At 39.7% G+C, this 57671-nt stretch carries 42 protein-coding genes (2 of these 42 running past the window's edge); 18 read left to right on the top strand and 24 right to left on the bottom strand.

Annotated features, from left to right (window positions below; all coding sequences use genetic code 11):
• Positions 1–1348: the 3' portion of a vWA domain-containing protein gene (locus M23134_RS08410; protein WP_002695430.1), read on the top strand. Its footprint begins 767 nt before the window's first position; 1348 of the gene's 2115 nt are visible here — the last part of the coding sequence; the start codon falls outside the window, past its left edge; its stop codon occupies positions 1346–1348.
• A 91-nt stretch (positions 1349–1439) separates the two neighbouring features.
• Here M23134_RS08410 and M23134_RS37730 read toward each other — a convergent pair whose 3' ends face one another.
• On the bottom strand, positions 1440–3122 hold the full coding sequence (locus M23134_RS37730; RefSeq protein ID WP_053337268.1) for a serine hydrolase domain-containing protein: 1683 nt from the start codon (positions 3120–3122) through the stop codon (positions 1440–1442).
• A 211-nt stretch (positions 3123–3333) separates the two neighbouring features.
• Positions 3334–5457 carry a methionine--tRNA ligase gene (gene metG / locus M23134_RS08400; protein WP_002695426.1) on the bottom strand — a complete coding sequence of 708 codons (2124 nt, stop codon included), beginning with the start codon at positions 5455–5457 and terminating at the stop codon, positions 3334–3336.
• A 787-nt stretch (positions 5458–6244) separates the two neighbouring features.
• On the opposite strand from metG, the gene M23134_RS08390 reads away from it, so the two are divergent.
• The 3 genes from M23134_RS08390 to M23134_RS08380 all read left to right on the top strand — a co-directional run bounded on the left by M23134_RS08390 (position 6245) and on the right by M23134_RS08380 (position 10922).
• Positions 6245–7414 (top strand): OmpA family protein, encoded by a 1170-nt coding sequence (locus M23134_RS08390; protein ID WP_002695424.1) that lies wholly within the window; start codon positions 6245–6247, stop codon positions 7412–7414.
• Positions 7415–7628: 214 nt separating this feature from the next.
• Positions 7629–8747, top strand: coding sequence for an alanine racemase (locus M23134_RS08385; RefSeq protein WP_002695422.1), 1119 nt, complete (start codon positions 7629–7631; stop codon positions 8745–8747).
• A gap of 465 nt (positions 8748–9212) precedes the next feature.
• Positions 9213–10922 (top strand): dipeptidyl-peptidase 3 family protein, encoded by a 1710-nt coding sequence (locus tag M23134_RS08380; RefSeq protein WP_002695416.1) that lies wholly within the window; start codon positions 9213–9215, stop codon positions 10920–10922.
• Between the two features lie 230 nt (positions 10923–11152).
• On the opposite strand, the gene M23134_RS08375 is transcribed toward M23134_RS08380, so the two are convergent.
• From M23134_RS08375 to M23134_RS08360, 4 genes are all read right to left on the bottom strand, one after another.
• Positions 11153–13711 (bottom strand): CHAT domain-containing tetratricopeptide repeat protein, encoded by a 2559-nt coding sequence (locus tag M23134_RS08375; protein ID WP_045113221.1) that lies wholly within the window; start codon positions 13709–13711, stop codon positions 11153–11155.
• The gene (locus tag M23134_RS08370) at positions 13684–14622 is read right to left on the bottom strand and encodes a tetratricopeptide repeat protein (protein ID WP_262492894.1); all 939 of its coding nucleotides are present in this window, start codon (positions 14620–14622) and stop codon (positions 13684–13686) included. The genes M23134_RS08375 and M23134_RS08370 overlap by 28 nt, the downstream gene beginning before the upstream one ends.
• Before the next feature lie 12 nt (positions 14623–14634).
• Positions 14635–15060, bottom strand: coding sequence for a toxin-antitoxin system YwqK family antitoxin (locus M23134_RS08365; protein WP_002695410.1), 426 nt, complete (start codon positions 15058–15060; stop codon positions 14635–14637).
• 177 nt (positions 15061–15237) lie between these two features.
• Entirely contained in the window at positions 15238–15903 is a 666-nt protein-coding gene (locus M23134_RS08360; RefSeq protein WP_002695408.1) for a hypothetical protein, read from the bottom strand.
• A 727-nt stretch (positions 15904–16630) separates the two neighbouring features.
• Between M23134_RS08360 and M23134_RS08355 the strand changes: the two genes are divergently transcribed.
• From M23134_RS08355 to nhaB, 3 genes are all read left to right on the top strand, one after another.
• Positions 16631–17995: a dihydrolipoamide acetyltransferase family protein gene (locus M23134_RS08355; protein WP_002695406.1), complete on the top strand. Its 1365-nt coding sequence runs from the start codon at positions 16631–16633 to the stop codon at positions 17993–17995.
• Between the two features lie 104 nt (positions 17996–18099).
• The gene (locus M23134_RS08350; protein WP_002695404.1) at positions 18100–18402 is read left to right on the top strand and encodes a hypothetical protein; all 303 of its coding nucleotides are present in this window, start codon (positions 18100–18102) and stop codon (positions 18400–18402) included.
• A 503-nt stretch (positions 18403–18905) separates the two neighbouring features.
• The gene (gene nhaB / locus M23134_RS08345) at positions 18906–20498 is read left to right on the top strand and encodes a sodium/proton antiporter NhaB (RefSeq protein ID WP_002695400.1); all 1593 of its coding nucleotides are present in this window, start codon (positions 18906–18908) and stop codon (positions 20496–20498) included.
• 88 nt (positions 20499–20586) lie between these two features.
• On the opposite strand, the gene surE is transcribed toward nhaB, so the two are convergent.
• From surE to M23134_RS08300, 9 genes are all read right to left on the bottom strand, one after another.
• Positions 20587–21378 (bottom strand): 5'/3'-nucleotidase SurE, encoded by a 792-nt coding sequence (surE, locus tag M23134_RS08340; protein WP_002695398.1) that lies wholly within the window; start codon positions 21376–21378, stop codon positions 20587–20589.
• The gene (locus tag M23134_RS37725; RefSeq protein ID WP_002695396.1) at positions 21368–21997 is read right to left on the bottom strand and encodes a hypothetical protein; all 630 of its coding nucleotides are present in this window, start codon (positions 21995–21997) and stop codon (positions 21368–21370) included. The genes surE and M23134_RS37725 overlap by 11 nt, the downstream gene beginning before the upstream one ends.
• A gap of 177 nt (positions 21998–22174) precedes the next feature.
• Complete coding sequence (locus M23134_RS08330) at positions 22175–23407, bottom strand: bifunctional 3,4-dihydroxy-2-butanone-4-phosphate synthase/GTP cyclohydrolase II (RefSeq protein ID WP_045113219.1); 1233 nt, start codon at positions 23405–23407, stop codon at positions 22175–22177.
• Positions 23408–24582: 1175 nt separating this feature from the next.
• Positions 24583–24942, bottom strand: a complete 360-nt coding sequence (locus tag M23134_RS08325; RefSeq protein WP_002695392.1) for a hypothetical protein — start codon at positions 24940–24942, stop codon at positions 24583–24585.
• A 290-nt stretch (positions 24943–25232) separates the two neighbouring features.
• Positions 25233–25538 (bottom strand): 30S ribosomal protein S10, encoded by a 306-nt coding sequence (gene rpsJ, locus M23134_RS08320; protein WP_002695390.1) that lies wholly within the window; start codon positions 25536–25538, stop codon positions 25233–25235.
• 230 nt (positions 25539–25768) lie between these two features.
• Positions 25769–27886, bottom strand: coding sequence for an elongation factor G (fusA, locus tag M23134_RS08315; RefSeq protein WP_002695386.1), 2118 nt, complete (start codon positions 27884–27886; stop codon positions 25769–25771).
• 105 nt (positions 27887–27991) lie between these two features.
• Entirely contained in the window at positions 27992–28459 is a 468-nt protein-coding gene (gene rpsG / locus M23134_RS08310) for a 30S ribosomal protein S7 (RefSeq protein WP_002695384.1), read from the bottom strand.
• 33 nt (positions 28460–28492) lie between these two features.
• Positions 28493–28873: a 30S ribosomal protein S12 gene (gene rpsL, locus M23134_RS08305; RefSeq protein WP_002695382.1), complete on the bottom strand. Its 381-nt coding sequence runs from the start codon at positions 28871–28873 to the stop codon at positions 28493–28495.
• Positions 28874–29107: 234 nt separating this feature from the next.
• A complete protein-coding gene (locus tag M23134_RS08300; protein ID WP_002695380.1) occupies positions 29108–30226 on the bottom strand; it encodes a helix-turn-helix domain-containing protein in 1119 nt (372 codons plus the stop codon).
• A gap of 408 nt (positions 30227–30634) precedes the next feature.
• On the opposite strand from M23134_RS08300, the gene M23134_RS08295 reads away from it, so the two are divergent.
• The 5 genes from M23134_RS08295 (at position 30635) to M23134_RS08275 (ending at position 38860) form a co-directional block, all read left to right on the top strand.
• Positions 30635–31618 (top strand): potassium channel family protein, encoded by a 984-nt coding sequence (locus tag M23134_RS08295; protein WP_002695378.1) that lies wholly within the window; start codon positions 30635–30637, stop codon positions 31616–31618.
• Between the two features lie 382 nt (positions 31619–32000).
• Entirely contained in the window at positions 32001–35444 is a 3444-nt protein-coding gene (locus M23134_RS08290) for a GEVED domain-containing protein (RefSeq protein ID WP_002695377.1), read from the top strand.
• A gap of 193 nt (positions 35445–35637) precedes the next feature.
• Positions 35638–36642 (top strand): hypothetical protein, encoded by a 1005-nt coding sequence (locus M23134_RS08285; protein ID WP_045113217.1) that lies wholly within the window; start codon positions 35638–35640, stop codon positions 36640–36642.
• Positions 36643–37277: 635 nt separating this feature from the next.
• Positions 37278–38063 (top strand): lipocalin family protein, encoded by a 786-nt coding sequence (locus M23134_RS08280; RefSeq protein WP_045113216.1) that lies wholly within the window; start codon positions 37278–37280, stop codon positions 38061–38063.
• Between the two features lie 176 nt (positions 38064–38239).
• Complete coding sequence (locus tag M23134_RS08275; protein WP_002695361.1) at positions 38240–38860, top strand: hypothetical protein; 621 nt, start codon at positions 38240–38242, stop codon at positions 38858–38860.
• Positions 38861–38935: 75 nt separating this feature from the next.
• Here M23134_RS08275 and M23134_RS08270 read toward each other — a convergent pair whose 3' ends face one another.
• The 3 genes from M23134_RS08270 to M23134_RS08260 form a co-directional block, all read right to left on the bottom strand.
• Positions 38936–39469, bottom strand: a complete 534-nt coding sequence (locus M23134_RS08270; RefSeq protein ID WP_045113215.1) for a dihydrofolate reductase family protein — start codon at positions 39467–39469, stop codon at positions 38936–38938.
• 84 nt (positions 39470–39553) lie between these two features.
• Positions 39554–40360, bottom strand: coding sequence for an AraC family transcriptional regulator (locus M23134_RS08265; protein WP_002695357.1), 807 nt, complete (start codon positions 40358–40360; stop codon positions 39554–39556).
• Between the two features lie 51 nt (positions 40361–40411).
• Positions 40412–40762, bottom strand: a complete 351-nt coding sequence (locus M23134_RS08260) for a cupin domain-containing protein (RefSeq protein WP_002695354.1) — start codon at positions 40760–40762, stop codon at positions 40412–40414.
• A 154-nt stretch (positions 40763–40916) separates the two neighbouring features.
• On the opposite strand from M23134_RS08260, the gene M23134_RS08255 reads away from it, so the two are divergent.
• Together M23134_RS08255 and M23134_RS08250 are read left to right on the top strand one after the other, a co-directional pair.
• Positions 40917–41846: a hypothetical protein gene (locus M23134_RS08255; protein ID WP_002695350.1), complete on the top strand. Its 930-nt coding sequence runs from the start codon at positions 40917–40919 to the stop codon at positions 41844–41846.
• Positions 41847–42045: 199 nt separating this feature from the next.
• A complete protein-coding gene (locus tag M23134_RS08250; RefSeq protein WP_045113214.1) occupies positions 42046–42864 on the top strand; it encodes a leucine-rich repeat domain-containing protein in 819 nt (272 codons plus the stop codon).
• Between the two features lie 65 nt (positions 42865–42929).
• On the opposite strand, the gene M23134_RS08245 is transcribed toward M23134_RS08250, so the two are convergent.
• Positions 42930–43148: a hypothetical protein gene (locus tag M23134_RS08245; RefSeq protein ID WP_232296789.1), complete on the bottom strand. Its 219-nt coding sequence runs from the start codon at positions 43146–43148 to the stop codon at positions 42930–42932.
• Positions 43149–43211: 63 nt separating this feature from the next.
• On the opposite strand from M23134_RS08245, the gene M23134_RS08240 reads away from it, so the two are divergent.
• The gene (locus tag M23134_RS08240) at positions 43212–44021 is read left to right on the top strand and encodes a leucine-rich repeat domain-containing protein (protein WP_002695346.1); all 810 of its coding nucleotides are present in this window, start codon (positions 43212–43214) and stop codon (positions 44019–44021) included.
• 130 nt (positions 44022–44151) lie between these two features.
• Here the strand turns inward: M23134_RS08240 and M23134_RS08235 are convergent, their stop codons facing one another.
• The gene (locus tag M23134_RS08235; RefSeq protein ID WP_232296788.1) at positions 44152–44376 is read right to left on the bottom strand and encodes a hypothetical protein; all 225 of its coding nucleotides are present in this window, start codon (positions 44374–44376) and stop codon (positions 44152–44154) included.
• 62 nt (positions 44377–44438) lie between these two features.
• On the opposite strand from M23134_RS08235, the gene M23134_RS37720 reads away from it, so the two are divergent.
• Positions 44439–45257 carry a leucine-rich repeat domain-containing protein gene (locus M23134_RS37720; protein ID WP_002695344.1) on the top strand — a complete coding sequence of 273 codons (819 nt, stop codon included), beginning with the start codon at positions 44439–44441 and terminating at the stop codon, positions 45255–45257.
• A 213-nt stretch (positions 45258–45470) separates the two neighbouring features.
• On the opposite strand, the gene M23134_RS08225 is transcribed toward M23134_RS37720, so the two are convergent.
• On the bottom strand, positions 45471–45689 hold the full coding sequence (locus M23134_RS08225) for a hypothetical protein (RefSeq protein WP_232296787.1): 219 nt from the start codon (positions 45687–45689) through the stop codon (positions 45471–45473).
• 64 nt (positions 45690–45753) lie between these two features.
• Here M23134_RS08225 and M23134_RS08220 point away from each other — a divergent pair, with 64 nt between their 5' ends.
• Positions 45754–46563, top strand: coding sequence for a leucine-rich repeat domain-containing protein (locus tag M23134_RS08220; protein ID WP_002695343.1), 810 nt, complete (start codon positions 45754–45756; stop codon positions 46561–46563).
• A gap of 306 nt (positions 46564–46869) precedes the next feature.
• On the opposite strand, the gene M23134_RS08215 is transcribed toward M23134_RS08220, so the two are convergent.
• Positions 46870–47088, bottom strand: coding sequence for a hypothetical protein (locus M23134_RS08215; protein WP_232296786.1), 219 nt, complete (start codon positions 47086–47088; stop codon positions 46870–46872).
• Positions 47089–47152: 64 nt separating this feature from the next.
• Here M23134_RS08215 and M23134_RS37715 point away from each other — a divergent pair, with 64 nt between their 5' ends.
• Positions 47153–47965 carry a leucine-rich repeat domain-containing protein gene (locus tag M23134_RS37715; protein WP_002695338.1) on the top strand — a complete coding sequence of 271 codons (813 nt, stop codon included), beginning with the start codon at positions 47153–47155 and terminating at the stop codon, positions 47963–47965.
• 167 nt (positions 47966–48132) lie between these two features.
• On the opposite strand, the gene M23134_RS40460 is transcribed toward M23134_RS37715, so the two are convergent.
• The gene (locus M23134_RS40460) at positions 48133–56715 is read right to left on the bottom strand and encodes a hint domain-containing protein (protein WP_002695337.1); all 8583 of its coding nucleotides are present in this window, start codon (positions 56713–56715) and stop codon (positions 48133–48135) included.
• 12 nt (positions 56716–56727) lie between these two features.
• Positions 56728–57671, bottom strand: partial view of a fibronectin type III domain-containing protein gene (locus M23134_RS08200; protein WP_002695335.1) — the final stretch only. The gene runs 1414 nt beyond the window's last position; 944 of the gene's 2358 nt are visible here — the last part of the coding sequence; its start codon lies beyond the right edge, outside the window — the gene reads right to left on this strand; it ends in the stop codon at positions 56728–56730.

Raw genomic sequence — 57671 nt, 5'->3', positions numbered from 1 at the left:
TGCGTCTTACAGTAATGTACGCCGTTTTGTGAATGATGGACAACCGCTCCCAAAAAATGCAGTAAGAGTAGAAGAAATGATCAATTATTTTGAGTATGACTACCCCCAACCTACGCCTACCAAAGACAAAGAGGGCAAACTACAGACGCATCCTTTTTCGGTAAACACTGAGTATGGCACTTGTCCGTGGAACCCCCATCACAAACTATTACAAATTGGCTTACAGGGCGAAAATTTACAAACTAAAAATGCCTCTCCTGCCAACCTGGTATTTTTGGTAGATGCCTCAGGGTCTATGGATAGTGAAGATAAACTGCCTTTGCTAAAACGCTCGTTCAAAGTGTTGCTTAAGCAATTGACCGACAGTCGTACTAAAATAGCTATAGTGGCGTATGCAGGAGCTTCGGGCTTGGTGTTACCTGCTACTTCGGTATCACACAGAGAGAAGATTCTGACAGCATTAGAAAACATAGAAAGTGGAGGGTCTACTGCGGGAGGCGAAGGTATAGAACTTGCCTACAAAATCGCCCAACAAGCTTTTATAGCTGGAGGCAACAATCGGGTAATATTAGCCACCGATGGAGATTTTAATGTGGGGCTAAGCAGCGATGAGGAATTGATGCAGCTCATTAGCAACAAACGTAAATCGGGTGTTTATCTTACTTGTTTGGGCTTTGGTACAGGCAACCTCAACGATTCGATGATGGAAAAGCTGACCAATGCAGGTAATGGCAATTATTATTATATAGACGGTATAAATGAGGCTAAAAAAGTACTTGCCAAAAACCTTACCGGCACTTTGTATGCCATTGCTAAAGATGTAAAGATTCAGTTAGAGTTTAATCCTGCCCGCGTCAAGTCTTACCGCTTAGTGGGCTACGAAAACCGGGTACTTAAGCACAGAGATTTTAAAAACGATCAAGTAGATGCAGGCGAGCTGGGCGTAGGACATACCGTAACGGCTTTGTATGAAATAGTGCCAGTCAATCGTACCCAACCTATGCTCGCTGACGAGATTCCTCTCAAATACCAAACTACCCAAATTGATAGTGCTGCTTTAGCAAACAATGAACTGGTAACCATTAAGTTGCGCTACAAACGCCCCAAAGAAAACAAGAGTCGATTGATAGAAAAAGTGGTGAAAAATAAGTTGGTGACTCAAACCAGCAACAACTTTAAGTTTGCCACCACTGTAGCCGCTTTTGGTATGCGCTTGCGTAACTCGCCTTATGTGGGTAACACTAGCTATCAGCAAATTTATAGTTGGGGGCAATATGCAAAAAGTGTTGACTCAAATGGTTATCGAAGGGAGTTTTTGGAATTAGTGAAAAAAATGATCGCGAATTAGGTAATCAAACAACCTCGCCCTACAATTGTTAAAGACTTTTGGCATATTGTAGGGCAGGGTTTGCTACAATTTTCGTCGTTGTCTGTAGAGACTATTTCTGGGGTTTTACACGCTCAAAAAACAAATCTTTTACTCTATTGGTACTTATCTGAAAACCCATTACCTGATGGTGCTTATCTCTGACAAATCTCATTTTTTTGTATGTGTAATTTTTAGAGGTAAACCAGTCATTGGTAATAGGAACTAAAGGAATGATGCCTAGTCTAAAATGCTTGAGTACTGGCTGGTTGTTTTCAATCACAAAGGTATAATTGGTGCTTAGTTCTGGGCTATGGTATTTGCCCAAGTATGCCTTTAAATCAATTGAAGTATATTTCAAAAACTCAATGGGTTTTCGGTCGTTTATCTTCACGAGCATACGCGCATTGCCTTGCTTGTTTTTATCAAAAATAACACTTACGTTTTCGGTATCACCTATCATTTTAAATTCGTTGGGACTGATGGGTAATAGCTTGGTTTCACTTTTTTTGTTGCGGTAATACATCAAGGCGCCTTTTTTTATATAAATCTTGCGGTTGTACCACTCTGCGGTTTCCCAATATTTTCCGACAAACGTTTCTAACTGAGTTGTGCTAAGTTTGATAAACTTAGAGGGTTTATGGGCAAACACCTTTTTCTTTGTACGCTTTTTTTCTTTTTCATAATGCTGTTTTAGGTAAATATCAGCAATTCTAAATACAAGTGTTCGCTGAAATGAGGCAACATTGGACAATACCAAGGCAGCAAAGTTGTGTGCAGGAAAACGAACCAAATACAAGCGATAACCTGCGTCAGACCCCGAATGATAGACCACCTTGACGCCTTTGTAATGCCCCACAAATTGCCCTAATCCTACTCCAGTTTTTCTGCCATTGGGTAACTTCATGGTCGTTTGCATTTGCTCAAAAATAGCCTTGCTGCCAATTTTTAACTGTTCAAAATTCATTGCCCACAGGCTTAAGTCGTTTGCAGTGGTAAAAAGACTGGTAGCACCTACGGTGGCAAAGTTCAGCACACTTTTTTTAAACCCTTTGTGATGCCTGTGGTAAGAATATGCTCGATTTTTCACTATTTTTTCATGGTCGTCATAAAACAAAGAGTTTTTCATTCCTAAAGGCTTAAAAATATTTGCTTGGGTAAAATCAGCAAATGATTGCCCTGATACCCTTGCTACTATTTCTGCCAGCAAAGTATACCCAGTATTGCAGTACGAAAACTGGCTGCCTGGCTCAAAATTTAGTTTTTTTTGGTGCTTTAGCAGCGTCATAATATGTGCTTTGGTAACCACATCGCCCGAACGCCAGCCCGCCAAACGCAATAGGTTCCATTGATCTCGCAAACCACTGCTATGGGTGGCTAAATGTCTTAAAGTGATTTTTTTGCCAAAATCAGGCATGGCTGGAATGTATTTTTTCACCTCATCATCTAATGATAGCTTGCCTTGTTTTGCCAATAATAAGATAGAAAATGCGGTAAACTGTTTAGACAAAGAAGCCGAATGAAACACGGTATTGGGGGTAATAGGAATCCCATACTCTAAATTGGCTTGCCCATAACCTTTGGTGTAGGCAATTCGATTATTTTGGATAATGGCAATGGCTACTCCGGGCTTGTGAGGTTTGTTCCAAGTAGAAAAAAGCTGGTCTACCTGTTGCTCTTTGCTAAGGGCAACTTGGTCTTGAGCCTGCAAAATCAATATTTGAAAAGTGAAAAGTAACGCGAATAGGTATCTCATTGGGGTATAGTTTTTAAGTAAAAAAAATACACTAAAGAGAAAGACGACCTAAGTGGCAAAACATTACTCTACCTTAAAAAAAACACCTTTTTTGGGTCACAACCAATGATTATTAATAGCGATCTTGTTTAACTTTACACAAGTTTATTATAAAAAAATCCCCTTGAACAACTAGCTCAAGGGGATTTCTTATTAAGTTTTCAAACCATAGTTACCTCACAGTAGAACCGTTGTTTACGGCATCGGTAGGCGATACAAACTTAAGATTGCCTTCGCTGTCTTCTGCCATCAACACCATTCCTTGCGACTCGATGCCCTTCATTTTGCGAGGGGCAAGGTTGGCAAGCAAACACACTTGTTTGCCTACTATATCTTCGGGCTTAAAGTGTTGGGCAATGCCGCTCAATACAGTACGGGTGTCTACTCCAGTATCTAAAGTAAGCTCTAGCAAACGGTCGGCTTTCTTCACTTTTTTGGCTTCTACTATGGTAGCTACACGAATGTCTAACTTGGTAAAGTCATCAAAAACAATTTCGTCTTTGATGGGCTCTAAAGTTGCCTCGGTAGTTGCTGCCTCTTTTTGATCAGCTGCGTTGGCTTGCTTTGTTGCCGCTAATTTGTCTAATTGCTCCTTCACGGTTTTATCTTCTATTTTTTCAAACAATACAATGGCTTTTTCTATAGTTTGCCCAGCGTTTATGATGTCAATGCCCCCCATTGCTTGCCAAGTCATACAGTTGGGGTTCCAGGCAGGGCGATTTAGCATATTGCGCAGCTTTTCGGCTGTAAAAGGCAAGAAAGGCTCACACAGCAAGGCAAGGTTTGCCGCCACTTGCAAGCTGAGGTGCAAAATGGTTTCTATGCGTTGGGCGTGTTTTTCTTTGTCTTCTTTGTACAACAACCAAGGCGAAGTTTTTTGCAAATATTGATTGCCCATGCGCGATAAGTCCATCACCTGTGCCAAAGCCTCACGGAACTTATACTCTTCTATAGCTTTGCCTATTTTTTTGGGGTAAGCTGCCAAAGCATCAATCAATGCCTGATCGTCTTCGGTCAGGTTGTCGTTGAGTGGGGGCACTACACCTCCATAATATTTATGTGTCAACGCCACCGGACGACGCACAAAGTTGCCCAGGTTATCGGCAAGTTCGTTGTTGTTACGTTTCTGAAAACCCTCCCAGGTAAAGTTACTGTCACTGGTTTCGGGTGCATCGGCAGTCAAGGCATAACGCAATACATCTTGTTTGCCTTCAAACTCACGCAAATATTCGTGCAACCACACTGCCCAGTTGCGCGAAGTAGATATTTTTTCGTCCTCTAGGTTCATAAACTCATTGGCGGGCACGTTTTCGGGCAATACATACTCACCGTGGGCTTTGAGCATTGACGGGAACATAATGCAATGAAATACAATGTTGTCTTTGCCTATAAAATGTACCAGCTTGCTGTCTTCGCTTTGCCAATACTTTTTCCATTCTTCGTCGAGCGAACCATCGGGAGCTTTTTCTTTGAAATACTCTTTGGTAGCTGATATATACCCAATGGGTGCATCAAACCATACATACATTACTTTGCCTTCTGAGTTGGGCAAAGGCACTTGAATACCCCAGTCCAAATCGCGGGTAACTGCACGTGGGTGTAGCCCAGAATCTAACCAAGACTTACACTGCCCATAAACGTTGGTTTTCCAATCGTCTTTGTGGCTGTCCAAAATCCAGTCTTTTAACCAATCTTCGTATTGGTCGAGCGGAATGTACCAGTGTTCGGTCTCTTTTTTCTCTAATGCTGCATTGCTCAAGGTAGAGCGTGGGTCAATCAACTCGTCGGGGCTAAGCGTGCTCCCACAGTTTTCGCACTGATCGCCATAGGCATTGTCGTTGCCACACTTGGGGCAAGTGCCTATAATGAGCCTATCGGCAAGAAAACGCTGGGCGGTAGGGTCAAAAAACTGTTGACTTACCTTTTTTTGTAGTTTGCCTTCGGCGTGTAACTTCAGGAAAAACTCTTGCGAGGTTTCGTGGTGTATTTGGCGCGAAGTACGCGAATATACATCAAAGGTGAACCCAAACTCTTTGAACGAATCGCGGATAACTTGATCGTACTTGTCCACTACTTGTTGTACAGTTACGCCTTCTTTTTCGGCTCTGATGGTTACGGGCACACCGTGTTCGTCGGAGCCACTCACAAACATGACATCTTCGCCCTTAAGTCGGAGGTAACGTGCATAAATGTCGGCAGGGATGTATACCCCAGCCAGGTGCCCTATGTGGGCTGCTCCGTTGGCATACGGCAACGCCGCTGTAATTATGTGGCGTTTGTGTTTCTTCTGCGTCATGTTGTTTGCTAAATTTTGATTTTTAAAATCTGTGAACTTTGCTAAAAGTTTGGTTAAAAATGAGCTGCAAAGGTAATGATTTTTTGGTATTTAGCTAAGTGGGTTTTGTGGTTTGATAGTTTTATGGTTCGAAAAACAGTTATTTAATTAAGAATTTTCACTTAAGAATTAGCGCAAAGCGAGGCTGAAAACTATCCAAGGCAATTCAAGCTAAAAAACAACCTCCCGTATTGGTCTTAAGGCTTTATGCTTGCCCACCCTAAAGCTGATTGTGAGGATTTTCAAAAATAAGTTGTTTACAAGCATTTGGGTTAGCACTGCTCAGGTCACCCTGCGGTAAGACCTTCGCGGGAGGTGGTGGTTTGAATGAATTTGCTTTGTTAAAAAAACGATCGCATCTCCCCTTGCTGGTGCACGTCGTCCTCGCGTGTGCCATCGTAGACAATTCAAGCCCAAAAAACAACCTCCCCGTGTTGATCTTAAGGCTTTAGCCTGACCAAACACTTACCTACCCTAAAGCTGAGGATTTTCAAAAATAAGTCGTTTACAAACATTTGAGTTAGCACTGCTCAGGTCACCCTGTGGTAAGACAGTTTAATCACGAATTTTTCAATTACGAACCGACCGCAGGGAGCTCTGCCTTGGCTAATTACGAGTATACAGCTAGCGGTTTTATCACAAGGTTTGAATTGAATTTGCTTTGTTAAAAACCAGCTCCCAACCCACCAAGGTTTTTTAGCCTGGCTTTTCGAACTCCACATTACCACCAATTTTTGTATATTAGGTAATGCATCGACTCATTACGCTACTTCTTTTTTATTTTGTGGTGTCCCTTTTCCCCATAAGGGCACAAAAAACAGGTTCTACTCAAAACCTGGTACCTAATCCTGGTTTTGAGAGTTACCATGAATGCCCCGACCATCTCGAGGCCATTCGCTTTAGGCGGATTCCGGCTTGGGTGGCAAACCCACCCAATTGCACACCTGATTATTTTAATAAATGTGGGGCACGGGGCTATAGAGTGCCCAAAAACCGTTGCGGGGTATTGGCAGCCAACAACGGGCAAGCTTATATAGGCATGATCTTACGGGTAGGCTCGCCTGAGGGTGACCCACAGGGTTGGTATTACCGCGAGCACGTAACTGCTAAGCTCAAACGCCCACTCAAAAAAGACTATAGGTATGTAATAAAAATGCACCTTGCCTTGTCTACTTACGCCAATTATGCCATTGCCAATATTGGGGTACTGTTTACCAAACATCCCAAGCGTATCCGTTGGAACAAGGTCTATGTGCCTCAGGTAATGACTCCTCGGAATCAATTTTTTGACCAGCCCAATCAGTGGGTATTGGTACAAGACACCATGGTGGCAAAAGGTGGAGAGGCTTTTATTACTATTGGGGAGTTTAATAACTTTGGCGACCATCAAATCAAGAAAATCACCAATAGTCGCAAGTATCGCCGTAAGTTCAATTTTAACCGGGCTTATTATTTTATAGATGATGTGTCAGTAGTAGAACTCGACAAGGTAATGATAGATACAATGCCTAAGATTACGGGCAAACCATTGACCAACCTCGAGATAGGTTTTGATACCGATTTGGGCAACATAAAAAGAGGAGAGCCAGTGATTCTAAAAAATATTTTCTTTGAATTTGCCAAAGCCCGGCTATTACCAGCATCGTTTCCTGAACTGGATAAGTTGGTAAATTTACTCACAACACACCCTCAAATAAAGGTGCGTATTATGGGGCACACCGACAATGTAGGCACCGATACCCGCAACTTGCAACTGTCGAACAGGAGAGCAAAAAGTGTAGTCACCTACTTGAAAAAGCAGGGCATTAGGGCAAACCGACTGACTTTTAAAGGCTTTGGCGAAAGCCGCCCTATAGACAGCAATGTAACTAAAGAAGGTAGACAAAAAAACAGAAGGGTGGAGTTTGTGGTGCTCTAGAGTCTCAAGTCCTTAGATGCCAATGCATATCGGTGCTTTTAGCGACAAGCAACAAGTTTATAAGTCGTTTTTATTTGAAATAAAACTTTTATATTGCCCTATATTTTATGATGCTGCTCTACATAAGAAGTGCATAATCAATACCCTATAAGTTCACTTGTGGCTTGAAGCTAATTGCTTGTAGTTAACTATCCACTTTAAATTACTAATACCCATGCAACCCATTACCCAACCTACTTTATTGATTGATGAAGCCAAGTGCCGCCGTAATATTGACATGATGGTAAACAAGGCAAAAAAACACGGGATTCGTTTACGTCCTCATTTCAAAACCCACCAATCGGTAGCGGTGGGTAAATGGTGCCAGGAAGCAGGCATTGAAGCCATTACGGTGTCGTCGCTCAAAATGGCGACTTACTTTGCCAAAAACGGTTGGCAAGACATCACCATTGCTTTTCCTTTTTATGCCCAGGAAATGGCAGGCGTAAACAAACTTGCCGAAGAAATTGACCTCAACCTGACTATAGTAAGTCCTGAGAGCATCAAGGTGTTGAAAGAGCAACTTGACTATGCGGTGGGGGCTTACATTAAAATAGATGTAGGAACACACCGCACGGGCATTCGTCCTGAAGATGGTGAACAAATAGAGGCAATGATTGGTGAGATATTGCGTAACCCTATGGTTATTTTTAAAGGTTTTATGGCACACGCCGGACACACTTATGGCGCACGGGACGAAGCCGAAATTCAACAGATTCATCAAGATACTTTAAAGATCATGTGTAAGGTGAGGGATACTTATCAAGAAAAGTTTGACTTGCATGATGACCCACTAGAGGTATCTATAGGGGATACTCCAGGCTTTAGTGTAGCCAATGATTTTGAAGGAGCTCAAGAGTTGCGTCCTGGCAATTGTGTGTTTTATGATGTCATGCAAACCCAGATTGGTTCTTGCGATGCCGACCAAATAGCGGTAGCAATGGCTTGCCCAGTGGTAGCAAAACACGCTGATCGATACGAAGTAGTGATTCATGGAGGAGCCGTACATTTTTCTAAAGATTTTATCACAGACGGTCACGGTCATAAAGTGTTTGGGCAAATAGTACGGCTTACGCCTGATGGTTGGGGGGAGCCTATTCCAGAAATGCACCTGGCGCGTTTGTCACAAGAGCACGGCGTCATCAGTACCAGCCCTGAGGCCTTCGATACGCTCCAAACGGGCGATGTTATAGGGGTGTTACCGATCCACTCGTGCCTTACCGCAAACCTTATGCGTGGTTATCGTACTTTTGATGACCAAAGTCTTGATCACTTGGAAGGACAGATTTTATGAACTTAAACAAAAAGGTAGTTGACTGTAGAAAGTATTTTTTGATAAATTTTGAGTCTAAAAAGAACAAGAAACTATCAAAAGTACATGAATATTTAAGGCAAAATATGCACACACAACCATATAAGACTGATAAAGCATAGAAAAAGTTACAAAAAACATCTATATTTTTTATAGAATAATTTGCATTTTACCTGCAAAACCTCTAAAATTGAACATCATAGCTGGTTGAAGGTAAAAAGGCTCGTTACACAAAGGTGGCGGGCTTTTTTCATTTCTGCCTATTTTGCCCACTTCACTTCCCTTTTTATTACTCAGGTTATTTAATCAGTACTTCTTATAAAACGCGGGTTTATTTTGAAGTTTTTTAATGTATCTTTGCAAGATTTTGACACAGAAATTATCACTATCCTCTGGCATTTGATCAAATAGATGTTTGAGGGAAATTCATTTTAATTACTACAAGATATGAATAAACGCATCACGAATGCTTGCCTGGCATTATTAATTTCGGGTGGTTTATGGAGCTGTGGAGGCTCTTCCACTACAGCTACCGAAGGAGACACCACTGCCACTACCGACAGCAGTGCTAACAAAGCAACCACTGATACTAAAGAAGTAAGTGGGGTGGCCTCTAAACTAAAAGATTACCAAACAGTAAAGCTTACTACTGACTTATCGCAACTGACTGACAAAGAGAAACAGATGATTCCTTTGTTGATCGAGGCTGCTCAATTGATGGATGATCTTTTTTGGGAGCAAGCGTATGGCGATAAGAGCAAGGCTTTGGCAAAGGCAAAAAATGAAGATGAGAAAAAATACATTGCCATTAATTATGGCCCTTGGGACAGGCTGGACAACAACAAGCCTTTTATAGAAGGGGTAGGCAACAAGCCTGAAGGGGCTAATTTTTACCCCCAGGACATGACCAAAGAGGAATACGATCAACTGGACAATAAAGACAAGGGAAGCCTTTATACCATTATTCGTCGCAAAGAAGACAAGTCGCTGGAGGTGATTCCTTATAGTGTAGCTTATAAAGAAAAGTTAACCAAGGCTGCCGAATTGTTGAAAAAAGCTGCTGAACTTGCCGAAAACCCTAGCCTAAAAAAGTACTTGAACCTAAGGGCTGAAGCGTTTTTGACCGATCAATACAAGGCAAGTGATATGGCCTGGATGGATTTGAAGGACAATGGCTTGGATGTAATCATTGGGCCTATTGAAAACTACGAAGACAAAATAAATGGAGCCAAGGCTGCGTTTGAGGCTTATATATTAGTAAAAGACAAAGAATGGAGTCAAAAACTGGCGCGTTACGCTACTTTGTTGCCCCAACTACAAAAAGGCATTCCGGTAGAGGACAAGTATAAAAAAGAAACGCCTGGGTCTAACTCTCAGTTGGCGGCGTTTGACGTAGTATATTATGCAGGTGACTGCAACGCGGGTAGCAAAACAATTGCCGTAAACTTGCCTAACGATGAAGGTATTCAACTGGAAAAAGGAACACGTCGTTCTCAGTTGAAAAATACCATGAAAGCTAAGTTTGACAACATTGTGGTACCTATCAGCAATGTATTGATTGCGGAAGACCAACGCTCAAACATTGCATTTGATGCTTTTTTCCAAAATGTAATGTTCCACGAAGTGGCTCACGGTTTGGGGATCAAAAACACCATTGATGGCAAAGGCACCGTAAGGAAAGCATTGGGCAACACTGCCTCGGCTATAGAAGAAGGCAAAGCCGATATTTTGGGTTTGTATATGGTAACTGAGTTGCGTAAAATGAAAGAATTGACCGAAGGTACTTTACAGAATAATTATGTCACCTTTTTGGCAAGCATTTTCCGCTCGATTCGCTTTGGGGCAGCTTCTAGCCACGGCAAGGCCAATATGGTTTGTTTTAACTTCTTCCAGAAAATGGGCGCATTTACCCGTGGCGAAGATGGTACTTATAAGGTAGACTTTGAGAAATTTCCGGAGGCTGTCAAAGGTTTGACCAACAAATTGCTTACCCTACAGGGCAACGGCGACTATGAGGCTACCAAGAAGTTTTTAGAAGAAATGTCGGTACAGTCTGACGTGCTTACAAAAGATTTGGCGCGTTTGAAAACCGCTGGAATTCCTAAAGACATCGTTTTTGAGCAAGGTGTAGATGCTTTGGGTTTGACGGCTCAGTAGTTTGCCTAGCAACAAGCTTTTAGCGATAAGCTACAAGTGTAAAGTTAACAAACTCCGTTGGGTGATGATTGCCCAACGGAGTTTGTTTTTTTAGATAAATAAAAGTACTGATTATCAACACTTTGACTACTTATCAAGGTCAACCTATTTCAGGCATGGACAACTTGAAGCACCGATATACATCGGTATCTAAGGACTTGTGACTTGTACCTTGCCTCTTGAATGATAATTCACTCTCCCCCCACCATCACAAAAGCCCCCCAATAATAAGGCGCGGCATAGATTTTCTTGCCGTTTTTCTCATAATTGCGTAGGTAGGCTTGGGCTGCCCTAAAAGCAGCTCGTTTGCTTTTTTTGTCGCCTATCCAGGCTTTGTAAAAATGGTTCATCAATAGTTTTGTCGCGTTGTCGTCTACCTTCCAAAGGCTCAAAATCACACTTTGGGCACCCGCCACTATAAACGCCCGCTGTAGGCCTTGCACCCCTTCACCATTTTCAACCTCGCCCAGCCCCGTTTCGCACGCCGAAAGTACTACCAACTCGGTGCCCTGCAAATCCATTTGCGACGCCTCATAAGCAGTCAGAATGCCATCTTCGATGTCGGGTTTTGACTTGGCTTTTTCGTAGGTGCTTGCCCCTGCCAACACAATGCCCGAACGCAACATAGGTTCTTCACGGGCAATTTTAGCCACTTGGGCAGCCGAGGGGGCTTTGCCTCCACGCGAAAAATTATCAAATACTACATCTTCTTTTTGTACTTTGGTGGGCGCCTTAAAGTTTTCGATGAAAAAACCGTGGGTGGCAATGTGCAAAATTTTGGGGTGGGCTACTTGCTTCACCGCCAACTCCAGGGCTTCATTGCCTAAGTGGGTGCTTACCTTAAGCTGGCGTTGGCTGCCCAACACCGCCGCAATTGCTTTGATCTCTGCCTCGGTGCCCGGCAAATCTGCCCAACCACTGCGCAAGCCCTTTTTTCCTTGCTTCAGGAGTTTGTCAGACGTAGGCGGAAAATGGAAGTCTGAAGGGTTGCCTCCTTGTGGTTGGGCGGCTTTCAATATTTTTTCTTCTTTTTGCAAATTTGCCAGTGGCAGTTCATAGCTTGGTCTGCCAAACAAAGTAGCTAAATTGCTGGTCGTATTCCGTTGCTTTTGTTTTTGGGCATCTATCACTTCGCGCAAGGTGGTCAGCATCTGAATGTCTACTTCCTCCTCTACATACTTGCCTGTGACAGGGTTGAACAAAGTATTGAGGTTGAGCTGGTTGTAGACCCCATCGGGCGATATATACACTTTTTGAATGCCTTGCTTTTGCAAATACTTGCCTATCTCTTCCCAAAATTTACCGTAGCTTGTTTTATCTTCAGCTTTGCTCAAAATAGCGCGTTGGTAGGTTTTTATTTGAGCTTCTAGGGTTTTGGCATCTAGCAAAATCGCCTGGGGATAGGCTTGGCGAGCGGTGGTAATCAATGCCAGGTATTTTGTGCCTTGCTTCATAATTTCTATGGCGGCTTCCTTGTCGTGGAGTGCCTGCCTGAGCGATGGAAAGTCATACTTTATCTGACTGTTCAACTCCACGCCTATTTTTTTGTAAAGCTGTTTTTCTAAAGCTTCAATTTGCTCAATATTTCGCTCAATATCGATTTTTCTCTTTTCTTTCTCCTCAAGCGATAAATTAATGCTTTTGGCGGTTTGGGCTTTCAGGCTCAAGTATTGATCATAAGTACGGGCAAGTGTCGTATCAGTCGCTGCTTTTTGGGCAATCAATTGCAATAGCCACTGTTTGCCATTGAGCAACCAACCCTTGAGGACAAGCTCCAAATCCAGTAATTTACTGGCAAGTTTGCCTTTTTCTGAGAGGGAGGTTTTTTCTTGGGTAACTATATAAATAAAAAAACCTTTGAAGTGATTGAAGTAAAACTGGTTTACCTTCAAATAGTTCTTTTGTCCCTTTTCACTCAAGATGATTTGATTGTTTTTGAGTTCTTTGAGCTTCGCATCAATTGACTCAAGATACAAGGGAACTGCTTTTTTATAAGCCCTTTGGTACTGATAAAGATTTGCCAGATTGTTCAAAGCAAAAGCATACTCTGGATGGTGCTTGCCTAAAGTTTTTTCTACAACACTTTTGCTTTCCAAATACAAAGCCTCAGCTTTTTGATAAGCTTTGGCTTTAAAGTATACACTCGCCAGGTTGCCCAAAGAAACGGCGTATTCTGGATGGTGCTTGCCTAAAGTTTTTTCTATCACATTTTTGCTTTCCAAATACAAGGCTTTTGCTTTTGGGTAAGCCTCCATATATTGATATACTCCAGCCAGGTTATTTAAAGCAATTGCATACTCTGGATGATTTTTGCCCAAGGTTTTTTCCATAATATTCTTGCTTTCCAAATACAAAGGGGCGGCTTTTTGGTAGGCGCCCTGGTTGATGTATAAGTGAGCAAGACTGTTTAAAGAAGTGGCATACTCTGGATGGCTTTTGCCCAAGGTTTTCTCCCTGATTTTTTTGCTTTCTAAGTACAAATATTTTACTTTTGGGTAAGCACCCATTTTAGCATACAAAGCGGCTAAGTTGTTCAAAACAAGGGCATACTTTGGGTGGTTTTTACCCAAAGTTTTTTCTACAACACTTTTATTCTCCAAATACAAAGCTTCAGCCTTTGAGTAAAGCCCCATTTCCCAATACAAGACTGCCAAGCTGAACAAGGAATTGGCATACTTTGGATGCTGGTTGTTCAGTTTTTTTTCTACTATACTTTTACTTTCTAAAACAAAGGGGCGGCTTTTTGGCAAGCCCCTGCTTTTGTATACAAACTTGCCAAATTGTTCAACGAACGGGCATAAGCCAGGTGATGCTTGCCTAGTTTTTTTTCTACAATGTTTTTACTTTCCAAAAACAAAGCCGCAGCTTTTTGATACCCTTTGGTTTTTGCGTATAAACTTGCCAAATTGTTCAATGAACGGGCATAAGCCAGGTGGTTTTTACCTAATTTCTTTTCTACGATGTTTTTACTTTCCAGGTACAGGGCTTCCATCTTTTGGTAAGCGTACATTTTATCATACAATAGCGCCAGGTTATCTAAGGCAGACGCATACACCAAGTCGTTATTGCCCACTGCTTTTGCTAACGTGATCATTTCCTCGCTATAAGGCACTGCTTTTTTGTATTGCCCCAGAAGAAAGTATAGGTTCGCCAGCTTTTGAGCACTCTCAAAAGATTCTTTATTGGTAGTGCCTGGTATTTTTTTTCTTAAAGTATATAGTTCCAGAAAAGCTTTTTCTGCCTGTGCGTATTTTTTTGCCCGCTTTAGGTTGTAGGCAAGGGCCGTAAATGAAAGAAGGTAAGCTTTGTGACCTTTGCCCAGCTTTTTCTCCATTATTTGTAGTGTTTTCTCAAGCAAAGGCTGCGCTTTCTCGTACTGTTTTTGGTCATAATAATTATTTGCCAAGCTTCTGAGTGCTTTAGCATACGCCAAATGTTCTTTTCCAATCAGTTTTTCTTGTATGGCAAGCGTTTGCTTATAAAGACTTTCCGCTTTTTTACACAACCTTTGCTTTTCGTAAGCATGTGCCAGATAAGAAAGCGCCGTTGCATAATACTGGTGTTCTTTTGGGTATTGTTTTCGTACCTGAACCACCCCTTTTTCATAAAAAGCTTGAGCTTCTTTATATTTTTTTTGTTTGAAAAGGCGAGTGCCTGAAATAGCTAACTGAGCTCAAGATGGAGATGCCTGAGTACCATCCAAATTGTAGTAAACCGTCGTAATTAATTGCCCCATTTTATACTCGTGTACTCTCTCTTTTTTACCATCAGGGTGATAAAACATTATTTTACCATGAAACTTTTGTTGCCCCCAATCAATGATTGAATCAATCACCATTTTTGCTTGACCTGACTTATAAAAATCAACCATTTTACCCACAGGCTTACTATCCAAAAAAGTCATCAAACGATAATATGTTGCGTGAGCTTTGTTTTGCTTCTGCTGCTCATATTTATCATTCGGCACTAGCCACCTCCCTTGCCGCAAACCATTGGCGTCGATTTTGTTGGGGGCTTTGACAGATTGAAGCGTGTTTTGGCTAATTGCTGCCAGCGTATATAGGCACAAAAAAAGTGTAGTGTATAAGAATTTTTGCATTTGTTGTCTAGTATCGTAAACCATTGAATTTAATTGAATATACCCTTTTTTGGTGGAGATATGGAAGAAAAGCTCTGCTAAAAATGAGGCATCATTTGTTCGAAAATAAAAACGCACTGACTCGATTCGAACCAGTGCGTTTTGTGTATAATTTATAAGCAATAACTACTTGTGGGGCTAGTACCTCCTACCATCGCCAAAGGTGTACATAAACCTTAGCCCATAGGTTTTCTGGTTCTCTATTTTGGTATTCACCATAAACGCGTGAATGTTGCCAGTACCTGAGCCCACCGCAAACCTAAACCCTGCGTTGAGGTAAAAACCTTCCATAGGTGACACTACATCAGCCAAATCGTTGAGGTTGGCATTTGGGTTAGTCAACAATTGACCAAACCCTTCGGGGTTAAGCAAGTATAAGTTAGAAAACTGATAACCTAGTCCCAAAAAACCTCCAAGAGACGAACGGGCACTGTGGGTGGCTCCTGCCCCAAAGTTAAAATTAATTACAAAAGGAATTTCATAAGAAAGGTCTTTTGTCTCTCCTTTTTTGTTCAAATACTCGCCATAAAGCAAGCTCATATACAAAGCCAATGACACGCTCTGATCATTGCCCATAATCAGGTTGAGTCGCGGGGAAAAGGTAAGTCCAAAATACTCCTCAGCAGAGTCTTTCAAAAACCCTTCGGTATAGCGTGGCATCACTGCAGTGGCTCCTAGGCTATACATTAACTCAGAACTATTATAATAAGCCCCTCGCCTTCTGCGACGCTGAGCTTCGGCATCATTGTTAAAAAAAGAAATAAATAATAAGCAAATAATTGCAATGCTGTAAAAACGTTTCATTTTGATTAATAAATGTTTTAGAAATAATTTGACAAAATACCCTGCATATTTCCTAACAGGTGTATCTTGATGTGGCAAAATCAGGTAAACCCTTACCCCACCACTTGTACATTTTGTAAGTAAAAACAGGCAGTATAGTTTTTTGGATGATCACTCTACATTATCAACCCTTTCAACCTTCTGTTATGCCTACCTTCATATACCCAACCCTCTACCCAAAACGGAGGTTTTTCTGTAAAAAATATAAAGCTTCGCCGTATTCAGCTCATTCCATACAAAACCACCACGCAAAATATTCCATATAGCTTAGCTTAACAAAACATTCAAAAACCAAATTTAATTGGGACTTTTATTTTATTACAAATATTTTTTCTGAATTTCAAATCATAAAAAGTCTCCAAAGACATATAAGTATTTAATGGTTTTCGCCAATGATTATTTTGAAACTAAAATCTGTTACATTGTGAACTCAATTTATTCAATACAAATCACCGTAGATTCTACGCCAACACTTGTACTTAACAGCGAAGTTATTGTACTCATCGTGTGTATATTGGTGCCTTAACTTTCTATTTTTTTGTTTAACTTTGTGCAGTTGTTCTCTTTTTCGGAGAAAAACCAACAGTGCTTGATTTTTCTATCACTCACTATAATATATTCAATGTTGATCGAGCCACGTGGGTTCGTTAACTTCAAACCAAGTTCTCAAACAAAACAAGCAATTCTAATGGCATTAGTAGAAATGGTTATGCCCAAAATGGGCGAAAGTGTAATGGAAGGTACCATTTTGCAATGGCTCAAGGCTGTGGGCGACGAAATAGAGGAAGATGAGCCTGTACTTGAGGTAGCTACCGATAAAGTAGACACTGAAGTGCCTGCCACCCATGCAGGTGTTTTAAAAGAGGTTTTAGCACAAGAAGGAGATGTTGTACAAGTAGGACAAACTATTGCTATCATCAGCACCGATGGCGACGCTCCGGCAGATGCTCCCGCAAGCCAGCCCGAAGCTGCTCCTGCCACTGTAGCTGCTGTGGAGCAAACCATTGCCCAGGCGCAAGTTGCTACTGCCAATAACAACGGTACCGAACGCCTGAATGCCCCAGCTACTGGTCGGTTTTACTCTCCTTTGGTACTTAATATTGCCAAAACTGAAGGGATTCCTATGACTGAACTGGAATATGTACCTGGCACAGGTTCAGACAATAGGGTCACTAAAAAAGATATTTTAGCCTATGTAGCCAATCGTCAAACCAATGGTGGTGGTGTAGCTGTTCAAGCTACTCAACCAACACAAGTAGCTACTAAACCTACCCCAGTTGCTACTTCTGGCAAACCTGCTGCCAGTAGCAAACCTAGTGCTCCTGCCACGGTGTCTTACAGTGGAGCCCATGACGTAATAGAAATGGACCGTATGCGTAAAATGATTGCGCAACGTATGGTAGACTCTAAGCGAATCTCTCCCCATGTCACTACTTTTGTAGAAGCCGATGTTACCAACATTGTGATGTGGAGAAATAAGGTCAAAAAGGAGTTTCAGCAAAAGCATGGAGAAAAAATCACTTTCACGCCTATTTTTATCGAGGCCATTGCCAAAACCTTGGGCGATTTCCCTTTGGTAAACTCTTCTATAGAAGGTGAAAATATCATTGTAAAGAAAGATATTAACATAGGAATGGCTACCGCTCTACCAAGTGGTAACCTTATAGTACCTGTGATTAAAAATGCTGATCAGATGAACTTATTGGGCTTGGCAAAACGAGTAAATGACCTTGCCAATCGAGCCCGTAATAATAAGCTCAACCCTGATGAACTTTCTGGTGGAACTTATACCATGTCTAATATTGGAGGTTTTGGCAATGAAATGGGTACACCTATTTTAGTGCAGCCACAGGTGGGTATACTAGCCATTGGTGCTATTAAAAAGAAACCTGTAGTGATAGAAACACCTACCGGAGATGTGATAGGCATTCGCCATATGATGTTTATGTCTCACGCCTATGATCACCGAATTGTTGATGGTGCATTAGGTGGTGGATTTGTTCGTCGTGTAGCCGATTATCTTGAGGCTTTTGATGTAGATACGGTCATCTAAAATATACGCAACTATTTGCAAACAAAATAAGTATAAGGTTTAAGTTACTGGTTTTATTTGCTAGTACTTAAACCTTTTTTAGTATATCAATAGATCAAACTTTCATGGAAAAAATAGAATGTCAAACCATCCAGTACTTACTGGATGACAAAAGTACTGAAGCCATTTCAGTAGCTTTTGAATATTTGGGAGCAATGAGTGAAGCCAAAGCACTGGTGACCCAAATAACCAACCAACTCGCCTCATGTTGGGACAATATTCCTCTACTAAAACAAGTATTACAAGACCTACAAACATTGGGCAAAGGCGAGGCAATTATTCATGCACGTGCCCATTACTTTGAAAACCTTGGTGTTGCAAAGAAATATGTAGAAGAGGTGGCTGAATACTTTCAACCACACCCTTAAAAGTAGTGAGTAATTGTATTGATGATGACTATTTGAGTACAACAGGGAATAACTTGTCGCTTAAAGCTTGCCCCTATTGAGGCTTCTAACTACTTCTTATCTCACTCAAAACCAAGAACTTGTAACAGAGATAAAGGAATTGTTACACAAAAAGCAAAAAATAGCCGCAGTCAAACTAGTCAAAACCAATACGGGTTTATCACTCCATGACGCCCTAAATTTTGTAGATCAGGTAAAAATATCTGTATAAAACGTTCAAACTTCTACTTTGCTCACTTCATAAGTTTTTCGAGCAGTGGTATCATTGTTTATCCGAATATTGTTTGGCAAGCATTGCTAAAACAAAATCACCCATACACAAACCAAATATTCACTTGAATAATATGATTAGATGTCTTTATTTGACGAAGATATTTTTCTACCTTTACCACTGTTTTTTTAAGATCAAGCAATTCGCTTCAGTGATTTTTTGTTACTTTGCATAAAAAAATAAGAACATTACTATGTCCAACCCCTCGCTTAAAAGTGTAGCTTTTAAAAGCTTTATGGGCAATAGCCCGGTGTGGTATAAACAGGCTGTTATCATTGCACTAGTACTCAACCCCATAGTATTAGTTGCCACAGGAAGCCATCAAATAACTGGATGGCTCATACTCATAGAATTTATCGCAACTTTGGCTCTGGCACTTAAGTGTTATCCTTTGATTCCGGGAGGTTTAATTGCTCTGGAGGCTGCCTTTATGAAAATGGTCACCCCTCATAGCATTTTCCATGAAGTAGAAGGAAACCTTTCGGTAATTTTGCTGCTACTGTTTATGGTAGCTGGTATTCACTTTATGAAAGACTTGCTTTCATGGGTTTTTACCAAAATTATTGTTGGTATACGTTCCAAGTATACCTTATCCCTCACATTTGCGTTTGTAGGCGCTTTTTTGTCTGCCTGGTTAGATGCATTGACAGTAACGGCAGTAATGATTGCTGTAGCCATTGCCTTTTATAATATCTATACCAGTGCTTCGCTCGACGAGAGGGTTCCTGGTGATTTAGACAAAGACAAGAAAAAGTTTGTTGCCCGTCAGGATTTAGATAATTTCGGAGGTTTTTTGCGTAATCTATTAATGCACGGTGTAGTAGGTACTGCTTTGGGGGGAGTGTCTACTCAGGTAGGCGAACCTCAAAACCTAATTATTGCTAAAAAAATGGGGTGGGACTTTATAGAGTTTTACCTTAAAATGGCCCATGTTTCTCTTCCTCTGTTGGCAGCCGGTTTGGTAGTCACAGTGTTGGTAGAAAGATTTAAAATAGTAGGCTATGGTTACAATATACCTGATAACGTAAGGGCAATTTTGAAGCAAAACGCGGATAAAATGCGTGATGAAATGGATACTCGCAAACGTTGGAATTTGGTTGTTCAGGGTATAGGGGGTATTTGGTTGGTAGTGGCCTTGGCCATGCACCTCGCCGAAGTAGGGCTCATTGGCTTATCAGTAGTTATATTTTTAACTGCGGCCACTGGAAAAACTGATGAAAATACCATTGGACACGCCTTTGAAGAAGCTACTCCTTTTACAGCTTTATTAGTAGTATTTTTTGTAATTGTGGGGATGATTGAGGAAACTCACTTGTTTAAACCTATCATCAATCTTGCTTTAGAAGCCAAAGGCTCTCAGCAAACCTATATTTTCTTCTTTGCTTCGGGTATTTTATCTGCCATTAGTGATAATGTATTTGTGGGAACGATTTATATTAAAGAAGCTACCAATGCTTTTTTTACCCCAGAACTACTCGGAATGAGCAAAGTAGCCATTGAAGATGCGATCAAAAATAAAGAAATGCAAAAACTCTTAACTGCACTGGCCACCAAGTCACCAGAACAGTTTCAACAGTTAGAAAATGTAGCAGTAGCCATTAACGTAGGAACCAATATACCGTCTATAGCCACCCCCAATGGTCAAGCAGCGTTCTTATTCTTACTAACCAATGCCATTGCTGCCAGAATTAACCTGTCTTACTTGAGAATGGTCAAGATGGCATTCCCGTATTTCCTTGTCATTACTACAGTAGCTGCTATATTCTTAATGCTGGAATGGCTATAACTAGTTGATATTGAGTCAAACAAAACACTTAAAAAACAAAAAAGCCCTGGAAACAGGGCTTTTTTATGCTTCAATTCATTCAGAGCTTTTAATCTAAATTCCAATTATTGAGTTTACTCAACACATGATGCGCAGTCAGGTCAAACTCACAAGGTACAATAGAAGCATAATTTTGACTCAATGCCCACTCATCAGTATCCTCTCCTTTATCTTTGTTTACAAAATCACCCACCAACCAAAAATATTTCCTGCCATGTGGGTCCATTCTTTGGTCGAAGTTTTCTTGCCAATGCGCATTTGCCTGTCGACAAACTTTTACCCCCTTGATGGGTGTATTTGAGTTTATCGGAAAGTTCACATTAAGCGCTACCCCTTGTGGCACTCCTGAATTAAGCGCTTCTTCTGCAATTTTTTTGACATAAGGCAATACATGAGAAAAGTCAGCATCTTGCCTATAGTCACACAATGAAAAGCCTATAGCTGGCAAGCCTTCTATAGCGGCTTCTATAGCTGCCGACATAGTACCCGAATACAGCACACTTACCGAAGTATTGGCGCCGTGATTGATGCCACTTACTACCAAGTCTGGTGTTAATTCTTTTAACACGTAGTGCTTGGCAAGTTTTATACAATCGGCTGGCGTACCTGAACACTCGTAGGCTTCTACTCCTTCAAAAATATTTACTTTGTCTAACCTAAGCGAATTGCCTACTGTAATGGCATGCCCCATACCTGACTGTGGGCTGTCGGGAGCCACTACTATTACATCACCAATTTCCTTCATTACCTGCACCAAAAACCCTATGCCTGGTGCTGTAATTCCATCATCATTAGATACTAAAATCAGTGGTCTTTTGGAGGTGTTGTTGTTATCTGTCATTACGTTTACTTAAAGAATTATAATAATCTACAATCTTTATCAAGTCAATTCTGCTTGAATGCTGCAGTTGGTTTGTTTTTATATAATTTTTGATGGCTTTTTCATAGTTGCTAAAAGCCTTATAAACACCTCTACGAGAAGCTTTTATGCGTGTAATTCTGCCTTTGTTATCCAACAAATAAAAAACATCCTGTTCAACCCTTCTATAAGCACCTCCCAATTGCCCCATCCGCTGCATGAATGTGGTTTGCCTAGACAAAAGTGTCAATGGAGAACCTTTACGAATTAATTCGAAAAAGGATGGTACTTTGTAGTTGCTAGATGGGCGTACAGCATACGGAATACTATAAAACTGTCGATTGTAACGGTAATAAGTATCAAAAAAGACAAAAAAGATCACTTTCTTAGGGGAATAGGTTTGTACAGTATTGGAAGTTTTTAGTCTAAGTGCGGCGTCTTTGATGCTATATTTTAACGCCCCCCTCAGCGTATCACCATTTGTAAGCACAGCCGCCCCTTTATGCCACCTTTCTTCTGCAAAGCCTTGGCCTTTTAATATCAAAGCATTGAAAACAAAGAAAACCGTCAATAAAGGATATGTAATTGAACCTGCCTTCATAAATGATACATTTTTAAGAGATTATTTAATTTTTGGCTCCACTATCACAAGCATACACAGTTATCTGGAGGTCATCACACACATTATCATCTATATTCACTTGTGATTGGCTCGTATGATAAGCTGAATAATTAATATACACAGCTTATCATAAAAGATCAAAATAATAATACGTTCTTATTTTTCTGGTTCTTGCAAAATCTGATGTCCCATCTTATCTCTTTTGGTTTTGAGGTACTTCTCGTTATGTTTGTTAGGAGTAATCTCTATGGGAACATTTTCTACTACCTCGAGGCCGTAGCCAATCAACCCAGTGCGTTTGCGCGGATTATTAGAGATCAATCGCATTTTGGTAACCCCCAGATCTCTGAGTATTTGAGCCCCTACTCCATAATCGCGAGAGTCCATCTTGAAACCTAACTTTACGTTTGCCTCTACCGTATCTAACCCTTGTTCTTGTAGTTTGTAGGCTTTTAGCTTGTTCAAAAGTCCAATCCCGCGGCCTTCCTGATTCATGTACAACACCACTCCTTTGCCTTCTTCTTCTACCATTTTCATTGCTTGGTACAATTGTGGTCCACAATCGCAACGGCATGACCCAAAAATATCTCCTGTTACACAAGAAGAATGCACCCTTACCAATACTGGCTCATCTTTTTCCCACTGCCCTTTTACCAAACCCAAATGCAGCTCTCCCGTATTGGTTTGCCTAAAAGCAATCAAGTCAAAATTCCCCCACTCGGTGGGCATTTCTATACCAATCTCACGCTTGATCAAAGAATCATGCTTCATGCGATAAGAGATAAGATCTTCAATAGAGACAAGCTTAAGCCCATGCTTATCTGCTACTTTTCTTAACTCTGGCAACCTGGCCATAGAACCATCTTCATTCAATATTTCAATCAAAGCACCCGCAGGCTGAAAACCAGCCAAACGAGCAAAGTCTACTGTAGCCTCTGTATGTCCAGCCCGACGCAACACCCCTCCTGATTTGGCTTTCAAAGGGTTGATATGGCCGGGTCTGCCTAACTCGTTGGGTTTAGTGGCCGGGTCTGCCAAAGCATTGATAGTTTTTGCCCGATCATGTGCCGATATACCTGTAGTACAGCCATTCCCCAACAAATCAACTGTTACTGTAAAGGCTGTTTTATGTGGGTCAGTATTTTTACCCACCATCAAGTCAAGCTCAAGTTCCTCGCAACGTTCTTCGGTAAGTGCTGCACACAAATACCCTCCCCCTTCTTGTCGCATAAAGTTTACTATTTCAGGGGTAATAGTTTCTGCTGCACAAATAAAATCGCCCTCATTCTCTCGATCTTCGTCGTCTACCACAATGATTACTTCTCCACGTTTGATTGCCTCAATCGCTTCTTCAATAGTATCTAATTTAATATTATGATCTTTGCTCATGTTATGTGTCCAATTAATGACTCGCTCTATTACAATATGCATAGAAAACGGTACAATATTACAACCCGTCAAACAGGGTAAAAGGTTTCGTCAAATTTAATTAAGAAGTAGAAGAGGTGAAAGGCTGTAGCAAAATGATTTTGGTAACAATTCAATGTAACAGTATAAAACTGTTTATAGGAGTGGGTGATGAGTGATGTATCATTGTTAAAAAACAAAAAGTTATCTTTAAGAAAACAATACACTTAAAAAGTACAGCATATCAATGTAACCTCATCATTTTTGAACAAACCTGGCAGGCTATGCCTATTATTCTTTTTGAAAAAGTTTGGTATGGAAAGGCAACGATGTTTTGTTAAAGTAGGCAATTATTTTTTTGGCACTTTTTCGAGAGTACCCTCTTTTCAAGTAAGGAGTGTCCTCTCCCTGTACTTGTATAGCTAATGCATACCCATCTTTTTTCAGGCGTATAGTGATACTTTCAATACACTCATATTTTTTATTTCGATACCAAAAATAGTTTTTACTTCCACTGTACTGTATGGGTATTCACCACTTGAATGGTCGTCCAAAATAGGGAGAACTTATACATCACAAGAAGTAATAGTGGTATAGAAATACATATAAAATATACCTGCACTGGTTTCTGCCCTAGTGCACTGGGGATTAAATAAATGCGCTATTTATTCGAGGGTATTTTGTTTGCTGACGCACTTCAAAAAGTGCGCAGAGTTAGTTTACAATTCCGATGTATATCGGAACCGGAGCTACGCAAACTTTTTTAAGTAAAGTCAGCGGGCTAAAGACTCCGAAGAACCGAGCCTATTTCTAAATCCCGATTCATTTCATCGGGGCAGCTATGCTGTGGCGAGCTCTGCGAAGCTAATGTAGTAGGAATTTAGTTTCCAGTGCACTAGTTTTGTACCCCAAAGTAGGGTAAACAAAAACAAGCTACCTAAAAAGATGGTGTAAGAAATGGCAAAACCCATGCCTGTGCTAAATGTAAGAGGGGAGTGTTCCATCAGTCAATCAAACGCTTTTCTAACGATAAGTAAATGCAAAACAACCACCACTTAAGGTAAATGATTCATTCAACATATCATCCATTACACATTAGTCGCAAGTCCTTGGCAAAGGTGAACAGGTAACACACGAGAAATAAGCCTTACAAAGCATCAACTATATGCCGGAAGCTCACTGCAAATTTGAGAGTCTAATTGTGTGCCATCTAAATAGTTTGTTGTATGGCCCTGCTCATCTTTTATAATCACTGTAGCACATTGTCCTTCAATAAATTCATCTATATTAACTAATAGCGCTTGTTTTGTAGGACGATTAATAGTTACAGTCAATTTATAAGGTCCATCGCCTAAAGGAATCAATTCAGCGATCAATACATCAGGTCCCAACGCTTCCCAAGATATTACGTTCATGCTTTCGCCTGACTTTGCCTGTACACAGGCATTAATAATAGAAGAGGTTGCGTTATGGGCTTCAAGGTGAGAGGCATTGGGTGTAAAAATAGCTACTATCATGTTCGTCGATGTTTTAGTGGTTAGGTTCACTACACAGCTGGCTGGTATCCTTGAGAGGCTGGATAATACAAATATCAATATAATATACTGATCACACAATACGCAAAAACACTCGTTTTTTTATCTAGGTATATCTACTGTATTTGCCTAAAAATGAAGGATTTCTACGATATCAACTTGTATTATATATTTATCACAAAGCCCCTCAAATACGAACATTTAAATAGCTCTAAAGCAAAAAAAGTCAGGTAAATAAATACCTGACTCTTATATTTTATAGTAGTAGCAGATCAAACTTTGATCTCTACGTCTACACCACTTGGCAACTCTAGTTTCATCAAAGCATCTACAGTTTTAGAGCTTTGAGAATAAATATCTACCAAACGTTTGTGTGTACACAGTTGAAACTGCTCACGAGATTTTTTATTTACGTGAGGTGATCTCAATACTGTAAATATCTCTTTTTTAGTAGGCAATGGAATTGGTCCACTTACTACTGCTTGCGTAGCCTTTACTGCTTTTACAATTTTTTCAGCAGATTTGTCCACTAAATTGTGGTCATAAGACTTTAACTTGATTCTGATCTTTTGCGTCATCTCTTTTAAAAGCGTTTAAAACTATCCGCGCTTATTACAGTTACTAAACCATACGGGTAGCCAAAACATCCAATAAAAAAGATAACGGCACCCCGTCTGGGTAATGTTAGCCGGAAATCCGGCGGTTATGTATGTATAAAGAGTTTTACAACAACCATGACATTGTCATCAACTCATAATAAAGGAAGACTTATGATAAGCCTTCCCAATATATAATTCTATCTGATAATCTACTCTCCTTTGGCTTTTGTAATTACCTCTTCGGCAATGTTGTTAGGCACAAAGTCGTAATGAGAGAAGGTCAAACTTGCAGAAGCACGTCCTGAAGAAATCGTACGAAGGTCAGTAACATAACCAAATAGTTCTGACAAAGGCACATCAGCCTTTACTATCTGAGCACCAGCCTTAGCATCCATTCCCTTCATCAATCCGCGACGTTTGTTCAAGTCACCATTTACAGGTCCGGTATACTCGTCAGGAGTAGTTACTTCTACTGCCATAACTGGTTCCATTATTTTAGCACCAGCTTGTTTTGCTGCTACTTTGAACCCAAGACGGGCAGCCATTTCAAAAGAAAGGGCATCAGAATCCACATCGTGGAAAGAACCGTCATACAAACGAACTGTCATTGAATCTACAGGGTAACCAGCCAAAGCACCATTTTTCATTGCTTCAGTAAATCCTTTTTCAATAGATGGGATAAATTCCTTAGGAATACGTCCACCTTTAATTTCGTTCAAGAACTCAAGACCAGGCTTGCCATCTTCACGAGGCTTCAATTCGAAACGAATATCGGCAAATTTACCTTTACCACCCGTTTGCTTTTTATATACCTCTTTGTGATCAAAAGACTTAGTCAAGGCTTCTTTGTAAGCTACCTGAGGAGCACCTTGGTTTACTTCTACCTTAAATTCACGTCTCATACGATCCATGATAATCTCTAAGTGAAGCTCACCCATACCTCTTAGTACAGTTTGTCCAGTTTCTTCGTCTGTCTGAACAGTCAAAGTAGGATCTTCCTCTACCAATTTGGCAATTGCAGTACCCAGTTTATCAGCATCCGCTTGAGTTTTAGGCTCAATAGCGTAACCAATTACAGGGTCAGGAAAACTCATAGACTCAAGAATGATTGGCTTACCTACTTCTACTAAGGTATCACCTGTCTTAATGTCTTTGAAACCTACACCAGCACAAATATCACCAGCTTCTACACTAGGAATCGGGTTTTGCTTATTGGCGTGCATTTGCATCAAGCGAGAGATACGCTCTTTTTTGCCAGTACGCATGTTAGTTACATAAGAACCAGCATCTAATTTCCCAGAATATGCACGTATGAAACACAAACGACCAACATAAGGGTCAGTGGCAATTTTAAATGCCAATGCAGAGAAAGCATCTGTTGAATCCGCTTTACGAGTGATAGTTTCACCTGTATCAGGATCTTCACCTTCAACATCGGGCAAATCTAAAGGACTAGGTAAGAAGGCAATCACAGCATCTAACAATGCTTGCACTCCTTTGTTTTTGAAGGCAGAACCGCACATTACAGGAGACATAGACATGTCAATTACTGCTTTACGGATGGCTGCCATCATTTCCTCCTTAGTAATAGAGTTTTCGTCCTCAAAGAACTTCTCCATCAACGCATCATCATACTCTGCAACACTCTCTACTAATTTACCTCTCCACTCAGAGACAGTTTCCTTCAAATCTTCAGGAATATCAATTACTTTGTAGGTTTTTCCTTGATCCTCTTCGTTCCAAACAATGGCTTCGTTGGTAATCAAATCTACCACTCCTTTGAATTCATCTTCTGCTCCAATAGGAATTTGCAGAGGAACAGGGTTAGCACCCAATTTGTCTTTAATGTCTGCTACGGCATTAAAGAAATCTGCACCTGCACGGTCCATTTTATTTACAAAACAAATACGTGGTACAAGATACTTATCAGCTTGTCGCCAAACAGTTTCAGACTGAGGTTCTACACCAGAAACAGCACAAAACAAAGCCACAGCACCATCTAATACACGCAGAGAACGCTCTACTTCTACAGTAAAATCAACGTGACCAGGAGTATCAATGATGTTAACTTTGTAAGTGTTAGTGCCAGGAATGTTTTCGCCTTGAACAGTTGGGTAGTTCCAGTTAGTGGTGGTTGCAGCAGAAGTAATGGTAATACCTCTTTCCTGCTCCTGCGCCATGTGATCCATAGTAGCAGCACCATCGTGAACCTCGCCAATTTTGTGGGTTAATCCTGTGTAATACAGGATACGTTCAGTCGTTGTAGTTTTACCAGCATCAATGTGTGCCATGATACCGATATTGCGTAAGAGCGTTAAATCAGCCATTTTGTATATAAGAAGCTAAATAATAGAATTAGAGGCTAGTTACTAAAATAATAATAACTAACCCCCAATTTTTGTTGTTTTTGTGACCAGCTAAGAAAATATTTTTTAAAATCTGAAGTGTGAAAATGCTCGGTTAGCCTCAGCCATACGATGAGTATCATCTTTCTTCTTTACAGCTCCACCTTCATTTTTAGCACCAGCTATAATTTCAGCTGCCAAACGCTCGTGCATTGTTTTTTCACCGCGTTTTCGTGCAAAGCTTATCATCCATTTAATTCCTAAAGAAACTTTTCTTTCAGGACGAACCTCGGTTGGCACCTGGAAGGTAGCTCCTCCCACTCTTCTACTTCTAACTTCTACCCCGGGCATTACATTATTCAAGGCCTTTTTCCACATTTCAAGACCACTGTCGCCTGTTTTCTCTTGAACCAAGTCTAAAGCACCATAAAAGATACTATAAGCAAGACTTTTTTTACCATCTTCCATCAGATAGTTTACAAACTTGGTTACCAATACATCCTGAAACTTTGGATCAGGGAGTAGATAGCGTTTTTTCGGTTTTCTTTTTCTCATTGTTCTTTCTACTAGATACTAGCGGCTACTAACCTATTTTTTACTTTTTGGTCTTTTTGCCCCGTACTTAGATCTTCCTTGCGAACGACCTTCCACACCTGCGGTATCTAACGCTCCTCGTATGATGTGATAACGTACACCAGGCAAATCTTTTACCCTTCCACCTCTAATTAAAACTATAGAGTGTTCCTGCAAATTATGTCCTTCACCAGGGATATAGGCGTTTACCTCTTTTCCGTTGGTGAGACGCACACGCGCAACTTTACGCATGGCAGAGTTTGGTTTTTTGGGAGTAGTAGTGTAAACCCTTGTACATACACCTCTGCGTTGTGGACATCTGTCCAAAGCAGGAGATTTTGATTTACTCGTTAACGTTTTCCTCCCTTTTCTTACTAATTGTTGTATAGTAGGCATTTACACATTCAATTTAATAAAATCGTCGTGAGACTGAATTTTTTTGGAGTGCAAATGTAGAAAAAACCCTTAGTTATTCAAAATGTATTAATTTTAATTTTTGTATAAGCAACAAGTTTCTATCGGCTTATGGTCTTTGGTAGAGGCAGAAAATAAGGGATTTTATATTCAAAAGGAAGTATTGGCGTGGCAGGGAGACTTCTTCATTTTATACAATATAACCCTCCACAGTATTTAGTTGTTTTTGGGCAAGGTTTCACCCAGGAACTGTTGCTTATAAGCAGATGGAGATAGTCCGGTTTGCTTCTTAAAGTGTGCATTAAACGATGCTTTGGTATTAAACCCTGCATCATAGGCTATAGCAATGATTTTTTCCTGCGCATATTGGGGATTACGAAGTTTTTGCCTTACTTCGTTTACCCTATAGCTATTGACAAAGTCTGCGTAGTTTTGTTCTGCATATTCGTTAAGAATCTGCGATAAGTGATGGCCTGAAATCCCCATTTGATCTGCTATTTCTTTCATTTTGAGTGCAGGGTTTAAGTAGGGCTTTTCGGTTTGCATCAGTTGTTTTAGTTGATCTAACAGTTGTTTGGCATGAAGGTCACTAAGGGCTGAATGAGCATATTTGGCTGGTTTATTTGCGGGAAGAGTTACTGCTTGATGAGTCGTAGTTTCTCCATCGAGGGCTTCTGGTTTGATAAACCCTATATAACCTACCCAATAAATAAACAATGCCATAGAAGCAGAAATGTAATAATCATAGATTTGCACATAATGAAAGCCGTAAACCATTACGTAATAACTGGCGTGACTCACTGAAAAAGCAATAAATAAACCACTCATATATAACAATGACTTACTACGACTCTTACTACTTTTGTACAATACAGTATATAGAATAAGTGCTGCATAAAAAAGTAAAGAAATGGTTTGCCCCCAGTTAATAATGAGCTGATAGGTGCTGTATAATGTGGTGTCTTGTGCTTTTGTCAACTTGTTAACTGCACTGGAGGTATAAAAAGGAGTTAAGTACAAAAAGTGTAAAAAAAACACAGCAAAATGTAATACTGACGAGCGTTTAACCCTGGCCTGATGCCCTGTTTGTTTTACATAGAGGTATAGTGTAGGACCAAATAGCCAAGGTAAAGTGGCAGACAAGCCTATAAGATGAGGATACTTGGAAAAAAGCCCCAGCCAAAACGTCACATAATGCCCTATGGTTAAAGAGAATAAACTGATCAACAGGGCTAAAAATAAATTTTTAGATACATTGCGTAACAACAACAACAAGGAGAGAAAAAGACCTTGCCCAGCTGCTATTAAAAAAAATATTGCCCAATAATTGATCATTCTTACAGGAATTTAACACTGACGTTGTAGCTTTAATAAATAACTCATTATCTATGACTTACAGTTGCTTTCTGTTACACACTTTATTAGAAGTAAAAACAGATCAAATGCGTAAATAGTATATTTTTTACTGATAAGTAAAGACCAGCATTCATATCATTTGAGTAATATTTGTAATTTAGCGATTCTAATGAAAAAATTCAATAGATTAAATTGTTGATAAATTTATTTAGCTTTAACAAATGTGTCCTGCAAAAACCTCGTAGAATCTCGCATTTAACAATTAATGTCTTATGGGGTGTTTAATGGATTTAGAAAATGTTATTAACTTGGCTACGTACTGTGAAATATAGCTTAAATCATTATATAAGGGTTGACAGAAGGCTAAATAAACTTATAAAAGTTAGCTTGCTTTTTCTGTTGAGCATAGGTATTGGTATAAGTGGGTTTATGTTTATTGAAGAAAACTATACCTTTATTGATGCATTTTACATGACTGTCATTACTATTGCAACAGTTGGGTTTACCGAAGTACACCCTCTGTCTGATGCTGGCAGGTTATTCACCTCTTTTTACATCGTAATAAACCTGGGGATATTTGCTTTATTTGCCTCTGTGCTAACCACTTACTTGTTTGAAGGAGAACTTCGTGAAATTTTGAATAACTACAATAGTATAAGGAAGGTAAACAAAATGAAAGACCATGTAATTGTGTGCGGATTTGGTAGAAACGGTATAAGGGCTTGTGAAGAACTTCAAAAAAATAACATTCCTTTTGTAGTGGTGGAACAAGACCCTGAACTACTCAAAGAGTTGGCTCCCAGTGAAATTGTATACATAGAAGGGGATGCCACACACGATGAAATACTAAAAACAGCGGGTGTAGAACGTGCCCAGGCTTTGATTACAACGCTACCCAAAGATGCTGACAGTGTTTTTGTAACGCTTACTGCACGACAAATGAATACGGGAATTAATATTGTGGCTAGAGCCAATGAAACAAGTGCTGAAAGTAAACTCATAAGAGCGGGTGCCAACCGATTGGTACGCCCCGACTTGATTGGGGGCACCTATATGGCCAACCTGATTACCAAGCCAGGGGTAGTCGAGTTTTTAGATATGATCAGTGGAACAGGTGAGCTTAAGTTAGAGGAGTTTAGCTTTGAGGATATGAAGGAAAACTTCCGCGAAAAAAGCATTATGGACTTAGATATTAGAAAAAAAAGTGGTGCTACCATTATGGCTTTCAAGGCAGGAGAAAAAAGAAGTTTTATGATCAACCCTCACCCCAGCACTAAAATTACCAATGGGGATGTAATGATTGTATTGGGCACTGAAGATCAAATTAAAAGTTTTGCAAATTACTACACAACTAAGAAACTTATGCTGTAATATACACGTATACCTACCTGAACAAATCGGGTAGGTTGCCTGTATTATCAACCACCCTTCTTCTTTTATTTGATAAGATTAATTGAACTGCCCAGTTCTATTATCAATTTTTGACTATACAGATTATTTTTTTGTAGTGTTTTTTCCAAACACAGCGTGTTTACATCTATGTTTACCTGTAGATTAAATACAAGATTTTGACAGTCAAGATATTACCCATATTTACTTTCCCAATTGTTTTCTACCTAAAAGGCTTTTTCAAAAAAGTGGCACTATTTTTTTTCTCTGTGTTTACTTTTTGTATACCCTTCAATTTCTTTATCTATACATGTAATCATATAGTTTTGTGGGAATTCAATAATTATCACAATAATATATTTATATGAAACGTATTTTACAGAACATTGTACTGCTTAGCCTGCTTACGCTAGGGTTTTCATTTGAGGCATTGGCCCAGGTGAGCCAAGAACAAGTACTGCAAAAAATTAAAAAGCGAGCTAAAGAAGGCTCACGCAAACAAAAAAGTGACTATAACAAGTTGATGTTAAAAGGTCCAGACGGCAACATACTAAGCCGGGAAGCGGAGTTAACATTTGCCTTGGAAATGAAGCAAAATCAAAAACGAAACAGAACCAAGTCTTCTACGGTTATTCCAATAGAAAACTGGAAGCAAAGAGGTCCTTACAATGTAGGAGGGCGTACCCGCGCGTTGGCTATTGATCGTAATGATGAAAATATTCTCCTTGCAGGTGGTGTTTCGGGAGGTATGTGGCGTTCTACTGACGGTGGTGCCAACTGGAGCAAAGTAACTGGTGTATCGGAAAGACAAAGTGTTACTGACATTTACCAAGATCCTACCAACACCAATGTATGGTATTATGTAACAGGCGAAGCAGTAGGAAACTCTGCCCGTGCTTTTGGAGCTAACTTTTATGGTAGTGGTGTATTTAAATCAACTGATGGTGGCCTTACCTGGATACTGTTACCAAGTACTACCTCTAACGACCTTACTGTACTTAACACTGATTTTCAACTCAATTTTAGAGTACGTGTACACCCTACCAACGGTGATGTGTACGTAGCTGGACTTAATGGAATTAAGCGATCTACTGATGGTGGTACTACCTGGACTAATGTATTGCCAGGTGCTGGTACTGCGTTGAACGACATTGAAATCAGCGCTACTGGTATAATGTATGCCACTATTCAGGCAGGCGGAGCTCCTAACAATGGTATATTCCGCTCTACTGATGGTGCCAATTGGACCAGTATTACTCCAGCTGCATTCCCCGCTAACTTTGCGCGTGTAGTACTTGATATTGCTCAATCTGACGAAAATATTGTTTATTTCTTCGCTACCACCCCAGGTGCAGGAGTAAGTGGACATAGTTTGTTTAAATATATATACACTGTCGGTGAAGGTAATGGTGATGGAACTACTGGAAACGGTGGTGCCTGGACAGACCTTACGGCAAATTTACCTGCATTTGGAGGTAATGTAGGAAACTTAGGACAAGCTAACTACAACCAATACGTAAGAATTAAGCCTGACAATGCTGAGGTTGTTTTTCTTGGTAGCTTGAATATTTACCGCTCTACCAATGGGTTTGCTGATACCACTACCAATGCCTGGATAGGTGGTTACTCTCCACTCAACAATATAACTCTATACACCAACCATCACCCTGACAACCACGTGATGATGTTTTACCCATCGAACCCCAACCGAGTAGTTACAGGACATGATGGAGGCTTGAGTCGCACCGAAAACATTTTAGAAAACGATACAACAGGGGTTGAACCAGTTGCTTGGGAGTCATTGAACAATGGTTACTTCACTACTCAGCCTTACGCTATTTCTATTGACCCAATCACTGCCAATGATAACCGTATTATTGCTGGTTTTCAGGATAACTCAACCTGGATAACCAACTCAAAAGCCACTAATGCTGATTGGGCAAATATCAACAGTGGTGATGGCTCTTATAACGCCATTGAGCCTAACAGCAACGTTCGTTATGTAAGTTCTCAGCTTGGTCGTACTTTGCGTCAAGAAGAAGGAGACACTACCAATGCATTTATTTTTGTAACACCTTTGGCAGCCAATGCTTTCCTATTCATTAATCCTTTTATCCTGGATCGCACCAACTACAAAAGGATGTATTTCTTAGCTGATGGTGGTGTATACCGTAATCCAGATTTGGACAATAAGGACTCTTTTGGAGCATTCCCTGATGGCACTCCCATATTTGCCTATAACAACTGGGAACGTTTAGATAGCACCTTCCTTGGAATTAACTTCTTTACATCAGCGTTAGATGTGGCAGTGAACGGAACATTGTACTATGGAAAAGCAGGTGGTGGAGAAATTTATAAAGTACCTAATGCTGCTGTAGGACAGCCGGGTACAATCGATATATTTACTGGTAAGGGCTTGCCTGACGGTTCTGTAAGTTCAATTACTGCCGATCCAGTAGATTCAAATAAAGTATATGCTACATTCTCTAATTATGGTATCCCAAGTGTATTTTATACTGAAAATGGAGGAGATAGCTGGACAGATGTAAGTGGTAACCTTGAGCAAAACGCTGATGGAACTGGAAATGGTCCTTCGGTTCGTTGGATTTCGGTACACCGCCCCACTGTAGGTGCCCCTATTTATTTTGTAGGTACTAGCATTGGACTGTTCTCTACTACCAAGCTTGATGGAGCAAATACTGTGTGGAACCGAGAAGGTGGCGATGTGTTGGGCAATGTAGTAACTATGATGGTGAAAACCCGTGCATCTGATGGATTGGTAGCAGTAGCTACTCACGGTAATGGTGTATACAGTGCTAACCTGGTAAATGTAGCTTGTGCACTAGCTCAAAACCTTGGCAACACTAATATTACTTTGAACTCTACTACTTTGACTTGGGACGCAGTATACACCGCCCAATCTTATGATGTACGTTACCGTTTACAAGGTGCCACCGAGTGGATCACTGAAAATGGTTTAACAAATGCTTCTTTAGACCTCAATGGTTTGAGCAGTGGCTGTACTTACGAGTTTCAGGTAAGGGCCAATTGCTTGTACGGATCAAGTGATTTCAGTGCCTCTAAAAAATCCCAAACTTACTGTACTCCGTCAAGTTTCTTTGGCTTCTTCCACAGTAAAGTAAAGTTTGCCGGAATTAAAAACACCAGCGGACTACAGTTTGGTGATGCATTTAGTGATTTTACTAACCTTACGGCAAGTGTGGCTCAGGGTGGAAAATATAAGTTAAAAATACGTAACTTATTCCTTCAGAAGTTCCAGGTGTGGATTGATTATAACCACGATGGTGACTTTGATGATGCAGGTGAGCGAGTATACCAAACCAAGCGTGGTAGATTTGAAACACGTATGTCAAAGAAAATACGTATCCCACAAGATGCCAGAATAGGTAAAACCAGAATGCGTGTAATTATGCGTCAGGACCTACAAACGGGCACCTCTTGTGCTAACTTTATCTATGGTAAAATAGAAGACTATACAGTAGACATCCAAGCTGCAGGAAGTCTTGCCAGTAGAACTACTGATTTTGATGTAGCGTCAGAGTTTTCGACTTACCCTAACCCTACTACTACTGGTAAAATAACTGTAACAGGAAACGTAGAGGAAGATTCAAAAGTAGATATAGTAATAACCAGCACAAATGGTGCAGGCTTGAGAAAAGCTTCACTCAAAACTGTTGGTGGGGAGTTTAAACAAGAAATTGACCTTAGTGGTTTAAAGCCTGGGTTGTATTTGGTGGTAATCAGACACAACGAAGGCAAAAAAGTACTTAAGGTACTATACAAATAATTGATACTTTTTAGTGATGTGCTCACGGTAACTATTTAGTTTGAGCATTGTCATTTAGGGTTGTTCTCTTTCATAGGGGGCAACCTTTTTTTATTTGAACTTACTATTGATTTAATCTAACAAAGGCTTTCGCTTTAATTATAAATAAGTATTTTGCTTTTAAAATATTTCACCCACAAAAAACTACGATAAAATGATAAAGCATCTTACTTTAAGCCTTTTACTTAGTATTTTCCTCTGGTCATGTGGCACAAAATCAACCGAGCAAACTAATAACACCACTACCAACACTCAAAGCGACACATTGGGAAACACTGCTACAAAAAAAGAAGAAGATGACAATCAAGCACCTGCGACTAAGTATGATACGCCTGACGAAAAAACAACCCAAGTAATCAATGTAGTAAAAAGCTACTTTGCCAACCTTACCAATGGTAATTATGAGGCAGCCGCTCAAGACAACTTCGCTCCCTCAGTAGATCAGTGGATTACCATGAAAAACACTCACCCTAAAGCCATTGCTACTGAAGCCAAACGTTTTTTGAGCACCAAAACCGATGTTAAATATACCCCAAACCTGGCAGGCATTGTACTCAAAGACAATAAAGCAAGAGTAGTAGTACGTCAGGAATGGAAAGGCTATGATACTACACTTGAAGTATGGCTTGAGTTTGACAATAGTGTGAAGATAAAATCTTATAAGGAGGGGAAAATTTTTAAAATGAAAATAGTCAAACCTTCAGCACTGGAAGCTTACCTAAGTAAAATCAAAAAGTTTGAATACCCTGTCAATGTAAACAGTCAGCAATACAGTACTTTTAAGGCAATGGACAAAAGCGGCTTAAATTTGTTGATTAAGGATGCTATTGAGGGAGAAAACTTTCAAAATATTGGATACTTCGAAATAAGTAGCGACCTGGTTGGTATTTTATACATCAGAGGATACCGCAGTTCTCAATCTATAGTACTCAACACTTTTAATCGTAAATCGGGCAAGGCAGTTGCCATTGAAGTTGTAGGTTTTATGGGAGGTGGCCACATGATGGCTGGTTATAACCAAGCTTGTGACATCACTATACAAGCCAATGGTAAAATATCGAATACCTGGCACTCTACCACCAGTGGTCAGGAAATGGGCGAACAAGGAGCTTCTTTTTATCAAATTACCCCCAATGGGCAGATTGTAAAATCTTCGTAATCTGATGAAGAAAAATCCCGTTAACCAGTTAAGGAACATGTTCGCCCCGTAAACGGGATTTCGGGCATAGCCCTCAACAATAACCCCGATAAGAAATCGGGACTTTGAAGCTGTCCGGTTTAGAATAAATTAGCTTCGCAGAGCTTGAACTTCGTTCTGCGGTTCTCATTACTGCCTTTTGTTATTTTTATTGTCCGTGGTACCGTCCCACGGTCTGGCTCAACATCCCTCGGATGTTGCCTTGCCCGCAAAAACCGATGGCTAAATGCCGCAGTCAGCTTTGAGCCTTTAACCAAAATCTGGACACCTATTTTGAACACGTTCCTAAGAAACTTTTTACATCTAGCAGAATGATTTGGCAGGGCTTCTTTATTCAATAGTCCATAGTATTTAGTCGATAGTCGATAGCTGATTCGAGTAAATGTTTACCTTGTTAAATACTGTAAACCAGTATTTTATATTAAGATTGCTTACTCAATTTATTTTTAAAAGTGTGTCGGTTTTACGCCCAAACACCCAATTAAATAGTTTTTAAATTCGTAAATAACTGAGAACCAGCAAACAACTTTGACTAAAATCACTGCGGAGTATTGTTATTACTACCAAATCATTTGATCATTTAAATTATTCATCTTATGAAACTGAAGTTTATACTTACTGTATGCATCACGGGACTTTTTGTAGTGAACACTCAAGCTCAAATTAATAAAGCGTACCTTATTGGTTCCTGGCATTTGTCTATGGAATATATGCTTAAAAATACGCCCATTGAGAAAAAAAAGAGCATGACAGCCAAACAAGAAATGATGGCCATTGTTTTTGGTAATGTCAGTGTTGAGTTTTTAAAAGATGGCTCTACCAAAATTGGAGGAATGATGGCAGCCATGGCATCGAAAGATAAAAAAGGAAAAGCGATCAAAGGCAGCTGGAAAATAGAAGGTGACCGCCTGATCACTACAAATGATAAAGGCAAAGAAAAGTCGGAAAAGATACTAAAGCTTACTCCTGATTTACTAGTCCTGGAAAGCAAAAAAAAGCCGGGTGAGAAGGTATACTTTGTCTCACTCAATAAAATTTTGAAAGACTTTAAAAATACCAATACAGCAAAAATTAATAAAAAGAAGCTTACCGGAACCTGGAAAGCTGTAGCAGTAGAAAGCAGGGGGATAACCATGCTTTTGGGTATCAAGTATTTGCTCAAAAAAGACGGCACTACTCAACTAAAAACTCCTCTGGACAATATAATTGAAAAAGAAAATGGTACCTGGAAGGTAAACGGATCAAATAAACTCCAGTTTACCAGTGAAAAAAAAGGAAAGATCAAAGAAACCAACGTAACGGTATTGTATTTTACCCAAAACCAGATGATTGCTCAGGACGACAGGAAGGGAGAAAAGATTTTGTTTGAGCGGGTGAAATAAGAGCAATGCCAGCACTTTTGTTTACACACCTGCCCTCTTACACAAAAAAACTGGTATCATTGCTGTGCTATAATAGCATATTCAACTTATTTTTAGGACTCATCTTACATACCAGTAATAGATGGTGTTTCACACCGTTTTATAACCTGAATTTAAAAACTAAATCAATTGGAATAATGCATAAAAATTTACCCGTTTACGCCCTCTTTTGTTTATTACTGATTTTTGGTTTAGGAGCTTGTAACTCTGGCAAAGAATCGACAAACAATACCACTGATGATTCTCTGAAAGTCATCGACTCATTAAAAAAACTTGCCAAAGCAGACTCGGCAAAGGTAGACACTACCACACCCGAATTTAAAGCATCAGCTATAGTAATGTATTCTGCCTATACTCAACACATTCCACACTTTGAGCAAGCAGAAGACTTTACCCCTTCTGACAAACTAAAGCAAGAAGTGACCAAACGTACCGAAACTTGTAAGGATGTAAGCAAGCAGGTGTGGAAACAAAACAAGGAAGGTTTTAAGAAATGTGACTGTGGAGGCATTGAAAATTATGTGATTTTTAGTCCAAAAAACGATTGGGCTTATACTCGACACCTAGCCACTGACAAAAAACTGGCTGACTTTCAACCTATTATGGAAAAGGAAGGGCTGAAGTTTGAAAAAGAAGGGGAAAACCGCATTTTCAAGGTACTCATAGCCCGTGGCTCTTGGTATGAAATAGTAAACACTAAAAATGACGCAAAATGGTGGTTTGATAAAAACCTTAAATTCATCAAGTTTTTGGATTAAGGGCATCACCATTACTTGTTCATACAAACGCCCTTTTGAAGTGGTCTGACAGACTACTTCAAAAGGGCATTTGCTTTAGTTTACCCTATAAGTCAAACTTACAAACCCTGTGTCATAGCTAGTGGTATCGACCAGTTCGAGGGTGGTTTCTTGAGGTACATTAGGAAACAAGGGCAAGCCCTCACCAATTACTACAGGAGCAATGGCAATGATCATTTCATCTACCAAGCCCTCGTTTAAAAATGAGGTGAGTAGGTTCCCCCCTCCTACCAACCAAATGTCTTTTCCGGTCTGTTGTTTCAACCTATGTACATAAGCTGTAACAGCTTCATTGATCAATTGAGTTTTTGGTGTACTTATTTTCAAAGATTTATTACGACTAAACACCACCGATTGACAATTGCCATAAGGCCAGTCTACCCCAAAGCCCAATATTTCGTTATAAGTCACTCTCCCCATCAATACCGTATCTATAGAATCATAAAATGCCTGATACCCATAGTCCAGTTTATTTGGATTAGGAATACCCTCTAGCCAGTCGAGTGCCCCGTTTTTGCGGGCAATAAAGCCATCAAGGCTGATAGCAATGTATAATTTCACTTTTCGCATAAGTATCTTTTGTTCTTGTTTTGCCACAAAATAACCTACTATTCACCAATAAAAATTGGACAAAATGCACCTCTGCCCAAAGAATTATGCCTTACTGATCAAGGTATTGATAAACCCATGCGACTGCTTGGCTTGCTGCGCTCGAAACTTAAGTGGGCTAATGCCTGCATAACGTTTAAAAACCCTGATAAAATGCGACTGATCATAAAAGCCGTGTTCCAAGGCAATTTTGGTTAATGTTTGATCAGGACAATCAATCATTTTTTGTAAGGCGTGATTGAGCTGTAACAACTGTAAATATTTATGTGGTGTAATGCCCACTACAGATTTAAAAGTGGCAATGAGGTGTTTGACGCTAAAGTGTAAATCTTTGGCTATTTTCTGAATTTCTATGGGTTGGCAAGCAAGTGATGACACCACCTTAAGAAAACGCAACACAATAGGTGGACAGGGTTTGTTTACGGTGTTTTGTTGAAAAAAATTTATCAATACCTGTAGCCTGTCTGCCGGAGCTGTTGCTTCGGCAAACCTTTGGTCAAGTTCGGTCGCTTTGTCAAATAATCTGACCGCACTATTTGATTGGGCAAAATCTAATGCACTTATACCATAAGTAGTATAAATACCCACAGGTTGAAACATTATGCCCAGCGCCTGATACCTACCGTAAGCTTTGGTGGTGATACACTGGGGAGTGATAGGAGAATAAATGACCCGCTGTTCTTCTGGTGAATCATTCACCTTAAAAATATCTCCTTGGTTGAGTATTAGCTCATGTTGTAGGTAAGGCAAACTAAGTGATGTGACTGCTATATGTGACTGCTCGGCAAGCCAGGTAGTAGCTATAGTAGCAGTGATGTGGTGAGTATGTAAAGCCACCTGATGATTTATCATAAACTCAGAAATGTTTGTTTTACTAATTGAATGCACCTTTGCTTACCAAAATTACTCTTCTGCTACCTCCTCCATTCTATCACCGCGTGTAGTGGGTTGCGACACCACCAAAAACTCAAGCGTTTCATCAGTATTGTTCTGTATTTGGTGTTTTTGCCTGGGTTTTATGTGCAAACTTTCTCCCTGTGTTAACTTTATTACTTTGCCATCCAGTTCAAAAGTTGCTTGGCCCTTTAAAATAAAAAAAAGCTGTTGTGAAACCGCATGAAAGTGTCTCTCTTCTTTGGTATAGGGTGCCATTATTTCTTGTATTACGCTAAGCGATTGGTCTTTGACCAGGTGCCAGCCTTCACATTGATTGCCCCAGCTATAATGTTCGCTATTTTGTTTTGTCTTTTTCATTTCAAATAATAGCAGATTTCAATTGTACATAAATGCCAAAGATATAGTTATTGCTACTTAAAAAAAACAGCCGAAAAAACTCCACTGTTACACCCATGCCTTGTATGAGGTTATGAAGCAAAGAAATCATAGACCATATTAAACATATACCTCCATGACCAATCAACACTCTACTACTGCTATGGCAATACGCCAAGGACAAAAAATGATAGAACGCCCCTTTAAAATACTAATGTTGGTCAGCACTCTGGTAATTGCCAGCCTGTTTGCGCTTCGTTTTTTAGGGTGGTTTGCCCTTAGTAACATGCTTATCCCTTTGTATGGAATATTGGTGTTGTTTATCAACCAAAAACTCAAAAGCCAAGGCAGTCAACATTGGCAACTATGGGTACTGTTACACACCGAAGATTTACACACTGCCGAAAGAGAAGGCATCCGTCGTGACTGGCTCGGTAACCGAGGCTTGAAAGATAGAAAAGTATTGAAGCAACTTGGGCAAGATGATCGCCTAAAAACAGAAAAAAGATTGGCTGGGCTTCAATCAAACAATCAACACTGGCAAGATGTAGTAGAAATTCCGTGGGAAATGGCTTATTACGTAGAAAAAAAACAAGTGACAAAAGAAATACGGGATTTGATGCTCATGATTTTAGCTCCTGTAGCCTTGTATGCTTTTTTGTGGATGAGCTTTGCAGGTTATCTATGGGTAAAAGTAGGGCTGGGAGCCATATTTATGCTTTACATTGTCAGTTTTATCAAAAAAATCATTCACTATCGTACCCTTGCCCGGTGCAATGAACCAATGCTTGCTGCCAATAGCGAAGAAATCAAGTACTATAATGGTCGCGAGACTTTGCACCTCCCCTGGAAAAACCTCGAATCTGTATTGCTACAAGGCAAAGACCTCAAGGTGATTTTTAACGATGATTACCTAAAAACCACCAAAAACCAAGACAAAACTGAACATTTAGCATTAAATTTCCTCTATATTCCACATCAAGAAAACTTTGAAAGCTTGTTGGATTTTTATCAACAACGCTTTATCAAATATCGCAAAGGTCAGGATTTTGCTTTGGCGAGTTAAATAGTCATTCATTAGCTTCAAGTCCTTTGATACCAATGCACAAGTAAACGTACGCTTAGACACCAAAAACCAAACTTACGTAAACAGATCAAATTGAATTATATAATCTCTACACTATACACGTACCTACGGTATGTAAGTGCGTGTTTTTTTGATCATTACTCATCAACTCAGGCAATTGTTTGAAAAGCTAAACATCATGGGACTATTCAATAGAAAAAGTAAAGCAGAAAAAATAAGCTTGGTGCTTGACCGGGATTCAAGCCTATATGATGATTACGAAGAGAAGACCAACAAAAAGTGGCAAAAAGACTTGGATAAGGTTTTTAGGGATATGAAAAAAAATGGAACACCCGATGAGTTGAAGGACTTTCTTGCCTACCGTTATCCTTTTCACTGTTGGGAGCATGGGTTGGAAGACATGGAGGAAATCATTTTGAACACAAAAGAAATGCAACCAATTACTTTAGAAAACAAACAGATACCAGAGAAAATACAGGAGCTAATACACCTAGAAATTCTAGAAATAACTTCAAGCAGCATAGAAATAATACCCAATGAGTTAAAATACCTGGAAAAATTAAAAACACTTAATCTAGGAAATAACCTGATAAGCAAATTCCCCGAACCAATAACAGGTCTAAACAATCTACAAGAACTTATTTTAACACGAAATAATCTAAGCAAAATACCCAAAAGCATATCAAAACTCAAACACCTTCAAATTATTCAACTAAACAATAACGAGTTTCAAATATTTCCAGAAGAAATCTTAAACTTAGAAAACTTACAACAATTGGGTTTAATGAAAAACAATATCCAAGAAATACCAAAAAGAATAAATTTACTTGAAAAGTTAGAAGAACTTGTTATGACCAACAACCCGCTACAAAGCATCCCTAATGAGATAAAGAGTCTAAATAAACTAAAATGGCTGGCTCTAGATAAAACAAATTTACCTCTAACCATCAAGGAAGATTTATCAAAATGGCTTCCTAACACCACATTAACTTTTTAAGGACTAGTACAACAGGAGTAAAAAAATACAATATTAATTTGAAATGCCACAAATGCTATCAAGCATTAACAAGGCAACAAATCCCAATTACTAATCAACCACTCTGTTTTTTCCTTAAGGTAGTTTGCCCACCAAGGCAAAGGTTTACCTGGCTTAAAACGAGCCGAATAGTGCAAGGTAGCCAGCACTCCACTTGCACCATACAAGAACTGTATGGTTCTACGCCCTGCCGTGTTTTTTATCCTAAGGGTGAGTTGGGTGTTCCACCAAGATGTTTTGTGCATGGGCAACATTTTTTTTGACTTCCCCTCTTTTTTGCCTAAACTTACCTCTAAAAAACAAATACCATGGGAATATTTAATAGAAAAAGCAGGGTAGAAAAAATAAGTCTGGTGCTTGACCGAGATTCGAGTACATACGATGACTACGAAGAGAAAACTAATAAACGATGGCAAAAGGATTTGGATAAGGTATTTAAGGGCATGAAAAAGAATGGGACACCCGATGAGTTAAAAGAATTTCTAGCTTATCGTTATCCTTTGCATTGTTGGCAGTATGACCTTATTGACATGAAAGAGATTATTAAAAACACTCAAGAAATGGCAATTGATCTGCCCGAAGTTGGCTATATACCGCCAGAAATAGGTCAATTTACAAATTTAAATACATTAATACTCTATGGAAGAGTAACCAATATTGCTGAAGAGCTCCAAAAGCTAAGCAAACTACATACTCTATCTATTGTTTATGATGGAGATTTTCCTGAAGTAATCACTAGGCTAAAAAATTTAGAAGAATTGATCCTCACTCAAGGCAAAATAAACAATATTTCAAAGAATATTTCCCTGCTGAAAAAACTGAGAATTTTTCAATTCAATGTAACACGATATGAAAAGTTCCCACAAGAAATAACAAAATTAAACAACCTAGAGACACTTGGCCTAATGGATAACAAGATTGAAGAGATTCCAGCCTCAATAGAAAGCTTACGGAATTTGGAAAAGTTAATACTTGCCAACAACCCTCTTCAGAAAATCTCACCTAAAATTACTGGGTTAAAAAAACTAAAAGCACTGGATATACGCCACACAAATTTGACAGAGGAAACCAAAATACAACTTCCAAAATGGCTACCTCATACAGAAATTACATTCTAACTTATAAACCAAGCAAAACCTAGAAATATTAACCAAACCATATTTACTCATTAACTCTCAAAACTGAGTTTTCACAAAAGCAAAGACAAATAAATATTCAATCAAGCACCTTCACCTTATGCTATCATACCTAGAATAAGTCAGACAACTGATCCCAATTACTAATCAACCACTCTGTTTTTTCCTTAAGGTAGTTTGCCCACCAAGGTAAAGGTTTACCCGGTTTGAAACGAGCCGAATAGTGCAAGGTAGCCAACACTCCACTTGCACCATATAAGAACTGTATGGTTCTACGCCCTGCCGTGTTTTTTATCCTAAGGGTGAGCTGAGTGTTCCACCAAGATGCTTCGTGCATAGGCAACATTTTTTTGACTTCCCCTCTTTTTTGCCTAAACTTACCTCTAAAAAACAAATACTATGGGACTATTTAATAGAAAAAGTAGGGTAGAAAAAATAAGTCTGGTGCTTGACCGAGATTCGAGCATATACGATGACTATGAAGAAAAGACCAATAAAAAATGGCAAAAGGATTTAGATAAGGTATTTAAAGGCATGAAAAAAAATGGGACACCCGATGAGTTAAAAGAATTTCTAGCTTATCGTTATCCTTTTCACTGTTGGGAGTATGGGTTGGAAGACATGGAAGAGATTGTTCAGAATATGACAAGAATAAGTCCATATTTACCAAAAAGTGGTCAGGTCCCCACCAGAATAGGTGAATTAACCAATTTAGAAACACTAGACTTAGCATATAAATCTATTGGCACAATCCCAGAAGAAATAAGCAAACTACAAAACTTAAAAACATTAATTCTAGGGGGAAATCCTATTAATTATTTCCCAGATAGTATTACAAAGTTAACTAATCTAGAAGAGTTGCTAATGGGAGGGTTTCATTTGGAAGAGGCACCAGAAACTATTAAAAACCTCAAAAACCTAAAAACATTACACTTAATCAATGTTAGATACGAATCATTTCCAAATGCTGTTATAAACTTAGTAGGCTTGCGAGAACTAAACCTAATGGGGAATAAAATTACAGAAATTCCTCCTACAATTAAAAAGCTAACTAATTTAGTCAAACTTAGTCTAGTTGGAAATCCCATTGAGAAAATTCCAGTGGAAATAGCGAACCTTAAATTGCTGAATAAACTTTCTATGCAAAACACTAAAATATCCAACACAACAAAAAGTGATATTAAAAAACTATTGCCCAATGCAATAATAACCTTTTAATACCAAAAAAATGAACATAAGCCTTTCAATTAAATAATTTAAACATATCATTCTTTTATACAAAAATCTCAGACTAAAATAATAAGCGGGAGCGTTCAAAAAATTGTATCTATAAATTTTAACTCATTGATTATCAGTATTAATTTCTTCAAAAAGCACAGTTCAATGAACACTCCCTAATAAGCAAAATATTGTAAAAAATACAATCAAATATTACCAAGGCAATATCTCCCAGTTGCTAATCAACCACTCTGTTTTTTCCTTAAGGTAGTTTGCCCACCAAGGTAAAGGTTTACCCGGCTTAAAACGAGCCGAATAGTGTAAGGTGGCAAGCACTCCACTTGCACCATACAAGAATTGTATGGTTCTGCGCCCTACCGTGTTTTTTATCTTGAGGGTGAGCTGAGTGTTCCACCAAGATGCTTCGTGCATAGGCAGCATTTTTTTTGATTTCCCCTTTTTTTTGCTTAAACTTATCCTTAAAAAAACACACTTCATGGGACTATTTAATAGAAAAAGTAGGGTAGAGTATATACATGAAGCCATTAAACAACATGAAGACATTCATCGTGAGTATGACCAAAAGAAAATTAAAAAAATAACGAAAGATTTTGACAAGGCATTCAAAGATCTCAAAAAGAATGGAACACCCGATGAATTAAAAAGCCTTCTAGCCTACCATTATCCCTTTCACTGCTGGCAATACGGGCTCACTGACATGAAAGAAACCATTATAAACACTCAAGAAATGGCAGTTAACTTACCTGAGATAGGATACATACCACCAGAAATAGGTCAATTTATAAACCTAAACACATTAGTAATATATGGAAGAGTACATAGTATTACCGAAGAACTTCAAAAACTAAACAAACTACAAGTTCTATCTATTGTTTACGACGGCGATTTTCCTGAGGTAATTGTTAAACTAGAAAGTTTAGAAGAGCTTGTACTTACCCATAGCACTATTAGGAATCCTCATCCAAAAATAACTGAATTAAAACAACTAAAAATATTACAGCTCAATCATACTAATATTGATGAAATCTCTGTTGAGATTACTCAGATTTCTAATTTAGAAAAGCTTGGATTAATTAGAAATAACATAACATCCATCCCATCATCTATCGTCAATCTAACCAAGCTAAAAGAATTAAACCTTGCATATAATCCTATCACCAACATTCCAATGAACATTGGCTTGCTTAAACAACTTAAGTACCTAAGTTTAAAGAAAGCCAATCTATCTAATGAACAAAAGGAATTTCTAAGAAACTCTTTACCTAATGCTTCAATTATTTTTTAATGGTTAAGGTAAGTATGGATACTGAAATGCCTAGCTACAGGGTATAAAAACATTGACTCTTGTAAAGAAACAAACTCATATTAATTATTTCACAAGTAACATTGAACATTAAGCCAATCTAGAGATAAAGGCATCCACTGATTTTTTTTTGTAAAAACTGAGAGTGTTCAGTAAACTGTGCTATTTCAAAAAATGCATATTAATTATCAGTGCTTTATATTTTTTTGACACAGTTCCTGAACAGACTCTAGAAACTCAATCACCAACCTAAAGCTACAAACATAATACAACAAAAACTATCAAACATTACCAAGGCAACAAGTCCCAATTACTAATCAACCACTCTGTTTTTTCCTTAAGGTAGTTTGCCCACCAAGGTAAAGGTTTACCCGGCTTAAAACGAGCCGAATAGTGCAAGGTAGCCAGCACTCCACTTGCACCATACAAGAATTGTATGGTTCTGCGCCCTGCCGTGTTTTTTATCCTAAGGGTGAGCTGGGTGTTCCACCAAGATGCCTCGTGCATAGGCAACATTTTTTTTGATTTCCCCTTTTTTTTGCTTAAACTTATCCTTAAAAAAACACACCTCATGGGACTATTTAATAGAAAAAGCAGGGTAGAAAAAATAAGTCTGGTGCTTGACCGAGATTCGAGCATATACGATGACTATGAAGAAAAGGCCGATAAAAAATGGCAAAAGGATTTAGATAAGGTATTTAAAAGCATGAAAAAAAATGGGACTCCCGATGAGTTAAAAGAATTCCTAGCACATAGGTATCCTTTTCACTGTTGGGAGCATGGGTTGGAAGACATGGAGGAAATCATTTTGAACACAAAAGAAATGAGCGTAGAATCACCCAAAAATCATTCTATTCCAACACAAATAGGCCAATGTCAAAATTTAGAAGTTTTCTATCTTATTCAAGGAAGGTTACAAACAATTCCTCCAGAATTTGAAAACCTTAAAAGCTTAAAAACCTTAAGTGTTGTTGTTGACAACGAATTTCCAGAAGTAATTTCTCGCTTGACAAACCTACAAGAATTAATACTTACCCAAAGCAATATTGACAAAATACCAAAACACATCAATAAACTAAAAAAGTTAAAAAAGTTAGAACTAAACGATCTACATTATGGCACCTTTCCTTTGGAAGTCTGTCAACTACCTCAGCTCTCTGAATTAGGGCTTATGAGAAATGGAATACAAACAGTCCCCCCCTCAATAAGCAACTTAAAAGCATTAACAAAACTTAATCTAACAGGAAATCCCATACAAAGCATATCTCCCAAAATAAATCAGTTAGAAAACCTAAAATCATTATATTTACGAGGTACTAATTTGCCAAAGACTCTTAAAGCACAGCTTTCAGAGTGGCTACCCAACACAGAAATCATAATTTAATCAAACTCCAGGTAATCACAGACTAAATCCATTATAAAAACTCCATAACACCTATAGCTAATCAATCAAAACTACCTTGTTCTAAAATGAAAATAATATCAAAAAGCTACCACTTTCTCGTCCCTAAATTAAAATCATAAATACAATGCTATGATTACCCTTGAGTATCACCAAGGCAGGATATCCCAATTACTAATTAACCATTCTGTCTTTTCCTTAAGGTAATTTGCCCACCAAGGCAAAGGTTTGCCCGGCTTAAAACGAGCCGAATAGTGCAAGGTGGCAAGCACTCCACTTGCACCATACAAGAATTGTATGGTTCTGCGCCCTGCCGTGTTTTTTATCCTGAGGGTGAGCTGGGTATTCCACCAGGATGCTTCGTGCATGGGCAGCATTTTTTGTTTGGCGCCAGAGGTTTTAAAAATAAAATCTTTTTCCATATCGTTCAGCTCACTAAACTTAAGCCCTTCAATCAGAATCAACTCTTTGATTAACTCCCCCTCGGCATCTTTAGTGGGGTTATCACCTTTGTATACACAATACAGGGCTGTTTCGGGGTCATTGTCTAACACATATTTTTGCACATTTGCGAGCGAAATGTTCTTGCCCGAAGTACCTATAGGACGACGGGTACGGGTAATTTTGCTACTCGAATTACTCCCTTGCAATCCATACACTACCCAACCAGGCTGTACCTCGTACTCTCCTGCTTTTTTCTTGATTACCTGATCCCATAAACTATTTTTATGGCTATTCCAAGTACTAAATTTTGACCCTTTTAAGTTATTATTAATTCTATTCCCATTTTGAATACGATATTTAATAGCTGCTTTTGCCACCGGCAAAACTCTTAAACCACCACATAAGATTTCAATATCAGTCAAGTTATTTATAGCAAGGTTTTTTAAACCATTGATAAACAATATATTAGACCCTTCAACAAACTTCCCTCCCAACTTATCACTAGAAGACTGTATAGTCATCTTCCTAAGAATTGTTCCAAAACTACTTCTGCTTCTTGTATCCTCCACAAACAAATCTTGTAATAAATAAACCCTCAACAGCCTTTTTAATAAAGTTTCTTGTTTTTTGTCTCCTTTAACAAGCTTATACCCTTTAGCCTTACTAATCCACACTTTGTCATACAATTGTTGGGCAACCTTTCTAAATTCTTGGTTTTGCAACGCACGGGCAATGCCTGCTTCCTCCAGTGTCTTGGTTGAGGCCAGCTTTGTAAGGCTAAATTTAGGCTTGGGGGCGCTTTTGAAAAATACATCAATGCCCAATTCAATCATATGGTAGGTTACTGCCTCAAGTTCTCCAGCAAGCGGTTTGTACTTTGCTGACCAGTTACTGATAATCTGCTCACTGGGACCAATGCGTTTGCGGGCATCGCCTGCGTTGACAAAACCCGCAAAGGCTTTATTACCAAAATAGGCACGTGCTTGTTGGATTAGGTGTTCAAATTCCTTTTTAATGTTCTCTGGAGTAGCCTTTATCTTTCCTGTTTTGGAGTCTTTGTATTTGTTGGTAATCGCTTCCAGTGCCTCTTCTAGAAAATGACTGTACTTAAAATATGTACGAGGGCGGGGGGAAATTTTGCTGCCCTCTCTGGCTATAGGTAAATAGTTAACAGGGCTACCCAATAGTGACTTTTTACGCGGCTCAAGCTTTTTTAGCGCGGGCTTTAGCTTAGCTATCAAGGGCTTTAACAATTTCCTTGCTTGAGACGACAAGACCCCATTGGCATTAGGATCGGGGATGATGGGAAACAACAAACAATGAATTCCATTTTTGTTCTTATTAACTCCCTTGTGCCCAAGTATATGACTGAACAATAGATCACGGTGAATTGCCAACAAATATTTCTCATTGTAAGGAGTTACACCAATGCCAACGGATTCGTTTCGAGCATCGTATTTTGGATTATCTCCCAGGTATGTTTTATCCAAGACCTTTGCCCATTTGTTTGCCAGATTCACGTTTGCTTTTCCTTTATAACGCCAACTGGTCATCTGCTCTAATTTGCCTGTGCTTTTTCCTGTGGCAAGCATTATCTTCACCTTGGTTTGCTCCAGGGTAATTTTGGTAGATACTTTGGGGGCAGTGATTAACTTTTTAGAAGCAATGTTTGCCTGTTGTATCAGTTTGCGGGCAGCATCGGTCCCCAATTGCTGAACCTTTACCAAAAATTCAGGCAAGTTGCCACAATCGTTGTGCACCAATACACTTTGCTTGCCCACATAGTAAGTATGAAAGTTGGCTACTTCAAAATTGTATACCTTTACTGTAGTATCTACTTTTATGAGGCTATCAATGGCTATTTTTCGTTGATTAAACAGCCACAAGCTATCGCCAGGCTGAAGGTTTTCGGCGGCTACCCAACGCCCGGCACTGGCTTCGGAGGCGCCCAAATAAAAGCGGTGGTTGGGGGTAGGTTGGCTCAGGAGCTTGCCTTGGGCATAAATTTTTATCAGCCGTTGGGCTGTTTTTTGGGTGGTGTGCACTACAGGCTGTAACGCTACTTTGCCCGTGCGAATGTTGCGGGCATATACACTGTCTTGAGGGGTGATTTGCTCAATGGGTTTATGACCCTGCTTGGTTTTGATGACAGTACCCGCTGGAAAACAGGGTTGGGTAGCAAGCGTAACCCGATCGCTGCCTTCTGAAACCACCACATATTTCTCCCTTTCTTTGATCAGGTCTTGCCCTTCTATTACCCACTTGGCTATAATATTGATATTGTTTTTAAAGTACTCCCTCTTTCGGTTCTCGTCGTTGCTTCCTTCTTTTTCTAATTTGAGAATGATGTTGCTTACTGATTTGCTGTTGAACGAAACCTGTGCTACATTGGCCATATAAGGTTTTAAGCCAGCCCCCTCAAACAACTTTTTCATGGCATCTTTGAACGATGCATCGTACGAAAACTTGTTTAGGTTATATATTCCCTGTTTTTTGTCTTTTTTGGTTTCACTCAAAAAGTGGATAGTTTCGCCGCCGTCTAAGAAACTAAACCTAAAGGTAAGCCCAGTAGTTTTAAAACTCACCTGGTTGCTTCTGGGTATGACATGACCCAACACTACTGACCATTCCTTCTCATCTAACGAGGTTCCATTGTTTTGAAACACTAAAGAAGGCTTATTCATAAAAGCATAGGCTTGTACATCTTTGGGTACAGCTGCCTTCTTCCTGAATAGTAACCTCAGTAGTTTAGCATAACCTGTAAGTTTTTGCAGGTAGTATTTGGGGGACTGTACCACGTTGGTAGCTACGTGATTATTGCCCCGTTTAATGACTAGCCCATATTGATATTTATATCGCTGTTTTTTTACCCAACCCACAAAAGTACTTTTCGCATTTCCTGCATTATCTAAGTTTTCTCTGCGGATGGTTATCACATTTACGGTATGGCTATCCACCTTGGTTGGGTTATTTACATGCTTTAAGACTGTCTTAAAACCTTCGATGTCCCACCCTTTGATATCCTTAAAAACCAGCATGGTTTTACTTCTATCATAACCAACGCTTCCTAACTCGGTGGTCTTAGTTCCAGGGTTTTTAATATCATTTCCCTTCGATACCAACCAAACCACATCGGTAGCATCTGTGTTGTTTTTCTCTAATACATACTGATTCGGCGACAGCCAAGCTTCTCCTTTGGCTGACTTATTATCTTCAGAAAACTTATGAAAGTACTTAAGTCGGGAGGACGTAGCGCTTGATGCCCACAACTTTACAAACTTATAATCTTTACCCAGGCTTACCGCTTTGTAACGACTACTGTTTGCTTTCTTGAGTAACTCAGTTAATATATCAGCTTTGAGTTGCTGAATATTGTCTAAGTACTTTTTATGCTTCACTTTATTGTCGCTTAATAGCTTTTGAAGATTTTTATCAAAGTTGACGTCAAGTATATCTTTTTGCTCAAATCCTACAGTTTTAATCTTCGCCTTGGCAAATATTACTTTCTTGGTATTTTTATCCTTAAGCACTGTGCCTCCATACTTCATCACTGCCACAAACTCATTTTTATTCGTTTGGGTAGCGTTCTCTACCAGTATTACAGGCTTTTGTGGGTCTTTATACAGCCTAATCTCCAAGCCTGCATTTTCTTCTACTTTTTTGGTGAAGCCTTGGGTTTGACCCCAATCTTTGACCATAGATAAGTATGGATTGGGTTTGCCTTCTACTTTGGTGTTGATGGCAAGAGTGCTAAGGGGTATATTGTCTGATTTTGCTTGTTTGGTTGCTTCCTCATACAGCTTTTTAAAGGCTTCTTTCGGTTTGTATAAACACAATTGTTTATTTTGAAAAAGCTCAGTAAAACGTATGATTCCACCATTGCCTTTTTTATGGGTGAGTTTGGCGATAGTAATGTCCTCAACCTTTGCTACATAAGTCACTTCATTGGCACCTTTACTCATTCGTTTAGACACCTTGATCTCTTGTGCTTTGCCCACACCAATGCCTTGGTCTTTGTGATAAAACACCAGCATTTTTTGTATGTCAAATGTCAGGTGTTGAGCAGTGGCATCTGCATTGAATATCCCCTTCATACGGGTTTCATAATCGTCTTCAGTAATGTGCACCCTCGCCAACTTATCAAAAACACTCTTTAGTTGCTCTTTGGCAAAGAATGCCCCAGCTATTTTCTTGTTTTTATGCCCACCCGTTATTTTCTCATATATTTTGTTGGTGGCTGCCTTGAGTTTGTATTTTTTCAAACTGGCAAAGTTTGGCTCAAAACGTAAATGATAAGGAGACTTCGCCTTGTCATAATTAATTTTATATACTGCCTCTGACAAAGCAGTTTTGTTAGAATTCAGCTCGTAGCCAAGGTAGGCCTCCCATTTCTTCGCCTGGGATAATTCCTTTACAAGAAAAGGCTTGATCGATATTATGGCACCTTTCTTAAAATTATAGCGGTATTGATAGTTCTTTGGATTGGTAAATTGTGCGGGCACTTTTGCTTGCTTAAGCAAGTCAAAACAGGCTTTGTCTTCCTTGGTTTGCCAATGAAGCGCCTCTGCTCTTTTAGAATTTTGGGCAAACAGGGTTATCAGCACATCTTTTTTCAGGTCTTGTGCATCCTTAAAACTCTTTTTGGTGGCACCTGCCTGGTGTTTATCGAGGTATTCTTTTAGTTTTTGGTCGTTGAGTTTAAACTCAAACCTTAGAACGTCATACTTGTCTACAATGGCTTTTGCCAATACTTCGGGTAAGTTTGCACTGCCATTGTTGAGCTTGGCTTCATTGTTTTTTACAATGACCCGCAAGCCTTTGCTTTCTCTGATCAACAAGGCTTTGCCCTTTACCTGTTGTTCTTGGGTAAAACCTCCTTTGGTTGCCCATTCTTTGATCAACTGATGGTATTTGTTGTTCTTTTTAGGCAGTATCACCCCACTGGTCGATTCTTTCCTGGCATCTCCTTCACCTGTGTATTTCTGGTAGAGAGCAGTCAGCAATTTGTGAATAAAATCTTTGTTTTCCCGAAGGTTTCTGGGCAGTCTAGCCAGGTCAAACTGAAGAAGTTTTTCAAAGTTTTCAATTTTCTTGATATTCAGCAACCCCAATGTTTTCTCCTTGTTTGCCCTCAGGGCATCATTTTCTATTTCTACATAGGCTCTAAACTGATCGTTTTTAGGAGAACGGGTTTTAATCTCAGGGGTACAGTTGGTGTTGTGCACCAAAGCTCCTGCATTGCCCACATAATAATTATGGTAGCGTGCCACCATCAAGTTGTAGACGGTTGCTACAGTATCTTTTACAGCAATGCGACAAATGGTGGCTGGTGCAGCCGAACGGGGCAAATGGCGGGTTTTGCTGGCAAGAAGCTGACGGTGGTTAAGTAAAGTCAGTTGGTCACCTTTTTTGAGATTGCCAGCCGATATCCATTGGCCATTTACATAAAAGGGATGCTCAGGGGTGACCCACAGGGTGTCTGTAGTGGTATAAATTTTTACTAATGCCCCAGACGCTTTAACCATCGTAAAAGTAATCTGACCAATTACTTCTTTACCTGTCATTGTATCAAAAGCTTTTACCCAGGCACCTTCCTTTACGTCTTCTATATTCACAACAGTACCATTGGCTAACCATACTTTGGTACCCGCAACGAAGCAAGCAGTTTTGGTAAAACGAACTGCCACCATTTTCTCACCTTTGTCTCCATAACGGGGAACTGTATAAGTAAATCCTTTGGTTGCCGCCCATTTACCAATCACGGTTTTCTTACCATCCGCATTGAGTTTACTTTGGTCATTGGCCGCAGCAGTGATTTTATTGACGTGGTCAGACTCTCGTGTATATACTACATTGATGCCTTTGGTTTGGAGCTTGTTCCAGAGGGCGTCTAGTATGCTTGACTTTTCGTTGTCAGCCGCTCCTTTTTGAATGTCTATTTTTAAGGATTTGAGGCTACTAAAGTAAACGGCGGTGACCAATTCTTTTTTGCTGCTTTCATTTTCTTTTACTACCCATTTTTGCCCCTTGGCAGCCACATAGTACTCTTTTTTAGTAAATACGGTGCCTGTTTTTCCTAGCTTCTTTACTTCTCTTACCTGCACATAACCTTTGCTTTTGAGCCAACGACCCAACGCAGAAGTCTCTGCCGCTTTTTGTGAGGATTTTACATATACTCCGTCTTCGCCTATTACTTTTGACAAAAACTTGCTATAGATGGTGGTTTTACTAACTCCACTTACATTTTTGAGCTCTACAAACCTAAATAGTTTTTGCCCTTCTATATTTACAAACTCCCCCTTTGCTAATAGTTTTTTGGTATCATATTTTTTACGGCTCTTGTTGTATTTTTGTACATATAATTTTTTTGACAAGGTTTTGAGATCAACTATAAACTTGTCTGCCTTATCTTTTTTCTTACCCTTTCCTTTCTTCTTTTTCTTCTTCCAACTCGTTACCTTCTTAAAACCATCCAAGGTTTCTTTTATTATTTTTACCAAGGCCTGCCCATTGACAAGTTTGATGACGGTAAAAATAATGTCTACCATAATCTTACCCACAAAGTAAGACTTGTTATTGATCGCCTTCTTGTACTCCTCCTCATATTGTTGAATCTGTTCATCTACAATCGCCTGAGCCACTACTCCCAAATCATCAATGGTCAATTTTGCCAACAAAGCATCTATTTCTTGCTTGTATTTTTCATCCATCATATACTTAACCAAGTTGCGCATAAGGGCAATCAAGCTTAGTATGCTTTCAGGCGCTGACTGGAGTTGGTCTATCAACCCATTGTATACTCCTGCCAATAAAGGATTAATCGTTTTTTCGGGTTCGGTAAGACCTGGCTTGTTCCAGTCTTTTTCTTTAATTTTTTGTTTTTCTAGGTACTTAATCAAGTCTTTCAACGCTGCCTCGAACAACTTAAGCCCCTGTGCCATCATAATGGCAAAATCGCCGGGGGCTTCGGGTAGGTTCAATATCACGGTTTGGCGGTTTTTGCCTAGCTGTAAGTACTCCCCAAAATTGATGGTCCAAATAGCGTTTAGCCGATCTTTGGCTTCGTCATAGCTAAAGTGCATGCTAATGCGCACTACATTGGCGGGCAGGGTGCGCTCTAACGCCAACTGGTGGGCAGTACGTCCTTTGATCTTGGAAATAAAGTCTTTTTGTGAAGCAATCACGCTTTCTTCGGAGGTAGTGATGACTTCGAGATGAAAAGGGTTTTGAGGGTTGAGAAATTGTTTGAGGAAGACGTCGTCTTCAAAAAAAGAGGTAATATCGCCATTAAAAATCCCGGCAAAGTCGCTCACTTCTACCCGACCTTTGGTAAAGGTTTTCGCCTGGGTCCTTTTATAGGTTCTTACTTTATTGAGCAACTCGGCTCTTTTGGTAAAAGGCATTTTAGAGATGTCAAGCTTTGCCAAAGCTTTGTATTGGGCCAAATTTTCGTTTCCTTTTTTGAATTTACCTGCGGCTTTGTTGATAAACTCGTGCAAGGTAGACACATACATCGTAGTCAAACCCCAAAGCGCCTGGTAAGGAATCAGACTTACTTCCTTTTTGCTCTGGACAAACGACTCTTTGGTTTTTTGTCTGATGGCAGCAATGGCATTTTTGATTGTTTGGACCCCCAAACTCCTGCCAAACACCAAACAAGGATAAAAGCGTTCTGTATACTGCCCGTCTACAGCACCTGCTACAATGTCTTTTGGGTCTTGTTCCCCTTCCTTATTTTTTCTGGTGCTTATGTCAATAAAACTGTCTAAGTTGAGCAACAAACCTTTGGTTTGGGCTTCGTTTAGTTTACTGCCCCTAAAAACCTCAGCAGTAAATGCCTGGATAGCCTTTTGTGAGTCTTCGTATAGCTTAGACTTATCGTTTCCAAACGGACGCATGGTATTTTTGGTCGTTACTGAGTCCTTTTCAAGTTCGGTTACCTCGGCAAACTGCAACAACAAAGGAGGGGGGATGATGATATAAAACGCGACCTTTTCGGTGCCTTCTTCATTGACTCCCTTCAAATACTCGTTGAGCGTATCTCGCTTGCCAGGAGTAAAAGTAGGTTGACCATAATATTTCTCGCGACCATCTACCACATAGCTTTGGGCGGCTTTAGGCAAACGGGCATTTTGTACAATTTGCTGGTCGAGCAAACCAATCATCTGCTGCACCCGGCTTTTGGTATAATAGTAGCCTTGGATACTAGTGCTATCGCTGGCTTGTGCTCCCAACGAAACCACAAGCAAAACAATTGTCAATAAAAAGTAACCAATATTTTTCATCATTGTTCGGATATTTTAATCTCTTTTGTAGAGCACACGGATACGCTCGTTGATTTTTTCATCGATAAATTTTCTTACAAACAGCTTCATAGCTGCTACTCCATCGCCTTGCATAAACTTTTCCAGCAAACCTTGCACTAATTCTTTGATATCTTTTTCGATATCGCCCCGAAGAGTCTCCAATATTTGGCCTCCGCTCATCTTTGCCAGAGTATCAAACCTGAAACGCTCTATCTCTAATTTAACAAATGCACTCACTAGTTTTTTACGGGCTTGGCGCCACCTTTCCAGACTACCATTGCTTTCCCTTTTTTTCCACGTTTCCTGGGGTACATCTACCCCCAAAGATTGCACATACACGGGCAAAGCAATGGGTTCTCCGGGCTTATCAGGTTTGCTTCGAGTCAATTTCATTGCTGCCCGATCTTCCTTTGCCTTCTGTACCACTTCTTGTAGCCGCTTGTTTTCGGTGGCTTGTTTTTTTCTATCCTGGGCTATGTTTTGCCTACTTTTGCCCCTGAGTTCCTGCACAATTTCCTTGATGATGTCTTTGAGATTGGCGAACAGCTTTTGTAAACGATTGCCAATGATTTTGGTCGCGGCTTTGATCACCTTCCCACTTCCATCCTTCAACGTTTTCAACCCTTCAGTCACCTTGCCTTTGTCGATTGCCTCCTTCCCCTCCTCAATCGCCTTTTTGCCAATCTGGATGGTTTCCAACAGCTCGGCTTTGTCGGGACCGTTGTAGTCTTTGACCCACTGTTCCACTTTTTTGAGTACCTGGTCTATTTTACCTACCACCTGGTCTATTTTATCCAGCCCTCTTTCTATCTCGTCAAATAAATTGTTGATTTCGCCCGTAAAGCTCAGGTATTGGTCGCGCCACTCGTCGGGTATGATTTGGGTGCCTGCCCCAGTGGTCGTCAATTCCCCATCGATGAGGCGTTTGTCGGTGTTTA

The organism is Microscilla marina ATCC 23134, from assembly GCF_000169175.1.
GTDB classification, from domain to species: Bacteria; Bacteroidota; Bacteroidia; order Cytophagales; family Microscillaceae; genus Microscilla; species Microscilla marina.
Note: the sequence above shows the minus strand (reverse complement) of the source record. Positions and strands in the feature narration are given on the sequence as shown.

Coding starts and splice junctions, on each gene's coding strand:
- M23134_RS37730 (WP_053337268.1), bottom strand. CDS start 3,122: ATGAGATACCTATTCGCGTTACTTTTCACTTTTCAAATATTGATTTTG.
- metG (WP_002695426.1), bottom strand. CDS start 5,457: ATGACGCAGAAGAAACACAAACGCCACATAATTACAGCGGCGTTGCCG.
- M23134_RS08390 (WP_002695424.1), top strand. CDS start 6,245: ATGCATCGACTCATTACGCTACTTCTTTTTTATTTTGTGGTGTCCCTT.
- M23134_RS08385 (WP_002695422.1), top strand. CDS start 7,629: ATGCAACCCATTACCCAACCTACTTTATTGATTGATGAAGCCAAGTGC.
- M23134_RS08380 (WP_002695416.1), top strand. CDS start 9,213: ATGAATAAACGCATCACGAATGCTTGCCTGGCATTATTAATTTCGGGT.
- M23134_RS08365 (WP_002695410.1), bottom strand. CDS start 15,060: ATGCAAAAATTCTTATACACTACACTTTTTTTGTGCCTATATACGCTG.
- M23134_RS08360 (WP_002695408.1), bottom strand. CDS start 15,903: ATGAAACGTTTTTACAGCATTGCAATTATTTGCTTATTATTTATTTCT.
- M23134_RS08355 (WP_002695406.1), top strand. CDS start 16,631: ATGGCATTAGTAGAAATGGTTATGCCCAAAATGGGCGAAAGTGTAATG.
- M23134_RS08350 (WP_002695404.1), top strand. CDS start 18,100: ATGGAAAAAATAGAATGTCAAACCATCCAGTACTTACTGGATGACAAA.
- nhaB (WP_002695400.1), top strand. CDS start 18,906: ATGTCCAACCCCTCGCTTAAAAGTGTAGCTTTTAAAAGCTTTATGGGC.
- surE (WP_002695398.1), bottom strand. CDS start 21,378: ATGACAGATAACAACAACACCTCCAAAAGACCACTGATTTTAGTATCT.
- M23134_RS37725 (WP_002695396.1), bottom strand. CDS start 21,997: ATGAAGGCAGGTTCAATTACATATCCTTTATTGACGGTTTTCTTTGTT.
- M23134_RS08330 (WP_045113219.1), bottom strand. CDS start 23,407: ATGAGCAAAGATCATAATATTAAATTAGATACTATTGAAGAAGCGATT.
- M23134_RS08325 (WP_002695392.1), bottom strand. CDS start 24,942: ATGATAGTAGCTATTTTTACACCCAATGCCTCTCACCTTGAAGCCCAT.
- rpsJ (WP_002695390.1), bottom strand. CDS start 25,538: ATGACGCAAAAGATCAGAATCAAGTTAAAGTCTTATGACCACAATTTA.
- fusA (WP_002695386.1), bottom strand. CDS start 27,886: ATGGCTGATTTAACGCTCTTACGCAATATCGGTATCATGGCACACATT.
- rpsG (WP_002695384.1), bottom strand. CDS start 28,459: ATGAGAAAAAGAAAACCGAAAAAACGCTATCTACTCCCTGATCCAAAG.
- rpsL (WP_002695382.1), bottom strand. CDS start 28,873: ATGCCTACTATACAACAATTAGTAAGAAAAGGGAGGAAAACGTTAACG.
- M23134_RS08300 (WP_002695380.1), bottom strand. CDS start 30,226: ATGATCAATTATTGGGCAATATTTTTTTTAATAGCAGCTGGGCAAGGT.
- M23134_RS08290 (WP_002695377.1), top strand. CDS start 32,001: ATGAAACGTATTTTACAGAACATTGTACTGCTTAGCCTGCTTACGCTA.
- M23134_RS08285 (WP_045113217.1), top strand. CDS start 35,638: ATGATAAAGCATCTTACTTTAAGCCTTTTACTTAGTATTTTCCTCTGG.
- M23134_RS08280 (WP_045113216.1), top strand. CDS start 37,278: ATGAAACTGAAGTTTATACTTACTGTATGCATCACGGGACTTTTTGTA.
- M23134_RS08275 (WP_002695361.1), top strand. CDS start 38,240: ATGCATAAAAATTTACCCGTTTACGCCCTCTTTTGTTTATTACTGATT.
- M23134_RS08270 (WP_045113215.1), bottom strand. CDS start 39,469: ATGCGAAAAGTGAAATTATACATTGCTATCAGCCTTGATGGCTTTATT.
- M23134_RS08265 (WP_002695357.1), bottom strand. CDS start 40,360: ATGATAAATCATCAGGTGGCTTTACATACTCACCACATCACTGCTACT.
- M23134_RS08260 (WP_002695354.1), bottom strand. CDS start 40,762: ATGAAAAAGACAAAACAAAATAGCGAACATTATAGCTGGGGCAATCAA.
- M23134_RS08255 (WP_002695350.1), top strand. CDS start 40,917: ATGACCAATCAACACTCTACTACTGCTATGGCAATACGCCAAGGACAA.
- M23134_RS08250 (WP_045113214.1), top strand. CDS start 42,046: ATGGGACTATTCAATAGAAAAAGTAAAGCAGAAAAAATAAGCTTGGTG.
- M23134_RS08245 (WP_232296789.1), bottom strand. CDS start 43,148: ATGCACAAAACATCTTGGTGGAACACCCAACTCACCCTTAGGATAAAA.
- M23134_RS08240 (WP_002695346.1), top strand. CDS start 43,212: ATGGGAATATTTAATAGAAAAAGCAGGGTAGAAAAAATAAGTCTGGTG.
- M23134_RS08235 (WP_232296788.1), bottom strand. CDS start 44,376: ATGCACGAAGCATCTTGGTGGAACACTCAGCTCACCCTTAGGATAAAA.
- M23134_RS37720 (WP_002695344.1), top strand. CDS start 44,439: ATGGGACTATTTAATAGAAAAAGTAGGGTAGAAAAAATAAGTCTGGTG.
- M23134_RS08225 (WP_232296787.1), bottom strand. CDS start 45,689: ATGCACGAAGCATCTTGGTGGAACACTCAGCTCACCCTCAAGATAAAA.
- M23134_RS08220 (WP_002695343.1), top strand. CDS start 45,754: ATGGGACTATTTAATAGAAAAAGTAGGGTAGAGTATATACATGAAGCC.
- M23134_RS08215 (WP_232296786.1), bottom strand. CDS start 47,088: ATGCACGAGGCATCTTGGTGGAACACCCAGCTCACCCTTAGGATAAAA.
- M23134_RS37715 (WP_002695338.1), top strand. CDS start 47,153: ATGGGACTATTTAATAGAAAAAGCAGGGTAGAAAAAATAAGTCTGGTG.
- M23134_RS40460 (WP_002695337.1), bottom strand. CDS start 56,715: ATGATGAAAAATATTGGTTACTTTTTATTGACAATTGTTTTGCTTGTG.